Raw genomic sequence first — 56,973 nt, 5'->3', positions numbered from 1 at the left:
GCCCAGATCGACATCGGCGCCCACGGTGCAGAACGGGCCGATCTCGACATTCTCGCCCAGCACCGCGCCGTCTTCCACCAGCGCGGTCGGGTGGATGCGCGCGCCCCCGCTCACTTGCCACCGTCCTGGGCGATCATCGCGCCGACCTCGGCCTCGGCGACCAGCTGGCCGTCGACCTTCGCCTCGCCGCGGAACCACCACATGTTGCGGCGCTTGGTCATCTGCGTCATGTGGTACTCCAGCACATCGCCCGGAACCACCGGCCGGCGGAACTTCGCCTTGTCGATGGTCATGAAATAGACGAGCGAGGGCTTGCCGCCCGCCGCGCGCTCGAACAGGCAGATGGCGCCGGCGGTCTGCGCCATGCCTTCGAGGATCAGCACCCCCGGCATCACCGGGTTGTCCGGGAAATGTCCCTGGAAATGCGGCTCGTTGGCGGAGACGTTCTTGATGCCGATCGCCCGCTTGTCGCCCTCGATGCCGACGATCCGGTCGACCATCAGGAAGGGATAGCGGTGCGGCAGCGCGGCGAGGATCTTCTGGATGTCCGCCACGCCGAGGCTGGTTTCGGCCTGTTCGCTCATGAGTTCTTCTGTCCTTGGTCGGCGTCGCGCCCCCCGCGGTCGCCGCGGGCGAGGCGCTGGATCGCCATTACTTCCCGGAACCAGTCCCGCATCGGCTGAGCCGGCGAGCCGCCCCATTCCACGCCGGGCGGCACGTCGTCCTTCACGTTGCTGGTGGCCGCGATCTTCGCCCCGTCGCCGATGCGGACATGGCCGATCACCCCGACCTGCCCGCCCAGCACCACGAAATCGCCCAGCGTGGCGCTGCCGGCGATGCCGGTCTGCGAGACGATGACACAATGACGCCCGATCACCACGTTGTGGGCGATCTGCACCAGATTGTCGATCTTGGTGCCCTCGCCGATCACCGTGTCGCGCAGGCCGCCACGATCGATGGTGGTGGAGGCGCCGATCTCGACGTCGTTCTGCACGATCACCCGGCCGATCTGCGGCACCTTGGCGTGACCGCCGGCGCCGCCGACATAGCCGAAGCCGTCCTGGCCGATGCGCACGCCCGGATGCAGGATCACCCGGTCGCCGAGCAACGCATGCAGCACGCTGGCGCCGGCGCCGATGGTGCAGTCGCGGCCGATGCGCACCCCCGGGCCGATCACCGCACCGGCGGCAATGATGGTGCCCGCGCCGACCTCGGCGCCGGGCCCGATCACCGCGCCGGGATCGATGGTGACGTCGCCTTCGAGCCGCGCCTGCGGATGCACGATGGCCCCGGCGGCGACGCCCGGCTGGCCGAAGACCGAGGACGGCCGCAGCGAGGACGGATAGAGGGCGCGGGCGATGGCGACGAAGGCCGCATGCGGGCGCTTCACCACCACCGGCACCACGCCGGCCGGCACATGATCGAGGAAGCGCTCTCCCAGCAGGCAGAAGCCGGCGCGGGTGGCGCGCAGGGCCGGCACGAACCGGCTGCCGTCCATATAGCTGACGTCGCCCGGCCCGGCATCCTCCAGCGAGGCGACGCCGATTACCTGCCGGGCGCCTTGGGCGGGATCGACGAGGCGGCCGCCCACCAGCGCGCAGAGCTCGTCGAGCGGAAAGCTCCGCGCCGGGCGGTGGAAGATGGGATCAGCCATTGAATGCATCGTGCCGGACATGCCCGTCGCCCAATGAACCGACGGCCCGGGCGAGCCGGGCCGTCGTATTCCGCCAGTGATGTGGCCGCCAATGATCGGGCGCAAGTCTCAGAAACGGGTACCGCCGCTGAAGCGGAACGCCTGTTCCTGGTCGTAGTCTTCCTTCGAGAGCACCCAGGCATAGTCGAAGCGCAGCGGGCCGAAGGGCGACTTCCAGATCAGGCTGACGCCGACCGAGGAGCGGATCGAGTCGCTGTCGGCGACGCAGACATTGGCGTAGCCCTTGGTCTTCGAACCCTCGATCGCGCTGCAATCCACCAGGTTGTTTTCCCAGCCGGCGATGTTCTCGAAGGTGGTGCCGCCCTGATAGTCCCAGAGCGAACCGGCATCGGCGAAGAGCGCGCCCCTCATGCCGACATCCTTCGGCAGGAAGGAAAGCGGGAACTGCAGTTCCGCCGTCGTGCCCCAGTAGAGCGTGCCGCCCAGCGCATCGGGGTCGGAACCGTCGAGGCCGGAGGCCAGGTCGCGCGGGCCGATACCGTTGGACTCGAAGCCGCGAACCAGATCCGGGCCCTTGAAGAAGTTGTCGAGGATACGCAGGTCCTCGCCACCCCAGGAGGTCACGTTACCCGCCTGGCCGCGCAGCATCAGTACCACGTCGCCGAACACCGGCATGTACCAGCGCGCATCGAAGGTCGAGCGGATGTAGTTCACATCGCCGCCGACGCCGGCCAGATCCTGCTTGAACTCAAGCAGATAACCGTTTGTCGGATCGATGTTGTTGTCCAGCATGTTGTAGCTGAGCGTGTAGCCGATCGCCGAGGTGATGTAGGCCTGGTTGTTGACCTCGAGCAGCGCCCAGGACGGCTGGCCGTAATCGGCGATGGTGTCCTCGTCGATCGAGATTTCCTTCTGCGACAGCGTATAGCGCAGGCCGAGGGTCAGCTCGTCGGTGAGCGGCAGGCCGACGCGCAGCGTGCCACCACCCGTGGTGGTGTTGTACGGGCTGTAGCTGGTGGCCTGCGTCTCGCGCCAGGACAGGTCGAAGCCGGCCGCAACGCGGTAGTCGAGGAAATAGGGCTCGGTGAAGCTGAAATCGACGCCCTGGACGTTCTCGCCAAGCGAGCCGGCAAGACGCACGAACTGGCCGCGCCCGAGGAAGTTCTTCTCCGAAACCGCCACTTCGCCGATGAAGCCGTCCGTGGTGGAGTAGCCGCCGGAGATCGAGAATTCGCCGGTGGGCTGGTCCTCGACCTGCACGACCAGGATCACGCGGTCCGGCGCCGAGCCGGGCTCGTTGGTGACCTTCACATCCTTGAAGAAGCCGAGATTGCGCAGGCGACGCTCGGCGCGGTCAACCAGCACGCGGTTATAGGCGTCGCCCTCGGCGAGATCGAACTCGCGGCGGATGACCCAGTCGCGGGTGCGGGTGTTGCCGCGGATCTCGATGCGCTCGATATAGACGCGCGGCCCCTCTTCCACCGCGAAGACCAGCGAGATGGTGCGGGCCTCGGGATTGCGGTCGCCGCGCGGACGAACCTGCGCGAAGGCATAGCCGCTCTTCGACACCTCGATGGTGGCGTTCTCGACCGACTTCTCGACCAGCTCGGCGTTGTACACCTGCCCCTTGGCCACGCGCAGCGCGGAACGGATGCGGGCCGGGTCGACGTCCTTGATGTTGGACACGACGTCCACGGTGCCGACGCGGTACTGCTGCCCCTCGTCCAGCACATAGGTGATGACAAAGCCTTCCTTCTTGCGATCGAGGTCGGCGGTCACCGACACGATGCGAAAGTCGGCATAGCCGTTCTTCAGATAGAAGCGGCGCAGCAGCTCCTGGTCGGAATTGATGCGATCGACGTCGTAGACGTCGGTATTCTTCAGCCAGGACAGCCAGTTGGTCTCGGTGGTGGTCAGCTCGTCCTTGAGCTTCCAGTCCGAATACGCCTTGTTGCCGACGAACTTGATCTCGGCGACGCCCAGCTTCTCGCCCTCGGTGATCTCGAAGACGAGGTCGACGCGGCCCTGGCCGCGATCGATGGTCTTGGGCTCGACGCGCACGTCGTAGCGGCCGGCGCGGTGATAGAGCTCGATGATGCGCTGGGTATCGGCCTGCACGGTGGTGCGGGAGAACGGCGCACGCGCCTTGGACTGCACCTCGCCGGCGAGCTGCTCGTCCTTGATCTTCTTGTTGCCCTCGAAGGCAACGCGATTGACCACCTCGTTCTCCTCGACGCTCACCACCAGGCGGCCGCCGCGATTCGAGACGCGCACATCGGAGAACAGGCCGGTGGCGTAGAGCGCCTTCAGGCCCTCGTCGATCTTGGCCGGGGTGAGCGGCGGCGTACCGAAATAGGAGCGCACCGTCTCGGCGTCGACGCGGCGATTACCTTCGACGATGATGGAATTCGCCGTCTGCGCAACGGCGCCGACAGGCGCAACAATGGATCCGGCGACCCCCGCCACGGCCATCAGGGCGACGACGCCCAGGACCGAAGCCATCTTACTCACGAACCGGACACTTACAGCCATTTGGTGCGCAACCTATATCGTTGTTCTGAAGCCGGCACTGCTCACGCAAGCGCAAACAGGCGCGATCTTTCACCCAGCGCTCCGCTTGTACAGGCTTTTGGCAGGCCTGCAAACCGAAGCCCCTGTCGCCCGATTGCCTTTTCCCGACGCCGTGGCACGTCGGCAACGCTCAGGCGGACGGGCGTCAAGATTTTGAAATATTGAGAATATCGTTCCACGTTGCGAACAGCATCAGCATCAGGACCAAGGCAAGACCGATGCGGAACCCGACCTCCTGCGCCCGATCGCTGAGCGGACGGCCGCGCAGCGCCTCGATGGCGTAGAACATCAGGTGTCCGCCATCCAGCAAGGGTACGGGAAAGAGGTTAAGAAGACCGATCGAAACCGACAGCACCGCCGCCAGTTGCAGCAGCGCGCCGATACCGAAGGTCGCCACCTGCCCCGACACCTGGGCGATCCGAATCGGCCCGCCGAGCTGATCGGCGGATTCGCGCCCGGTGATCACCCCGCCGAGATAGGAGAAGGTGCGGTCGACGATGAACCACACCTCCTTGCCGGCGAGGCCGACGGCCTCCACGGGCCCGAATCGCTGGGTCGTCACCTCGCCCGCCCCGGTGGAGCGCGAAATGCCGAGCACGCCGATGCGGTGCACATTGCCGAAGGTATCGGTGATCTCGCGGCGGTCCGGCGTCGCGCTGAGCGTGCGGCGCTCGCCGCCGCGATCGATCTCCACGCTGAGCGGCACGTCGGCGCTGGCGCTGACGATGCGCTGCATGTCGCCGAAGGATTCGATCGGCGTGCCGTCGATGGACAGGATCAGGTCATGCGGCTGGAAGCCGGCCTTCTCGGCGGCGCTGCCGGCCTGGATGGAATCGACGCGCGGCGTCGTCACCTGCCGGCCCACCGTCATGAACAGGGCGGAAAAGATGACGATGGCGAGGATGAAATTGGCGATCGGCCCGGCCGCGACGATCGCCGCGCGCGCCCCGACCGACTTGTGGAAGAAGCTGACCTTCTTCTCCGCCTCGCTCATCTGCGACAGCCCGTCGCGATCGGGGGCGGAGGCGGCGTTGTCGTCGCCGAGGAACTTCACATAGCCGCCGAGGGGGATAGCCGACAGCTTCCAGCGCGTGCCGTGGCGGTCGTTGAAGCCGACGATCTCCGGCCCGAAGCCGATGGAGAAGGCGACGACCCGGACGCCGCAGCGCCGCGCCACCCAGAAATGGCCGAGCTCGTGGAAGAACACCACGATCGTCAGCACGAAGAGGAAGGGGATGAGATAGCCGAGCAGCCATTCGGCGCCGCCACCCATCGACGAGAGCATACTCATTTCGCTTTCCTCATCTGCACGACGACCGCGGGCCGGAACCGGCCCGCAAGGGACGCTGCCATCATCATGTCGCTGCCAAGTTTGGCAGAGAAACGGCAGCCCGCCACATTTGCCGCGCGGCGTGCCGCATTCACCAGACCAGCAGGCCGGCGGCCGGCGCCGCGGGATGCCGCAGCACGCCGATCAGCCCGGCGAGCAGCGCCGCCGCCACCAGCCCGTCCAGCCGGTCCATCAGCCCGCCATGGCCGGGAATGAGATGGCCGGAATCCTTCACTCCGAAGCGCCGCTTCATCGCCGATTCGAACAGGTCGCCGGCCTGGCAGCAGATACTGGCGGCAAAGGCCGCCGGGGCGGCGAAGAAGGCGGAATCGACGCCGGCGAGCCGCACGGTCAGCATGCCCGCCGCCACCGCGAACACCACGCCGCCGATGGAGCCCGACCAGGTCTTGTTGGGACTCACCCGCGGCCACAGCTTCGGCCCGCCGATCAGCCTCCCGCAGAAATAGGCGGCGACATCGGTGGTCCATACCACGGCCAGCAGCCAGACTACCGCGACGAGCCCCAGCGCGGAATCGAGCCGCAGCAGGGTCAACGAGCAGGCCAGGGCGCCGGCGTAGAACACGCCGACCAGCGCCCAGAACCGCAGCGACAGCGCGCCCCGCACCATGAGCGCCGCCGCCAGCGCCCCGGCCGGCAGCGCGAGAATCAGCTGCGGCGGACCGGCCACCAGCGCGAACAGCGCGCAGGCGATGCCGCCGCCGCCCAGGCCGAGAACCACCGGCAGGCGCGGCAGCCGCACCATCTTCGCCCATTCCCACAGCAGCATCAGGCTGGCGAGGAAGCACAGAAGGACGAAAGGCCGCCCTCCCCACGCCGCCGCGGCAATGACCATCGGCCCCAGCACCAGCGCCGAGCCCAGACGAGGCAGGAAATCCGCACCGATGTTCAAGTCACGAGCGCCCCGCCGCATCGAGGCCGCCGAACCGGCGCTCGCGGCCGGCGAATTCCTGCAGCGCCCGCTCGAACCAGCCGCGATCGAAATCCGGCCACAGCACCGGCAGGAAGACCAGCTCGGCATAAGCCGCCTGCCAGAGCAGGAAGTTGGACAGCCGCTGCTCGCCGCTGGTGCGGATGACGAGGTCGAGCGGCGGCAGGCCGGCGGTGTCGAGCGCACCGGCGAGCCGCGCCGGGGTGATCTCCTCCGGCGACAGGCGCCCCGCCGCGACCTCGCGCGCCAGGGCGCGGGCGGCACGGGCGATCTCGTTCTGCGAGCCGTAATTGAAGGCGACCGCCAGCGTGAGCCCGGTATTGCCGCCGGTCAGTGCCTCGGTCTCGCGCAGCATCGCCTGGATCTCGCCGTCGCGCGGATGCCCCTCGCCGAGGATGCGCACCCGCACGTTGCGGGCGTGAAGGTCCTGCAGATCCTTGCGGATGAACAGCTTCAACAGCCCCATCAGCTCGTCGACCTCGCCCTCGGGGCGGGTCCAGTTCTCGCTGGAGAAGCTGAAGACGGTCAGCGCCTCGACACCGAGGTCGATGGCGGCGGCAATGGTGCGCCGGACCGCCTCGACGCCGCGACGATGCCCCTCGAAGCGCGGCAGGCCGTGCGAGGTCGCCCAGCGGCCATTGCCATCCATGATGATGGCGACGTGCCGCGGCGCACGGCCGGCGGGCACGCCGGCCACCGGCTGCCCTCCCCCTTCCGATACGTCGTCTGACGCCTCGAACTTCGCGATCTTCAAGGAGGCCTCCGCGCCGCCGGGCCCGTGCTCAAACCGCCAGGATTTCCTTTTCCTTGGTCGACAGCACCTGATCGATCTCGGCGATCGACTGGTCGGTCGCCTTCTGCACCTGATCGGACATGCGGGTCTGCTCGTCGGCGCTGATGTCGCCGTCCTTCTCCGCCTTCTTCAGGCTGTCCATGCCGTCGCGGCGCACATGGCGCACCGAGACGCGCGCGGCCTCGGCATATTTGTGGGCGACCTTCACCAGTTCCTGGCGGCGATCCTGGGTCAGCTCGGGGATGCGGACGCGGATCACCTGCCCCTCGGTCTGCGGATTGAGGCCGAGATTGGAATCGCGGATCGCCTTCTCCACCGCCGACACCATGCCGCGGTCCCACACCTGCACCGAGAGCAGGCGCGGCTCCGGCACGTTCACCGAGGCGCACTGGTTCAGCGGCATGTGCGAGCCATAGGCATCCACCTGGATCGGCTCCAGCAGGCTCGCCGAGGCGCGCCCGGTGCGCAGGCCGCTCAGTTCCTGCTTCAGGACGCCGATGGCCCCCTGCATGCGGCGCTTCAGATCGGCAATATCGGTCGGACCAGTGCTCATAGCGAACCCTCTTCTTGCTGCGCCGGGCCCGAACGACGCGGCCCGCATGGCGGCACCAGCGCCGCAAACGGCCGGGACCCGGCTATATCAGATGGTTTGCCGCGCGAGGCAAGCGCGCAGACGCCTTATTCCATACCGCATTGCGGCATGACATGCCGCCTAGGGCGCCACCGTGGTGGAACGCCCCCGGCCGCGCACCGCATCCTCGATGGCGCCGGGCTGGCGGATGGAGAACACGATGATCGGCAGCTTCGCCTCGCGCGCCAGCGCGAAAGCGGCGGCGTCCATCACCTTGAGATCCTTGGCGAGCGCCTCGTCATGGGTCAGCCGCTCATAGCGGGTGGCGGACGGGTCGCGCTTGGGATCGGCGGTATAGACGCCGTCGACGGTGGTCGCCTTCATCACCGCGTCGCATTCGAGCTCGGCGGCGCGCAGCACGGCGCCGGTATCGGTGGTGAAATACGGATTGCCGGTGCCGCCGGCCAGCACCACGATGCGCCCGCGCGACAAATGCCGCGAGGCGGTCTGGCGGGCATAGGGCTCGCAGATGGTCGGCATCGGGATGGCGGAAAGCGTGCGGGCGGGCGATCCCGCCTCCTCGATCGCCTTCTCCAGCGCCAGGGCGTTCATCACCGTGGCGAGCATGCCCATGTGATCGGCGGTGGCGCGGTCGAGGCCGCGGCCGGCGACACTGGCGCCGCGCAGGATGTTGCCGCCGCCCACCACCACGGCCACCTCGGCGCCCGCCTCGCGGGCATCGGCGAGATCGCGGGCGATGCCCTCGATGGTCGGCCAGTGGAGGCCGAACGCCTCGCTGCCCATCAGCGCCTCACCGGACACCTTCACCAGCACGCGCCGGTAGGACACTTCCTGCGCTTCGCCCGCTTCGGACATGAGGCACCTTCCATGCTTCGCGCGGCGCCGACACGCCCCGCCCCATACTAAAACACGCCGGGCGCCTCGTGGCGGCCCGGCGTGGTCTTATCAACAAACGCGTGCTGCGTCTCAGGCGCCGGCGGCGGCGGCGACCTCGGCGGCGAAGTCGCTCTCCTGCTTCTCCACGCCCTCGCCGAGGGCGAAGCGCACGAAGCCGGCGATCTTGACCGGCGCGCCGACCTTGCCCTCGCTCTCCTTCACCGCCTGGGCGACGGTCTTGGAGGGCTCGTGGATGAAGGCCTGCTCGACCAGGGTGACTTCCTTGTAGAAAGTCTTCAGGCCGCTCTCGACGATCTTCTCGACCACGTTGTCCGGCTTGCCGGAGGCCTTGGCCTTCTCGGCCAGCACGCCGCGCTCGCGGGCGACGACATCGGCGTCGATGCCGGCGGCGTCGAGCGCCTGCGGGTTGGCGGCGGCGACATGCATGGCGATCTGGCGGCCGAGGGCGGCCAGCTCATCGGCCTTGCCGGTCGATTCCAGCGCGACCAGCACGCCGATCTTGCCGAGACCCTCGCCCACCGAGCCGTGGATGTAGCTGGCGACGACGCCGGCATTCACCGAGAGCTCCTTGGCGCGGCGCAGGTTCATGTGCTCGCCGATGGTGGCGACGGCGCTGGAGATCGCCTCGCTGACGGTGCCGCCGGCCGGATAGGCCGCCGCGCCGATGGCCGCGACGTCGTCGCCGGCGGCGAGCGCCACCTGGGCGATGTTGCGCACCAGCGCCTGGAACTGCTCGTTGCGGGCGACGAAGTCGGTCTCGGAATTCACCTCGACCACCACGCCCTTGGTGCCGTCCAGCGCGAGGCCGATCAGGCCTTCGGCGGCGACACGGCCGGCCTTCTTGGCGGCCTTGGCAAGACCCTTCTTGCGCAGCCAGTCGATGGCGGCCTCGATGTCGCCCTCGACCTCGCCCAGCGCGTTCTTGCAATCCATCATGCCGGCGCCGGTCTTCTCGCGCAGCTCCTTCACCATGCCCGCGGTGATGTTGGCCATATCCCGTTCCTCATTCCAATCGACACGAATCGCAGGTGTCACCAGCGACGTATCATTCGTGCATGTGTCATTTGACGACACGGCCGGCCGGAGGGTTCCGGGCCGGCCGCGACTTCACGATCCGAGCGGCAGCCCATGGCCGCCGCGAGCCTTACGCCCCGGTCACTCGACCTCGGCGGTCAGCTCCTTGGCCTGGGCGACCCAGCCATCCACGCGACCCGGCAGGCCGACTTCCTCGCCGAGGCGATGGGCGTCGGCGGCGTCGAGGCCGGCGATCTGCGAGAAGTGGAAGATGCCGAGATCGGTCAGCTTCTTCTCGATGGCCGGGGAAACGCCGGTCAGCTTCTTCAGGTCGTCGGCCGGGCCGCGCGGGCCGGACAGCGGCTCGAAGGACGACCAGGCGGCCTCCGCCGGCAGGTCCTCGATCATCGGCACTTCGGCGGCGCCGATGTCGACACCGAAATCGCCCTGGGCGCGGCCGATGCCGTCGATGGCGGCACGGGCGATCAGGTCGCAATAGAGGTTGATGGCGCGGCCGGCGTCGTCATTGCCCGGAACCGGATAGGAGATGCCGTCCGGGTCGCAATTGGTGTCGAGGATCGCCGCCACCGGGATGCCCAGGCGACGCGCCTCGGCGACCGCCAGGTCTTCCTTGTTGGTGTCGATCACGAACAGCAGGTCCGGCAGGCCACCCATGTCGCGGATGCCGCCCAGCGCGCGATCGAGCTTTTCCTTCTCGCGCTGGAGCGTCAGGCGCTCCTTCTTGGTGTAGCCGACGCCCTCGCCGGCGGCGAGCAGCTCTTCGAGCTTCTTCAGCCGGGCGATGGAGTGCGAGATGGTCTTCCAGTTGGTCAGCATGCCGCCGAGCCAACGGGAGTTCACATAATACTGCGCCGAACGCTTGGCGGCATCGGCGACGGCATCGGCCGCCTGGCGCTTGGTGCCGACGAACAGCACGCGGCCGCCACGGGCCACGGTGTCGGACACCGCCTGCAGCGCGCGGGCCAGCGAGGGCACCGTCTGGGCGAGGTCGATGATGTGGATGTTGTTGCGGGTGCCGAAGATGAACGGAGCCATCTTCGGGTTCCAGCGGTGGGACTGATGCCCAAAGTGCACACCAGCTTCAAGCAGCTGGCGCATGGTGAAATCGGGGAGTGCCATCGTCGTCTCTCTTCCGGTTAGCCTCCGCGGACATGGCCGTGCCGGGAATTCGGCATCGGCACCGGAGCGGCGAAGGGCCTCGACCATGGGAAGAGAGCCCGGCCGCGAAGTCCGCGTGCGGGATGGCGGCGCATATACGCGAGGTGGCGGTGTTAAGCAAGAGTGGCGGGATGCGGCGCGCGCTCCGCGGACGATGCGGCAGAAGGACGAACCGGCCTGCGGACATGCGGTGCGCCGGGCTGCATCCTCGCGACCGGGCCGGGGATTGTGCTTGCTCGGAGGGTGCGCGAGGGGCGGCGCGGCCAGCATGCGCCGTCTCGCGGCACGCGGGGGCGCCGGCGAACCGGGACGCGGGTAGAACGGGGCACAAACAAAACGGGACGCGGGCAGGCCGAACGCGGGCGGGCAGAGCGCAGGCGGGCAGAGCGCAGGCAGGCCGAACGCGGGCTCGTGGAAGCGCACCCGAACGAGCCTCCTTCGAGGCCCGGCCTGCGGCCGGGCACCTCAGGATGAGGGGGCTCGAGGGCATCGAACGAGGGGGCTCGGGTAATATTCGGTACCGCGCGCCCTCCCATCCACGGAATCGACGCTCTTCCCGGTCCGGCGGCTCCTGTCCTCCCGGATCGCGGAGCGGTGGTGATCAGGGCGGGAGGAGGCCTCTTGACTGCGCACTTCGTTGCCAAGGCCCACGAAAAAGCCGGCGGAGGCTCCGCGCCGCCGCAGGGCTCAGTGCATCTCCACCGCCACCACGCCGGGCACCGCCTTGATGGCGCCGGCGATCTGCGGCGACAGCCCGAAGCGGCCCGGCAGCTTCACCTCCACCTCGGTCTCGCCGCTCTCGCCCAGCAGCAGGACGAAGGCCACCTCGCCATCGCCGCGCCCGCCGCCGAGCGAGCCGAGCCGCGACGCCACGCTTTCCAGCGGATCGGGCGAGCGCAGGAAGATGCGCAGCGCCTTCTGCATCTTGGAGGCGGCCTCGTCGAGCGGCTCGCAGGTCTGGATGCGCGCCCGCACGTCCTCGCCCTGCAATTCGGCGGCGACGTGCAGGAGCAGCGCCCGTCCCGGCTCGAGGAGGTCGCGGAACTGGTTGAGCGATTCGGAGAACAGCACCGCCTCGAACTGACCCGAGGGATCGGACAGGCCGACAATGCCCATCTTGTTGCCGGTCTTGGTGCGGCGCTCCTGCTTGCTCACCACGGTGGCGGCAAGCCGCCCGGCACTGGCGCCGGCGCGCACCGAGCGGGCGAAATCGCTCCAGCGCTGCACCCGGAAGCGCTCCAGCGCCTTGCCATATTCGTCGAGCGGATGGCCGGTGAGGAAGAAGCCGATGGCGTCGTATTCCTTCTGCAGCTTCTCCGCCGGCAGCCACGCCTCGACATTCGGTATGCGCAGATCCGCCGACATGGCGGGCCCGCCGAACATGTTGCCCTGGCCGAGCGCCGCCTCGGCGCCGGCCGCCGCCGCATGGCCGAGCACCGCCTCGATGGCGGCCGCCGCACGGGCACGGTTCGGCTCCAGCGCGTCGAAGGCGCCGGCGTTCACCAGGCTCTCCATGGTGCGCTTGTTCAGCGCCTTGGCGTTGATGCGGGCGGCGAAGTCGGCGAGGTCGCGGAACGGCTTGTCCCCACGCGCCTCGACGATGGCGTCCACCGCCTGCAGGCCGACGCCCTTGATGGCGGCGAGCGCATAGAGGATGCGCCCGTCCTTCACCGCGAATTCCCGGCCCGAATGGTTCACCGAGGGCGGCACCACCTCGATGCCGAGCCGCTGCGCGTCCTGGCGGAATTCCGCCAGCTTGTCGGTGTTGCCCATGTCGAGCGTCATCGAGGCGGCGAGGAACTCGGTGGCGTAGTTCGCCTTCAGGAAGGCGGTCTGGTACGACACCAGCGCATAGGCGGCCGCGTGGCTCTTGTTGAAGCCGTAATCGGCGAACTTGGCGAGCAGGTCGAAGATCTCCGACGCCTTGGCCTTGGGCACGCCGCGCTCCACGGCTCCCTCGACGAAGCGCTCGCGCTGCTTGTCCATCTCGGCGCGGATCTTCTTGCCCATGGCGCGGCGCAGCAGGTCGGCCTCGCCGAGCGAATAGCCCGACAGGGTCTGGGCGATCTGCATCACCTGTTCCTGGTAGATGATGACGCCGTAGGTCTCCTTGAGGCTGCCCTCCAGCGCGGGATGGGCATAGACCGCCTGCTCCTGCCCGTTCTTCACCGCGCAATAGACGGGGATGTTGGCCATGGGGCCGGGGCGATAGAGCGCCACCAGCGCGATGATGTCCTCCAGCCGGTCCGGCTTCATGTCGACGAGGGCGCGCCGCATGCCGGCGCTTTCCACCTGGAACACGCCCACCGTCTCGCCGCGGGTGAGCATGGCGTAGCTCTTCTTGTCGTCGAGCGGGATGGTGCCGAGATCGAGCGCGATGCCGCGCTGGGCGATCAGCCGCACCGCCGTCTGCAGCACGGTGAGCGTCTTCAGGCCGAGGAAGTCGAACTTCACCAGCCCGGCCTGCTCGACCCACTTCATGTTGTACTGCGTCACCGGCATGTCGGAACGCGGGTCTCGATAGAGCGGCACCAGCCTGGCCAGCGGCCGGTCGCCGATCACGATGCCGGCGGCGTGGGTGGAGGCGTGGCGGTTCAGCCCCTCGAGCCGGGTGGCGATATCGAAGGCCCGCTTCACCACCGGATTGGCCTCGGCTTCGGCCTGCAGGCGCGGCTCGTCATTGATCGCCTGCTTCAGCGAGATGGGATTGGCCGGGTTCTGCGGGACGAGCTTGCACAGCTTGTCGACCTGGCCGTAGGGCATCTCCAGCACCCGGCCGACGTCGCGCAGCACGCCGCGCGCCTGCAGCGTACCGAAGGTGATGATCTGCGCCACCTGGTTGCGGCCATAGCGCTGCTGCACATAGCGGATCACCTCGTCGCGGCGCTCCTGGCAAAAGTCGATGTCGAAGTCCGGCATCGACACGCGCTCGGGATTGAGGAAGCGCTCGAACAGCAGGCCGAAGCGCAGCGGATCGAGGTCGGTGATGGTCAGCGAATAGGCGACCAGCGAACCGGCGCCCGAGCCGCGCCCCGGTCCCACCGGGATGCCGTGCGCCTTCGCCCATTTGATGAAGTCCGACACGATGAGGAAGTAGCCGGGGAACTTCATCTTCTCGATGATGGAGAGCTCGAAGGCGAGCCGGTCCTCATAGTCCTTCTCGGTCAGCCCCGGCGCCGGGCCGTGCACCTTCAGGCGCGCGGCGAGCCCCTCCTCCGCCTGCACGCGCAGCTCCTCCGCCTCGTCGCGCTCCATGGTGAAGCGCGGCAGGATCGGCTTCACCGTGCGCGGGCGATAGGCGCAGCGCTGCGCGACCTCGATGGTGTTGGCGAGCGCCTCCGGCAGATCGGCGAACAGCTCCATCATCTCCGCGCGGGTGCGGAAGCGGTGCTGCGGGGTGAGCTGGCGGCGCCCGTCCTCGGCGACGAGGCGTCCCTCGGCGATGCAGATCAGCGCATCATGCGCCTCGTAGTCGTCCTGCGCGGCGAAGAACGGTTCGTTGGCGGCGACCAGCGGCAGCTCAAGCCGGTAGGCGAGCTCGATGAGGGCCCGCTCGACGCGCCGCTCCTCGCTGATGCCGTGCCGCTGGATCTCGACATAGAGCCGATCGCCGAACAGTTCCTTCAACGCCTCCAGCCGCTGGGCCGCGACATCGGCGGCGCCGAGCGCCAAGGCCCGGTCGATCGGCCCGGCCGGCCCGCCGGTGAGCGCGATGAGCCCGGCATGGTGCGGCGCCAGCCACTCGGCCTTGATATGAGGGGCGCCGTCATCGGCCGTATCGAGATAGGAGCGCGACACCAGCTCCATCAGATGGCCCCAGCCGGTCTCGTCGGCGGCCAGCAGGACGATGCGCGGGCGCTGGGCATGGGCGGGCCCTCTGCCCGCCTGGTCGCCGAAATCGATGGCGAGCGAGCAGCCGACGATCGGCTGGATGCCGGCACCGGCCATCTTCTCGGAGAATTCCAGCGCGCCGAACAGATTGCCGGTGTCGGTCAGCGCGATGGCCGGCTGGCGGTCCTTCTTGGCGAGGTCGGCGAGCTTGCCGACCGGCAGCGCCCCTTCCAGCAGGGAATAGGAAGAATGAAGGTGGAGATGGACGTATCCGACATCCGCCTCGGCCATGATCTTCCTCCCTGTCGCGACTCACTCGCGTCCATGGTGCGGATCAAGGCGGCCAGCGTCCACTCGCGACGGCGCGAGCGCCGCAACTGTCCCCGCCATCCTCAGACGCCGGTGAACACGCCGGCCCAGATGCCGATCATGGCGACGAACAGGCCGATGGAGGAAAGCGCGGCGAGCTCCTGAAACAGGATGCGGATCATGACGTTCTCCCTTGCGACTGGCGACTTGGAACATAAAGAGAACATCGGGGATAAAAGCCGTCAGGTCAAGTTTTGTTCTCTCTCCGTTCCTGTCGTTGGTTGCGAAAGGGATAACGCGACCTGTCGAATCGTCGGCAAACCCAGCGTCGGCAGATGTCAGGAAAGGCGCGGCGGCCAGTCGAGATCGAGCCGCACGGAATGGCCGCGCGCGGCCTCGCGATGGGCGACGATCACCGCGTCGCAGCGTGCCGGCTTGCCGCCCATCGCCGCCATGAAGCTTCGCACTTCGCGGCGGGCGATCTCGCCGACCGTCGCCCCTTCCACCACCACATGGATGCGCACATCGCGCGCCTTCGAGGTCTCCGGCACCAGTTCGGCGACGCAGTCATAACCGGAGGCCGTGGCGGCAAGCTCGGAGAAGCGACCGATCTTCGCCCGGTGGGTGTCGGTGGGATGGATCACGTAGTGGTAGCCGCCATCGCCGGCCAGCTGTCGCTCGGCGACCGGCCGTACATGGCGTATGCCGAACAGGCGCAACGCGGCGATCAGCAGCACCGCGGCGAGCACGGCGACGGACAGCATCGTCAGATGATCAAGCCACAGGACATCCATCCGGTGAGCTCCTCAGCGCATCCGAGGTCCCTCCCGAAATTATTGCGGCGGACTGTCGGCGCGGCAAGGAAAATGATCAGACGATCAGGCCAGCTCGACGACGGCCCCGTCCTGCAGCGTCACCCGCCGATGCATGCGCGCGGCGAGATCGAGATTGTGGGTGGCGATCACCGCCGCCAGTCCGGTGGCGTCCACGAGCTGCTGCAGTGCGTGGAAGACGTGATCGGCGGTGTGCGGATCGAGGTTGCCGGTCGGCTCGTCGGCCAGCAGCACCCGCGGCGCATTGGCCACCGCGCGGGCGATGGCGACGCGCTGCTGCTCGCCGCCGGAAAGCTCGCCGGGCCGGTGGTCCAGCCGCTTGCCGAGGCCGAGATAGCCGAGCAGTTCCTTGCCGCGCGCCGCCGCCTCGCGCTTGGCGAGGCCGCGGATCATCTGCGGCAGCATCACGTTTTCCAGCGCCGAGAATTCCGGCAGCAAATGGTGGAACTGATAGACGAAGCCGATATCGGTGCGGCGGATGCGGGTGCGCTCGGCGTCGGGCAGGCCGGCCGTGGCCTGCTCGCCGAGATAGACCTCGCCGGCGTCCTGGTGCTCGAGCAGCCCGGCAATGTGCAGGAGCGTCGACTTGCCGGTGCCGGACGGGGCGACGAGCGCCACCGACTGCCCCTCCATCACCACGAAATCGGCACCGCGGAGAATCTCCAGCGTGCCCTCGCCCTGCACATAGCGGCGTTCGATGCCCTGAAGGCGCAATGCGGCAGCCATTCCCGCCTCACTCGTAGCGCAGCGCTTCCACCGGATCGAGGCGCGCGGCGCGCCAGGACGGGTAGAGCGGAGCGAGGAAGGAAAGGATCAACGCCATGATGACCACCGAGGCGGTCTCGCCGGCATTCATCTCCGCCGGCAGGCGCGACAGGTAATAGAGTTCCGGCGAGAACAGCTCGGTGGCGGTCAGCCAGGAGATGAACTGGCGGATTTCCTCGACGTTCAGGCAGACGACGAGGCCGAGCAGGAAGCCGGCCAGGGTGCCGACGACGCCGATCGCCGCGCCGGTGACGAGGAAGATGCGCATGATCGCCCCGCGCGAGGCGCCCATGGTGCGCAATATGCCGATGTCGCGGCCCTTGTCCTTCACCAGCATGTTGAGACCGGAGACGATGTTGAACGCCGCCACCACCACGATAAGGGTGAGGATGAGGAACATCACGTTCCGCTCCACCTGCAGCGCGTTGAAGAAGGTGGCGTTTCGCTGTCGCCAGTCGACGATGTAGACCGGCCGCTGCGCCGCCTGCTGCACGGCCGCCCGGTATTTCTCCATGGCGTCGGCATTGTCGGTGTAGACCTCGATGGCGGTGACGTCGCCATCCTTGTTGAAATAGGCCTGCGCCTCCGGCAACGGCATGAAGACGAAGGCGCCGTCATATTCCGACATGCCGATCTCGAACACCGCCGCGATGCGATAGGCCTTGATGCGCGGGCTCGTGCCCATCGGCGTCACCGCCCCGCGCGGCGAGACGAGGGTCATGTTGTCCCCCGCATGCAAAGCGAGCTGATCGGCGAGCCGCTTGCCGATGGCGATGCCCTCGCCCTGGTCGAAGCCCTCCAGCGTGCCCTCACGGATATTGGCGCCGATGGAGGGCAGCGCGCGGAGATTCGTCTCCGAGATGCCGCGCACCAGCACGCCCGAAGCGTTGAAGGCCGAGGAGGCCAGCGCCTGCCCCTCGATCAGCGGCACCGCGAGCTTGATCCCCGGCACGCCGGCGATGCGCTTGGCGACTTCGTCGTAATCGGTCAGCGGGCTGTCGATCGGCTGCACCAGCAGGTGGCCGTTGAGGCCGAGAATCTTCGACAGCAGCTCGGTGCGGAAGCCGTTCATCACCGCCATGACGATGATCAGCGTCGCCACCCCCAGCATGATGCCGAGGAAGGAGAAGCCGGCGATGACCGAGATGAAGCCCTCCTTGCGGCGGGCGCGCAGATAACGCAGCGACAGCATCCATTCGAAGGCGCTGAACGGGCGCGTGCCGGAAGGCTCCGCTCCCGTCTCCGGGGCGGCGGCAGCCTTCCGCGCCTTCTGCATGGGAGCCTTGGCCGGGGTTGCTTTCCTGCCCCCCCGGCCCATCAGGCTGCCGATCGCATCCTTGAACGCCATCTCGCCTCCGCCGCTCCCCGCGCTCAGCCGAGCACGCGGGCGAGCGCGGCCTCGAGGGACAGGTTCTCGCGCGCGCCATCGGCGCGCCGCTTCAGTTCCACCGTGCCGGCGGCGAGGCCCTTCGGCCCGACGATGATCTGCCACGGCACGCCGATGAGGTCGGCGGTGGCGAATTTCGAGCCCGGCCGCTCCTCGGTGTCGTCATAGAGCACGTCGACGCCCCTGGCGGTGAGCGTCGCGTAGAGCTGCTCGCAGGCGGCGTCGGTCGCCGCGTCGCCGACCTTGAGGTTGAGGATGCCCACCTGGAACGGCGCGATGGCGTCCGGCCAGATGATGCCGTTCTCATCATGCGAGGCTTCGATGATCGCCGCCACGAGGCGCGAGGGGCCGATGCCGTAGGAACCCATATGCACCGGGCGCTCGACGCCGTCCGGTCCCGTGACCCTGGCGCCCATCGGCTCGGAATATTTGGTGCCGAAATAGAAGATGTGGCCCACCTCGATGCCGCGGGCCGAGAGGCGCTTGCCCTCCTCGACCGCCTCGAAGGCGGCGACGTCGTGCTTTTCCTCGGTGGCGGCGTAGAGGCTGGTCCACTGGTCCACCGCGCCCTGCAGCGCCGCCGGGTCGCGGAAATCGATATCGGCGGCCGGGGGCGGCATGTCGAGATAGTCGGCGTGGCAGAACACCTCGCTCTCGCCGGTGGAGGCGAGGATGATGAATTCGTGGCTGTGGTTGCCGCCGATCGGGCCGGTATCGGCCACCATCGGGATCGCCGTCAGCCCCAGCCGGGCGAAGGTGCGCAGATAGGCGACGAACATACGGTTATAGGCGATGACCGCATTGTCGAAGTCGAGATCGATCGAATAGGCGTCCTTCATCAGGAATTCGCGCGAGCGCATGACGCCGAAGCGCGGGCGCACCTCGTCGCGGAACTTCCACTGGATGTGGTAGAGGTTCAGCGGCAGGTCCTTGTAGGACTTCACATAGGCCCGGACGATCTCGGTGAGCATCTCCTCATTGGTCGGCCCGTAGAGCATATCGCGCTCGTGCCGATCCTTGATGCGCAGCATCTCCTTGCCATAGTCGTCATAGCGGCCGCTCTCGCGCCAGAGATCGGCCGACTGGATGGTCGGCATCATGATCTCGATGGCGCCGGAGCGGTTCTGCTCTTCGCGGATGACGGCGCAGATCTTGTCCAGCACCTTCTTGCCGAGCGGCAGCCAGGCGTAGATGCCGGCGCTCTCCTGCCGGATCATGCCGGCGCGCAGCATCAGCCGGTGCGAAACGATTTCGGCTTCCTTCGGCACTTCGCGCAGGATGGGAAGGAAGTAGCGGGACAGGCGCATCGGACGGGACTTTCGATTCGACCGGCGCGGATGGCCGGAAAGACGGTGCCGAGTGAAACCGGATCGGCATCGAAAAGACAAGCCCTCGCCCGCCCCTCCCCCGCCCTCGCCGCCTGTGACGACGGCAATTTGAACGGCTGTCACACGCCCGCTGCACTTTTGACGATTGCGCTGCACAAACGATCTATTGCGGCGCAAGGATGACAAGCGGCTTCATTCCGGCTTATGTTGCTGGCCTCAAGAAAGGGGTCCGCCCGTCCACGCTCAAGCGCGGCGTCCGGCCCGGGTCTCGGGAGGAATGATCGGCAAGAAAGCCCCCTGGCAGATCACCGATAACGGGACAGAACCAGGCGCGGGCGGCCATTAGAAAGAGAAGGCGGGATCTTCGGATCCCGCCTCTTTTTTTGCCGGTCTCAATGAATTGCCGCAGGACACCGGATCCGACGCAACTCAGGCGAAACACCGTCATGGTCGGGCTTGTCCCAGGCATGACAGCCCTCTCACATGAGGCCGGCAGGGGCTCGGTCTCCAGAGCGACGTCATGGCCGGGCTTGTCCCGGCCATCCACGTCTTTGGTCGGGCGCGCCAGCGGGAAGTCGTGGATGCCCGGGTTAAGCCCGGGCATGACGGCGTTTACGTAGTATGCTTCCGGCAGCTGCTCATGACCGGGTGGTCACCGCGCGCCTTCCCCCCATCCGTTCAATAGGTCTTGAACGGCATCGGGAACATGTCGAGCGTCAGCCGGTGGGTCTCCAGCAGGAAGGCGAACAGGCCGACGATGACGGCGGCGATGAGAGAGGTGGCGATCGCCTTGCGCAGCAGCAGCGGGCGCTGCGGCGCGCCCGGCTCGGTGCCGTCCCGTACCGCGCCGTCCTCGTGCTGCGAGCGCACGCCGAAGGGCAGCGTCATGAAGATCACCGTCCACCAGACGAGGAAATAGATGGCGATATAGGTGCCGATGCCGAACATGGCTCAGGCCTGCTCCAGTTCGACGAGGGTGCCGTTGAAATCCTTCGGGTGCAGGAACAGCACCGGCTTGCCATGCGCGCCGGGCCGCGGCTCGCCCGAGCCCAGCACCCGCGCGCCCGCCGCCTTCAGGCTGTCCCGCGCCGCGAGGATGTCGTCGACCTCGTAGCAGAGATGATGGATGCCGCCATCCGGGTTGCGCGCGAGGAACTTGCCGATCGGCGAATCCGCGCCCAGCGCGCCGAGCAGCTCGATCTTGGTGTTCGGCAGGTCGATGAAGACCGTCGTCACCCCGTGCTCGGGCTGATCGACCGGCTCCGACACCGTGGCCCCCAGGGTGTCGCGATAGAGCGCGCTCGCCGCGGCGAGGTCCGGCACCGCGATGGCGACGTGATTGAGACGGCCGATCATGACAGCATCTCCCGCCGGCAAGACGCGCCGGCTCTAGCCGCCGGCGCGCTCCTTCATACCGTGATCACCAGCACATGGCAGAGCGGCTTCTTGCCCCAGGCGGCGTTCACCTGCGAGCGCACGGCGCGGGTCAGCGATTCCGCCACCGCGTCCGGGTCGCGCCGGCGGGCCTTGGGCAGGCCGTCGAGGCAATCGAGCACCGCGTCCTCCACCACCTCGTCGAGCGGCTTGCCGCCGATGCCGGTCTGCGGGATGCCGGTGAGGTCGATCATCGGATCGCCCACCACCTCGCCCTTGGCGGTCATCGCCACCGCCACCGAGATCAAGCCGGCGAAGGACAGGCGCCGGCGCTCGGCGATGGCCGGGTCGGCATCGCCCACCAGCACCAGGCCGTCCTTGTGCAGCCGGCCGACAGGAATCTCCTCGATCACCTCGGCGTCGTGGCTCGGATCCTCGCCGATGAGCCGCACCATGTCGCCGTCGACGATGCGCACCACCTGCTGCGCGCCCATGCGGCGGGCGAGCTCGGCATGCTCGGACAGGTGCAGCGGCTCGCCATGCACCGGCACCGAGATGCGCGGGCGCAGCCACTGATACATCTGCTCCAGCTCGCCGCGGCGCGGATGGCCGGAGACGTGCACCAGCGCGTCGCGATCCGTCGTCACCTTCACGCCCTGCAGCACCAGCGCGTTGATGATGCGGTTCACCTCCCGCTCATTGCCGGGAATGGTGCGCGAGGAGAAGATCACATGGTCGCCGGCCGACAGCGCGATCTCGGGATGGTCGTCAGAGGCGATGCGGGACATCGCCGCGCGCGGCTCGCCCTGGCTGCCGGTGAGGATCGCCACCACCTTGTCGCGCGGCAGGAAGCCATAGGCATCCACCGAGCGGAACGGCGGCAGGCCGTTGAGCAGCCCCTGCTCCCGCGCCACGGTGATCACCCGCTCCATGGCGCGGCCGACCAGCACCACCTCGCGCCCCACCGAATGCGCCGCTTCCGCCACCGAGCGAATGCGCGCGACATTCGAGGCGAAGGTGGTCACCGCCACGCGGTTGGGCGAGGCGCGCATGATGTCGGCCAGCACCACGCCGACATCGGCCTCCGAGGGAGAGATGCCGTCGCGGATGGCATTGGTGGAATCGCAGATCACCGCCCGCACGCCCTCGTCGCCCAGCGCCTTGAAGCGGGCGGGATCGGTGACGTTGCCGACCACCGGGGTCGGGTCGATCTTCCAGTCGCCGGTATGGACGACGAGGCCCAGCGGGGTGCGGATGGCCAGCGCGTGGCTGTCGGGAATCGAATGGGCGACCGGCACGAATTCGACGTCGAACGGGCCGATCTGTTCGCGCCCTCCGGTGGGCACCACCCGGAACGGGATCTTCGGCGCGCCCGGCTCGCCGAGCCGGCGGGCCTCCGCCAGCGCCGCGGTGAACGGAGTGGTGTAGACGGGGCAATCGAGGCGCGGCCACAGGTCGACTAGCGCCCCGACATGGTCCTCATGGCCGTGGGTCAGCACCAGCCCGACGATGCGCTCGCGCTCGGCATCGAGGAAGCCGACATCCGGCATGATGATGTCGACGCCCGGCACGTCGGGCCCGGCGAAGGAAATGCCGAGGTCCACCACCAGCCATTGCCGCTTGTGGCGCGGACCGAACCCGTAGAGCCCGAGATTCATGCCGATCTCGCCGACACCTCCCAGTGCGGCGAAGACCAGTTCGTCCGACGACTTGACCACTCAACTCCCTTTCATCGCCCGTCTATGCCCGATGCCCCGCCGAGGACGGGAACACGTCACCGGCGCGGATCGTCTCGCGTACGCCGTCCGGGCGACGCAGAACCAGCGCGCCGGAGAAATCCAGCGCCTCGAATATGCCTTCCGTCTCGCGCCCCTGCAGCCGCACCGTCACCCCGCGCCCGAGGCCGATCGCGCAGCGCAGCCAGGCCTCCCGCGTGCGCGTGAAGCCTTCGCCGCGCTCCCACTGCGCCAGACGATCCCGCATGGCGGCGTCCAGCGCCACCAGCAGGGATTCGGGCGCGGTCGGAAAGCCGCTACCCGTCAGGCTCGTCGTCGGATAGGGCGTGTCCTCGGGGCTGCGGGCGCAGTTGACGCCGAAGCCGATCACCGTGGCGCCGCGCCCATCCGCCAGCACCGCGCCTTCCAGCAGGATGCCGGCGAGCTTCCCGCCGTCGATCAGCACGTCGTTCGGCCATTTCACGCCGATACGCAAGGGATCGATGCCGGTAACCGCCCTTACCGCGTCATAAAGCGCCAGCGCGGCCACGAAGCAAAGCTCCGGCTGGCGGTCGGGCGACGCCGGGTCCACCAGCAGCAGCGAGGCGTAGAGATTGCCCGGCCGCGAGTCCCAGGGGCGCCCGCGCCGGCCGCGACCCGCGGTCTGGCGCGTGGCCACGAACCAGCAGGGCGCCAGAACGGAACCGGCGCTGGCACCGGTTGCCCGGGCCAGCGCCTCCTGGTTCGTGGACCCGATCTCGTCGAAGCGGATGATCGGTGTGGCGGCTCTGTCTGCGGCCATTCTCAGAAGAGCGCCCTCGCCGCCACTCCCGCTGCCGCCAGCAGCGGTGCCGGATAGACGAAGAGCAGCAGCGTGAACAGGCCGGAGACCGCCAGCACCGCCTTGAGTTCCACCGGCATCGGCTCGAAGGGAGTCGCCGGCTCGTCGAAATACATCACCTTGACGATGCGCAGATAATAGAAGGCGCCCACCACGCTCGCCAGCACGCCGACCACCGCGAGGGTGTAGAGCCCGGCCTGGATCGCCGCCAGGAAGACATAGTACTTGGCGAGGAAGCCGGCGAGCGGCGGGATGCCGGCCAGCGAGAACATCAGCGCCGCCAGCATGAAGGCCTTCACCGGGCTGGTGCGGGCGAGGCCGGCGAGGTCCTCGTAGTTCTCCACCATGCCGTCCTTGCGGCGCATGGACAGGATGCAGGCGAAGGTGCCGAGCGTCATCGCCATGTAGATGGTCATGTAGACCAGCACGCCGCGCACGCCTTCCTCGGTGCCGGCGGCGAGGCCGACCAGCGCATAGCCCATATGGCCGATCGAGGAATAGGCCATCAGGCGCTTGAGGTTCTTCTGGCCGATGGCGGCGAAGGCGCCGAGCACCATCGAGGCCAGCGAGATGAAGACGACGATCTGCTGCCACTGATGGGTGACGTTGGGCAGCGCCTCCATGGAGAAGCGCACGAACACCGCGATGGCCGCCACCTTCGGCGCCGCGCCGAAGAAGGCGGTGACCGGGGTGGGCGCGCCTTCATAGACGTCCGGCGTCCACATGTGGAACGGCACCGCCGACACCTTGAAGGCGAGGCCGGCGAACATGAACACGATGCCGAAGATCAGGCCGAGCGTCGGCTCATGGGCGGCCTCGGCGATCCGGGCGAAGTTCACCGAGCCGGTGAAGCCGTAGATCAGCGAGGCGCCGTAGAGCAGCATGCCGGAGGACAGCGCGCCGAGCACGAAATACTTCAGGCCCGCCTCGGTGGAGCGCACCGAATCCCGGTTGTTGGCAGCGATGACGTAGAGCGACAGGCTCATCAGCTCGAGGCCCATATAGAGGGCGATGAGGTCCCCGGCCGAGATCAGCATCATCATGCCGAGCGTCGAGAGCAGGATGAGCACCGCGAATTCGAAACGGCTCTGCTTCTCGACCTTCAGCCAGTCCACCGACATGGCGAGCGCGCCGCCGGAGCCGAGCAGGGTCAGCACCTTGAGGAAACGGCCATAGGCATCGACCTGGAACGAGCCGCCGAACAGCACCGCCGGCTCCGACGGGCCGAGCAGCACCAGCACCAGGGCGGCGAACAGCACCGCCAGGGCGAGGCCGTTCACCGTATCCACCGACTTCGCACCGACGATGGCGCCGTAGAGCACCAGGAACAGCGCGGCCACGGCCAGCAGGATCTCGGGAAGCGCGGGGCCGAGCGCGGCGAGGGAGAAGGTCATCGGGCAGGCTCCGCAAGCATCATGGGTCTATTCAAGGCAGCCCCCTCAGTGCAGGGCCAGGGCGGCGGCCTTGGCGGCGCCGGCAGCCAGGTCGGCGCGGGCCACGATCGCCTGCACGGCGACGTTGCACGCCTCCAGGATCGGTCCCGGCCAGACGCCGAACAGGATGGTGAAGAACAGCAGCGGCACCAGCGAGGCCAGTTCCCGACGGTTCACGTCGAGGATGTCCTTCAGACTCTCCTTCTCCAGCGGCCCGAAGATCACGCGCCGGTAGAGCCAGAGCGCATAGGCCGCCGAGAAGATGACGCCGGTGGCGGCGAAGAAGGCCACCCAGCTGTTGCGGCCGAACGCCGCCAGCATGGTCAGGAACTCGCCGATGAAGCCGGAGGTGCCGGGCAGGCCGACATTGGCCATGGTGAACACCATGAAGAAGGTCGCATAGACCGGCATGCGGTGCACGAGGCCGCCATAGGCGGCGATCTCGCGGGTGTGCATGCGGTCATAGACCACGCCGACGCACAGGAACAGCGCGCCCGAGACGAAGCCGTGGCTCACCATCTGGAACACCGCGCCCTGGATGCCCTCCTGGGTCATGGTGAAGATGCCCATGGTCACGAAGCCCATATGCGCCACCGAGGAGTAGGCGATGAGCTTCTTGATGTCCTCCTGCATCAGCGCCACCAGCGAGGTGTAGATGATGGCGACGACGGAGAGCGTGTAGACCAGCGGCGCGAAATAGAGCGACGCGTCCGGGAACATCGGCAGGCTGAAGCGCAGGAAGCCGTAGCCGCCCATCTTCAAGAGGATGCCGGCCAGGATGACCGAACCGGCGGTCGGCGCCTCCACATGGGCGTCCGGCAGCCAGGTATGCACCGGCCACATCGGCATCTTCACCGCGAAGGAGGCGAAGAAGGCTAGCCACAGCCAGATCTGCATGCCTGGCGGAAAGGCGTGGGTGAGCAGCACGCGGATGTCGGTGGTGCCGGCCTGCCAGTACATCGCCATGATGGCAAGCATCATCAGCACCGAACCGGCGAGCGTGTAGAGGAAGAACTTGAAGGTGGCGTAGATGCGCCGCTTGCCGCCCCAGATGCCGATGATGAGGAACATCGGGATCAGGCCGCCTTCGAAGAAGATGTAGAACTGCAGCAGGTCCAGCGCCGAGAAGGTGCCGATCATCAGCGTCTCGAGCACCAGGAAGCAGATCATGTACTCCTTGACGCGGGAGTGGATCGATTCCCAGCTCGCCAGGATGCACATCGGCATCAGCAGCGTGGTGAGCACCACGAACGGCATGGAGATGCCGTCGATGCCCATGCGGTAGGCGGCGATGTCGCCCAGCCAGGCGCGGTTTTCCTGGAACTGGAAGTCGGTGTTCGCCGGATCGAAGCCGAACAGCAGCAGCAGCGAGATCAGGAAGGTGACGAGGGTCGCCCACAGCGCCACCCAGCGGGCGTTGCGCTGCGCCACCTCGTCGTCGCCGCGGATCATCAGCACGATCAGCAGCGCGCCGACGACCGGGAGGAAGGTGACGACCGAAAGAATGGGCCAGTCGTACATCAGTGCGCCCCCCCGAACATGAACCAGGTGATCAGGGCGGCAACGCCGACCAGCATCACGAACGCGTAGTGGTAGAGATAGCCGGTCTGCAGCCGCACGACGCGGTTGGTGACGTCGATCACCCGGGCGGAGACGCCGTTCGGGCCCCAGCCGTCGATGACGCGCCCGTCACCCTGCTTCCACAGGAACCGGCCGAGCCACATGGTCGGACGCACGAACAGGAAGTCGTAGATCTCGTCGAAGTACCACTTGTTGAGCAGGAAGCGGTACAGCACGTCGTTGCGCCGGGCGAGCCCCTTCGGCACCGCCGGATTGACGATGTACATCCAGTAGGCGACCACGAAACCGAGCACCATCATCACCGTCGGCGACCACTTGGCCCAGGCCGGGATGTGGTGGATCTCCTCCAGGATCTTGTTGTCCGGCCCCATGAAGATGGCCTCGCGGAAGAAGTGCTCCACGTCGTGCCCGACGAAGTACGGGTAGAGGATCATGCCGGCGAAGAGCGCGCCGATGGAGAGCACCCCGAGCGGGATCAGCATGGTCAGCGGCGATTCATGCGCATGCTCGTAGTGGTGATGATCGTGCGGATGACCGTGGAAGGTCATGAACATCTGCCGCCAGGTGTAGAACGAGGTCAGCGCCGCCGCCGCCACCGTCATCACGAAGGCATAGGTGTGGAACGGGCTGTGGCTCATGAACGCGGTCTCGATGATCGCGTCCTTGGAGAAATAGCCGGCGGTGAACGGGAAGCCGGTCAGGGCGAGGCCGCCGATCAGCATGGTGGCGTAGGTGAACGGGATCTTCCGCCACAGGCCGCCCATGTGCCGCATGTCCTGCTCGTGATGCATCGCATGGATGACCGAGCCGGCGGCGAGGAACAGCAGCGCCTTGAAGAAGCCGTGCGTCAGCAGGTGGAACACGCCGACCGAATAGGCGCCGGCGCCGAGCGCGGTGAACATGTAGCCGAGCTGCGAGCAGGTTGAGTAGGCGATGACGCGCTTGATGTCGTTCTGCACGCAGCCGACTGTCGCCGCGAAGATCGCGGTGGAGGCGCCGAAGAACATCACCACGTTGAGAGCGGTTTGCGACAGCTCGAACAGCGGCGACAGGCGGGCGACCATGAACACGCCGGCCGTCACCATGGTGGCGGCATGGATGAGCGCCGACACCGGGGTCGGGCCCTCCATCGCGTCCGGCAGCCAGGTGTGCAGGCCGAGCTGCGCCGACTTGCCCATGGCGCCGACGAACAGCAGCAGGCAGATGATGGTCGGGGCGTGCCAGTCGATGCCGATGAAGTGGATGGTCTTGTCCATCAGCGACGGCGCGGCCGCGAAGACCTGCTCGAAGCCGATCGAGCCGGTCATCATGAACACGGCGAAGATGCCGAGCGCGAAGCCGAAGTCGCCGACGCGGTTGACGATGAAGGCCTTCATCGCCGCCGCGCAGGCCGACGGCTTGTCGTACCAGAAGCCGATCAGCAGGTAGGAGGCGAGACCCACGCCCTCCCAGCCGAAGAACAGCTGGACGAGGTTGTCCGCCGTCACCAGCATCAGCATGGCGAAGGTGAACAGCGACAGATAGGCGAAGAAGCGCGGCCGGCTCGGATCCTCGTGCATGTACCCGATGGAGTACAGGTGCACGAGCGAGGACACGGTGGTGACGAGGATGAGCATCACCGCGGTGAGCGTGTCGACGCGCAGCGCCCACTTCACGTCGAGACCGCCGGAGGCGATCCAGGTGAAGATCTCCGAGGTGCCGCCGCCGTGGCCGAAGGCGGTCTCGAAAAACACGATCCACGCGAACAGCGCCGAGATGAACAGCAGGCCGGTGGTGATGAGCTCGGAGGCGCGTGCGCCGATGGCGCGGCCGAACAGCCCCGCGATCAGGAAGCCCGCGAGCGGGAGGAAGACGATCGCCTGATACATGCCCGGGTCTCCCTCAACCCTTCATCGTGTTGATGTCTTCGACGGCGATCGAACCGCGATTGCGGAAGAACACCACGAGGATGGCGAGGCCGATGGCCGCCTCGGCGGCGGCCACGGTGAGCACGAACAGCGCGAAGATCTGCCCGGTGATGTTGCCGAGGAATACCGAGAAGGCGACGAAATTGATGTTCACCGCCAGCAGGATGAGCTCGACCGACATCAGGATGACGATGACGTTCTTCCGGTTGAGGAAGATGCCGAGCGTCCCCAGCGTGAACAGGATCGCTGCCACGGTCAGGTAGTGTGAGAGACCGATGACCATGGCTCAGAGCCCCTTGCCCGACGGCACCTTGACGACGTCCATCGCCATTTGCTTGGTGCGCGCGTTCTGCACCGGAATGCTCTGGCGCTTGACGTTCGGCTTGTGGCGCAGGGTCAGCACGATGGCACCGATCATCGCCACCAGCAGGATCATCGCCGCCGCCTGGAAGAAATACACATAGTCGGTGTAGAGCACCCGGCCGATCTGCACCGCGTTGGTGACGTCGGACGGCGCCGCCGCCACCGCGCCGGTCACGCCCTGGCCGAAGGTCCAGGAGCCGAACACCAGCACCAGCTCGGCGAGGAAGACCAGCCCGATCAGCACGCCGACCGGCAGGTACTGCAGGAAGCCCTGGCGCAGCTCGACGAAGTCGACGTCGAGCATCATCACCACGAACAGGAACAGCACCGCCACGGCGCCGACATAGACGACCACCAGCAGCATGGCGAGGTATTCGGCGCCGATCAGGATGAACAGCCCCGCCGCGTTGACGAAGGCGAGGATCAGGAACAGCACCGAATGCACCGGATTGCGCGAGGCGATGACCATGAAGGCCGAGGCCACCGCCACACCGGCGAAGAGATAGAAGAACAGCGCGGCAAGGCTCATGCCCGGCACTCCCCCTTGGATCCGGCTGCGCGCCCGGCGGCCGCGTTAGCGCCTATTCCCGTCACGTTCATTACCCCGTCTTCCCTGCCGCTCAGCGATACGGCGCGTCGAGCGCCATGTTGCGAGCGATCTCGCGTTCCCAGCGGTCGCCGTTCGCGAGCAGCTTGGCCTTGTCGTAGTAGAGTTCCTCGCGCGTCTCGGTGGCGAACTCGAAGTTCGGCCCCTCGACGATGGCATCCACCGGGCAGGCTTCCTGGCAGAAGCCGCAATAGATGCACTTCACCATGTCGATGTCGTAACGCGTGGTGCGGCGCGTGCCGTCGTTGCGGCGCGGGCCGGCCTCGATGGTGATGGCCTGCGCCGGGCAGATCGCCTCGCACAGCTTGCAGGCGATGCAGCGCTCTTCCCCGTTCGGGTAGCGGCGCAGCGCGTGCTCGCCGCGGAAGCGCGGCGACACCGGCCCCTTCTCGAAGGGATAGTTCAGCGTCGCCTTCGGCTTGAAGAAGTAACGCATCGCCAGGAAGAACGCCGAGACGAACTCGGTGAGCAGCAGCTGGCGCGCCGCCAGGTCCAATCTCATGTCGCTCTCCTCAATCGGCCATCGCCGCGGCAAGGCCGAAGCCCACCAGCGGCATCGAAACGGCGAAGACGCGGATCACCGTCTTCCACCAGGAAATCACGCCTTCGAGCTGATCCTTGCTCAGCTTGCGGCCCTCGCGGGACCCGCGGATCGACGTCTCCATCAGCCGCGGCAGGACGAACCATTCCGCGGCACCGATGGCGAGGCCCACCAGCGCCCCCATCCAGGCAACGGCGGAGGCCTCGAACATCCCCGCCATGGCTATGTCGTTCATCTCAGCCTCCGGCACCCGGCGCGAGCCCGGTGAAGTGCAGCACCGACGCCACCACGACCACCATCACCAGCGAGATCGGCAGGAACACCTTCCAGCCCAGGCGCATCAGCTGGTCGTAGCGGTAGCGCGGCACCATGGCCTTCACCATGGCGAACATGAAGAAGACGAGCAGGACCTTGAGCAGGAACCACACGATCCCCGGCACCCAGGTGAAGGGTGCGATCGGGAAGGGAGGCAGCCAGCCGCCCATGAACAGGATCGCGGTCAGCGCGCACATGGTCATGATCGCCACGTACTCACCCAGCATGAACATCATGTAGGGCGTCGAACCGTATTCCACCATGAAGCCGGCCACGAGCTCGGATTCCGCCTCGCCGAGATCGAAGGGCGGGCGGTTGGTCTCGGCCAGCGCCGAGATGAAGAAGATCACGAACATCGGGAACAGCGGCAGCCAGTACCACTGGAACATGCCGAGCGGGCCGTTCTGCGCCTCGACGATGGCCGACAGGTTCAGCGAGCCGGCGCACATCAGCACCGTGACGATGACGAAGCCGATCGACACCTCGTAGGACACCATCTGCGCCGCCGCGCGCAGCGCCGACAGGAAGGGGTACTTCGAGTTCGAGGCCCAGCCGGCCATGATCACGCCGTAGATGCCGAGCGAGGAGATGGCGAAGATGTAGAGCACGCCGACATTGATGTCGGCGACCATCCAGCCGTCGCTGATCGGGATCACCGCCCAGGCGGCCAGCGCCAGCAGACAGGTGACGAAGGGCGCCAGCAGGAACAGGCCCTTGTTGGACCCGTCCGGCACCACCGGCTCCTTCAGCACGAACTTGATCAGGTCGGCGAAGGACTGGAACAGGCCGAAGGGGCCGACGACGTTCGGGCCGCGCCGCAGCTGCACCGCCGCCCAGATCTTGCGGTCGGCGAGCAGCACATAGGCGACGATGATCAGGAGGCCGACCAGGAGCCCGAGGCTCTGGGCGACGATGATCAGGACGTGGATGAGGGTGTCGAACCAGGTGGTGGTCACGGTCTCGGTCATGCTCCCCTCCCCTTACTCGGCCGCCGCCGCGAGGCGGCTCTGGGCGAGCGCGGAGCATTCCGCCATCACGGCGGAGGCGCGGGCGATCGGATTGGTGAGATAGAACTCGGTCACGGCCGCGTGGAACGGCGCGCTCGCCGTCTCCCCGCCCTTCGCCGCGAGATCGATCACCGCCTGCGGATCGGCCGCCTCGACATGGTCGATGCGGGCGAGGTGCGGATGGGCGGCATAGAGCGCGGCGCGCAGCTGGCCGAGGCTGTCGAAGGGCAGCTTCTTGCCGAGCACGTCGGAGAGCGCCCGCAGGATCGCCCATTCCTCGCGCGCCTCGCCCGGCGGGAACGCCGCGCGGTTGGCGATCTGCGTCCGCCCCTCGGTGTTCACATAGGTGCCGGACTTTTCGGTATAGGCGGCACCCGGCAGGATGACGTCGGCGCGATGCGCGCCACGGTCGCCATGGGTGCCGACATAGACCACGAAGGCGCCCGGGGCGATGTCGATCTCATCGGCGCCGAGCGCGAAGATCACGTCGGCCCCGCCGGAATTGGTCATGGCGACGGCATCGAGGCCGCCCTCGCCCGGCACGGCGCCGACATCGAGCGCCCCCACGCGGGAGGCCGCGGTGTGCAGCACCGAGAAGCCGTTCCAGCCTTCCTTCACCGCCCCGACCGACACGGCGAGCCGCGCCGCCAGAGCCAGCACCGCCGCGCCGTCCGGCCGCGCCAGCGCGCCCTGGCCGACCAGGATCAGCGGGTGCTTGGCGTTCTTCAGCGTCTCCGCGAAGGTGCCGCTGCCGACGAGATCGGTCAGCGTATCCGGGCCGGCGCCGAGATAGTCATAGCTGTAGGTCAGGTCGACGGCGTCGCCGATCAGCCCGATGGGGAAGTTGCCGGCCAGCCAGCGCTTGCGGATGCGGGCATTGAGCACGCTCGCCTCGAGGCGCGGATTGGCGCCGACGATCAGCAGCGCGTCTGCCTGCTCGATGCCGGCGATGCTGGCGTTGAACAGGTAGGAAGCGCGGCCGAGCGAGGGATCGAGCTTCGCGCCGTCCTGGCGGGCGTCGATATTGGCCGAGCCGAGCGCCGCGAGCAGCTGCTTCAGCGCGAACACTTCCTCCACCGAGGAAAGATCGCCGACGAGGCCGCCGATGCGGTTGCCGGACACGCCCTTCACCTTGGCGGCGATGGCGGCGAAGGCCTCCGGCCAGCTGGCGGGACGCAGCTTGCCGCCGACGCGCACATAGGGGCGATCGAGGCGCTGGGTCTTCAGGCCGTCCCAGATGTAGCGGGTCTTGTCGGAGATCCACTCCTCGTTCACGTCCTCGTTGAGACGCGGCAGGACGCGCATCACCTCGCGGCCGCGGGTGTCGACGCGGATGTTGGAGCCGACCGCGTCCATCACGTCGATGGATTCGGTCTTCACCAATTCCCACGGACGGGCGTGGTAGGCATAAGGGCGCTGGGTCAGCGCACCGACCGGGCAGAGGTCGACGACATTGCCCTGCAATTCGGAGGAGAGTGCCGCCTCGAGATAGGTGGTGATCTCCATGTCCTCGCCGCGGCCGATGGCGCCGAGCTCGGCGACGCCGGCCACCTCGGTGGTGAAGCGGACGCAGCGCGTGCACTGGATGCAGCGCGTCATCGAGGTCTTCACCAGCGGGCCGATATACTTGTCCTCGACCGCCCGCTTGTTTTCCGCGTAGCGGGAGGTGTCCACGCCATAGGCCATGGCCTGGTCCTGCAGGTCGCACTCGCCGCCCTGGTCGCAGATCGGGCAATCCAGCGGGTGGTTGATGAGCAGGAACTCCATCACCCCTTCGCGGGCCTTCTTGACCATGGGCGACTTGGTCAGCACCACCGGCGGCTCGCCGTTCGGGCCGGGGCGCAGGTCGCGCACGCTCATGGCGCAGCTCGCCTGCGGCTTGGGCGGACCACCCTTCACCTCAACGAGGCACATGCGGCAATTGCCGGCGATGGACAGGCGCTCGTGGAAGCAGAAGCGCGGAATCTCGGCACCCGCCGCCTCGCACGCCTGAAGCAGCGTGTATTCGGCGGGGACCTCGACCTCGATGTCGTCGACGATGAGCTTGGCCATGATGCTCTCTTACTCCGCCGCCACCGGCACCGGGTCGGAATGCGGGTTCGCCGAATACTGGTCGATCCGCTTCTCGATCTCGGGACGGAAATGCCGGATCAGGCCCTGCACCGGCCACGCGGCGGCATCGCCGAGCGCGCAGATGGTGTGACCCTCGATCTGGGTGGTCACCTGCAACAGCAGGTCGATCTCGCGCTTCTGGGCACGCCCTTCAGCCATGCGGTCCATCACCCGCCACATCCAGCCGGTGCCCTCGCGGCAGGGCGTGCACTGGCCGCAGCTCTCGTGCCGGAAGAAATAGGAGATGCGGGCGATGGCGCGGATGATGTCGGTCTGCTTGTCCATCACCAGCACGCCGGCGGTGCCGAAAGAGGACTTCACGGCACGGCAGCCGTCGAAGTCCATGATCAGCTCCTCGCAATCCGCCGCCGGGATCACCGGGCAGGACGCGCCGCCGGGAATGATGGCGAGCAGGTTGTCCCAGCCGCCGCGCACCCCGCCGCCGTGCTTCTCGATCAATTCCTTGAACGGGATGCTCATCGCCTCTTCGACGATGCAGGGCGTGTTCACATGGCCGGAGATGCCGAACAGCTTGGTGCCGACATTGTTCGCCCGGCCGATGCCGGAGAACCAGGCCGGGCCGCGGCGCAGGATGGTCGGCGCCACCGCGATGGATTCGACGTTGTTCACCGTGGTCGGGCAGCCATAGAGGCCGACATTGGCCGGGAAAGGCGGCTTCAGGCGCGGCTGGCCCTTCTTGCCTTCCAGGCTCTCGATGAGCGCGGTTTCCTCGCCGCAGATATAGGCGCCGGCGCCATGGTGGACGACGATGTCGAAGTCCCAGCCATGCACGTTGTCCTTGCCGATCAGCCGGGCCTCATAGGCCTGGTCGACCGCCGCCTGCAGGCGCTCGCGCTCGAGGATGAACTCGCCGCGCACATAGATGTAGGCGGCATGCGCGCCCATGGCGAAGCCGGCGATCAGGCAGCCCTCGACGAGATGATGCGGATCGTGGCGCAGGATCTCGCGGTCCTTGCAGGTGCCGGGCTCGGATTCGTCGGCGTTCACCACCAGATAATGCGGGCGCCCGTCCGACTGCTTGGGCATGAACGACCACTTCAGGCCGGTGGGGAAGCCCGCTCCGCCACGACCGCGCAGGCCGGAGGCCTTCATCTGGTCGATGATCCAGTCGCGGCCGGCGTCGATGATGGTCTTGGTGCCGTCCCAGGAGCCGCGCTTCAGCGCGCCGGGAAGACCCCAGTCCTGGTAGCCGTAGATATTGGTGAAGATGCGATCCTTGTCGGCCAGCATGGTTCGCTCCTCAGTTACCCTTCTCGCCGGCCGGGGGCGGCGCCACGGGCTTGGACGGCTTCTCGCTGTCGGCATTGCCGGCGGCCTTCACCGCCTCGGCGGCCGGCGGCTTGGCCGGGGCCGGATCGGACTTCGGCGGCGCGGACGGAGCCGCGGCGGCGGCCGGCTCGGCGGGCTTGGGCTGGGCGGCGGCTGCCTCGCGGGCGGCGATCGCCTCGCGCGCCGCCGCAAGCCCGGCTCCCTTGCCGACCATCGAGCCGTCATAGAGTTCCGGCGAGGTCAGCACGCGAAGACCGGTGACCGGCTCGGAGCTCTTGCGACCGTTCTGCGGACCGACGGCCGGCTTCTCGCCGCGCGCGAAGGCATCGATGATGCCCTCGAGGATTTCCGGGGTGAGGTCCTCGAACACCTCGTCCACCACCTGCACCATCGGCGCGTTCACGCAGGCGCCGGCGCATTCCACCTCTTCCCAGGACAGCGTGCCGCTCTCGTTGAGATGGAAGGGCTCGGGATGGATTTTCTTCTTGCAGACCTTCATCAGGTCGCCGGCGCCCTTCAGCATGCAGGGCGTGGTGCCGCAGACCTGGATATGCGCCTTCTTGCCGACGGGAAGCAGCTGGAACTGCGTATAGAAGGTGGCGATCTCATAGACGCGGATCGGCGGCATGCCGAGCATCTCGCCGACATAGCGCATCGCCGGTTCCGACACCCAGCCCTCCGCCTGCTCCTGCGCGCGCATGAGCAGCGGGATCACCGCGCTGGCCTGCCGGCCAGCCGGATATTTGGCGATGGTCTTTTCCGCCCAAGCCAGATTCTCCGCCGTGAAGGCGAAGCTCTCGGGCTGCAATTCCTTGGGCGCAAGCCTACGGACCGACATGCCGTACCCTTCCGATCGAACCCCTGAGCCCGCGGCTCAGCGGTCCACTTCCCCGAACACGATATCCAGCGATCCGAGGATCGCCGAGACGTCCGCCAGCATGTAGCCGCGGCACATGAAATCCATCGATTGAAGATGGGCGAAGCCCGGCGCGCGGATCTTGCAGCGATAGGGCTTGTTGGTGCCGTCCGACACCAGATAGACGCCGAATTCGCCCTTGGGCGCTTCCACCGCGGCGTAGACCTCGCCGGCCGGCACATGGAAGCCTTCGGTGTAGAGCTTGAAGTGATGGATGAGCGCTTCCATCGAGCGCTTCATCTCGCCGCGCTTGGGCGGGACGATCTTGTTGTCCACCGCCGAGACCGGGCCCGGCTCCTTGAGAAGACGCTCGCAGCACTGGCGCATGATGTAGGCCGACTGCCGCATCTCCTCCATGCGAATACAGTAGCGATCGTAATTGTCGCAGTTCTTGCCGATCGGAATGTCGAATTCCAGCTCGTCATAGCACTCGTAGGGCAGCGCCTTGCGCAGGTCCCACGCGGCGCCGGAACCGCGCACCATCACGCCGGAGAAGCCCCAGGCGAAGGCGTCCTCGAGGCTGACGATGCCGATGTCGACATTGCGCTGCTTGAAGATGCGGTTGTCGGTCAGCAGGCCCTCGAGGTCGTCGCAGACCTTCAGGAACGGGTCGATCCAGGCGAGGATGTCCTCGACCAGCTGGCGCGGCAGGTCCTGGTGGACGCCGCCGGCGCGGAAATAGGCGGCGTGCATCCGGCTTCCCGAGGCGCGCTCGTAGAACACCATCAGCTTCTCGCGCTCCTCGAAGCCCCACAACGGCGGGGTGAGCGCGCCGACGTCCATCGCCTGCGTCGTCACGTTGAGCATGTGCGACAGGATGCGGCCGATCTCGGAATAGAGCACGCGGATGAGCTGGCCGCGCTTGGGCACTTCCACCCCGAGCAGGCGCTCGATGGTGAGGCAGAAGGCGTGCTCCTGGTTCATCGGCGCGACATAGTCGAGCCGGTCGAAATAGGGCACCGCCTGGGCGTAGGTCTTGGTCTCGATCAGCTTCTCGGTGCCGCGATGCAGGAGGCCGATATGCGGATCGACGCGTTCCACGACCTCGCCGTCGAGCTCCAGCACCAGGCGCAGCACGCCGTGCGCCGCCGGATGCTGCGGGCCGAAATTGATCTGGAAATTGCGGACGTTGGGATCGGTCGTCGTGGCGGATGCGGTGCCGACAGCAGCGTTCATGGTCGTCTTACTCCGCCTCAACCGGCTTTGGGGGCAGAAGCCTTCTCGTCGCCCGGGAGCACATAGTCAGGCCCCTCCCACGGCGACAGGAAGTCGAAGTTGCGGAACTCCTGCGCGAGCTTCACCGGCTCGTAGACCACGCGCTTGCGCTCGTCGTCGTAACGGACCTCGACGAAGCCGGTGGTCGGGAAATCCTTGCGCAGCGGATAGCCGTCGAAGCCGTAGTCGGTGAGCAGGCGCCGCAGCTCCGGGTGGCCGGAGAACAGGATGCCGTACATGTCGTAGGCCTCGCGCTCGAACCACAGCGCGCCGGCGAACACCGCGGTCGCCGAAGGTACCGGGGTGGTCTCGTCTGTCTCGGCCTTCACCCGGATACGGGCATTCAGCGTCGGCGACAGCAGGTGGTAGACCACGTCGAAACGCTTCTCGCGCTTCGGCCAGTCGACGCCGCAAATGTCGATGAAGCTGACGAACCGGCAGGACGGGTCGTCGCGCAGGAAGGTCAGCACCTTCACCACCTCGGCGCCCGGCACCGTCACGGTGAGCTCGCCATAGGCGACGACGATCTCGTCGATCGCATCCGGCAGCGCCTCGGCGATATGCGCCCCCAGCTCTCTCAGCGTCTCGTCCATAGTGTACCCGTCTAGCCCGCTCTGTCGCGCCCGGCGTCGGTCGTTCGGCCTTGGCCGTCGTTCAGCGTTCGATGGTGCCCGTGCGGCGAATCTTCTTCTGCAGCAGCAGCACGCCGTACAGCAGCGCCTCCGCCGTCGGCGGACAGCCCGGAATGTAGATATCGACCGGCACGATCCGGTCGCAGCCGCGCACCACCGAATAGGAATAGTGATAGTAGCCGCCGCCATTGGCGCAGCTGCCCATGGAGATGACGTAGCGCGGCTCCGGCATCTGGTCGTAGACCTTGCGCAGGGCCGGGGCCATCTTGTTGGTCAGCGTGCCGGCGACGATCATCACGTCCGACTGGCGCGGCGAGGCGCGGGGCGCGAAACCGAAGCGCTCCACGTCGTAGCGCGGCATCGAGACCTGCATCATCTCCACCGCGCAGCAGGCGAGACCGAAGGTCATCCACATCAGCGAGCCGGTGCGGGCCCAGTTGATGAGCTCGTCGGTGGCGGTGACGAGGAAGCCCTTGTCGGCCAGCTCGTTGTTCACCTCGACGAAGAACGGATCGGTCGCGCCGACGGGCTTGCCGGTGTTCGGGTCGATGATCCCCTTGGCCGCCGGAGCGACGAGGGGCGTATGCGCGGCGCTCAATCCCATTCGAGCGCTCCCTTCTTCCATTCGTAGACAAAGCCGATCGTCAGCACGGCGAGGAAAATCATCATCGACCAGAAGCCGAAATGCCCCAGTTCGCCGAAGGTGATGGCCCAGGGGAACAGGAAGGCGACCTCGAGATCGAAGATGATGAAGAGGATCGACACCAGGTAGAAGCGGACGTCGAACTTCATGCGCGCGTCGTCGAACGCATTGAAGCCACATTCATAGGCCGACATCTTCTCCGGGTCGGGACGGGAGAAGGCGACCAGGAACGGGGCCACCAGCAGGGCGATGCCGATGACGGCCGATACCCCGATGAATATGACGACCGGCAGATAATCCTGAAGCAGGCTGCTCATGAGCCGCATCCTCCCCGGGCGTGGGCGCCGTCCGGCGCGCAACCTCAGTTGCGAAATATTCAAAGCACAGGGCAGCCTTATCTCACCGCCCCAGAGAGGGCAAGGGCGTCTATGAGCCTTGCACCGCCTCTGGCATACAAAATTCACAGGCGACCCAACGTTCCCAACAGGTTACGCCGCATTGCGGCATCCTGTTGGTGCATTAGGACAATATCGCGACATTAGACTTTCGTCTCGCGTCACGTATTGATGATCGAAACGCTCCGTCAACGAAGGCCGCCGGCACGGCCCACGGCACCCGCGCACCTCCCCCGAGTCACCCCTTCGGCCAGTGGCGGTTCCCGGCATAATGGTCCAGAAACGACGGGCCGCGCCCTCCGCTGCGGCGCGCAGGTGGACGCATGACGGACGATCGATCGGGCCCGGATCTCTACGACTACATCATCGTCGGCGCCGGTTCGGCCGGCTGCGTGCTCGCCAACCGGCTCTCCGCCGATCCGAAGAACCGGGTGCTGCTGCTCGAGGCCGGCGGGCGCGACAACTGGATCTGGTTCCACATCCCGGTCGGCTACCTGTTCGCCATCGGCAATCCGCGCGCCGACTGGATGTTCCGCACCGAGGCCGAGCCGGGCCTGAACGGGCGCGCCCTCGCCTATCCGCGCGGCAAGGTGATCGGCGGCTGCTCCGCCATCAACGCCATGATCTACATGCGCGGCCAGGCCGGCGACTATGACGGCTGGCGCCAGCTGGGGCTTTCCGGCTGGGGCTGGGACGACGTGCTGCCGATCTTCAAGAGCCACGAGGACCATTATCGCGGCGCCAGCGCCTTCCACGGCGCCGGTGGGGAATGGCGGGTGGAGTTCCCGCGCCTCACCTGGCCGCTGCTGGACAAGGTGCGCGAGGCCGCGGCGCAGGACGGCATCCCACCCATCGACGACTACAACACCGGCGACAATGAAGGTTCGGCCTATTTCCAGGTGAACCAGAAGCGCGGCCTGCGCTGGAGCGCCGCCCGGGGCTTTCTCAAGCCGGTGCTGAACCGGCCGAATCTCACCTTGCGCACCGGATGCCTCACCGAGCGGGTGATTCTCGATGGCCACCGCGCCGTCGGCATCGCCTACCGGCAGGATGGCGTCTCTCGCACCGCCCGCGCCCGCGGCGAGGTCATTCTCTCGGCCGGCGCCATCGGCTCGCCGCAGATCCTGATGCTGTCGGGCATCGGCCCCGGCGCCGACCTCGCCCGCCACGGCATCGATGTCCGGCACGACCGGCCGGGCATCGGCGCCAACCTCCAGGACCATCTGCAATTGCGGCTGATCTACAAGGTGCATGGCGCCGGCACGCTGAACGAACGCACTCACTCGCTGTTCGGCAAGGCGTCGATGGCGCTCGACTACGCGCTGTTCCGGCGCGGGCCGCTCACCATGGCGCCCTCGCAACTCGGCCTGTTCACCCGCTCGCGGCCGGAAAAGGAGCGCGCCGACATCGAGTTCCACGTTCAGCCGCTGTCGCTCGGCACGTTCGGCGAGAAGCTGCACCCCTTCCCCGCCTTCACCATGAGCGTGTGCAACCTACGCCCGTCGAGCCGCGGCGACGTGCGCCTCGTGAGCCCCGATCCGGCGGCGGCGCCGGCGATTCGCCCGAACTATCTTGCGACGGATGACGATCGGCAGGTGGCCGCCGACAGCCTGCGCGTCGCCCGCCGCATCGTCGCGCGGCCGGCGCTGGCATCGCTTCGCCCGGAGGAATTCCTGCCCGGCCCCTCGGTCGGCGACGACGAGGCCAGCCTCATCCGCGCCGCCGGCGAGATCGGCACCACCATCTTCCATCCGGTCGGCACCGCGAAGATGGGCCTGCCGAGCGACCCCATGGCGGTGGTCGACGAGCGGCTGCGGGTGTTCGGCATCGAGGGCCTGCGCGTGGTCGACGCCTCGGTGATGCCGACCATCGTGTCCGGCAACACCGCCTCCCCCACCATGATGATCGCCGAGAAGGCGGCGGCGATGATCCGCGCCGATGGGCGGTAGGATCCCGGCAGGATAGAAGGGCGGTCATCACCTGCGTCCTTCGAGGCCCGGCTAGGCCGGGCACCTCAGGATGAGGAGGCTTAGAGACAGCTTCACCTCATGCCGAGGAGGCTCAGGGACAGTCTCACCTCAGGATGGGGAGGCTGGGGACAGTTTCACCTCATGCTGAGGTACGAGCGCAGCGAGCCTCGAAGCACGCAGGCGCCGGCAACCGGAAAGCCCGTCAGCCCGCCGGCGCCCCTCTCACGGCGCCTTCAGCACCGCCGCGCAGGCCGGCGGCAGCTGGGCCAGCGTCACCGGCGGCACCGGCTTCGGCGGCACCTTGGGCGGCTTGGGATGCAGCACGCCGTCGGAGAACCACCAGTCGAGCTTGTCGCAGCCATCGCCCGGCACCACCGCGTCCTGCGGACGGCAATCGGGGCTCGAGGCCGGGCAGGAGATGCGCACATGCATGTGGTAGTCGTGCCCCCAATAGGGACGCACCTTCTGCAGCCAGGAGCGATCCCCGCGCGCATCGCGGCACAGCGCCTTCTTGATCGCCGCATTCACCAGCACCCGCTCGACGCGCTCGTCCAGGGCGGCGGCGCGGATGATCGCCACATGCGCCGGCGTCCACACCTTGCCGTCGACGTCGAGCCGGTCCGGCCGCACGATCATCGTCGCCGACACGTCCTCGCGCTCCTGCGCGGAGAAGACCTTCTTCGGCATCGGCGTCAGCCAGATATCGGCGTCGAGGCCGATCTGGTGCGAGGCGTGGCCGGTGGCCATCGGCCCTCCCCGCGGCTGCGCCATGTCGCCGACGAGCAGGCCTGACCAGCCGACCTTGGGGACCTGGGCCGCGAGCCGTTCGAGGAAGGCGACGAGGTCGGGATGCCCCCAATTGCGGTTGCGCGACAGCCGCATCGCCTGCCAGGTCGGACCGGTGACCGGCAGCGCCTGCCCGCCCGCGAGGCAGCCGCGCGAGTAGAAGCCGATGGCGCGCGGCGCCAGCCCATCGGCCGGACCCTTCACCGCACCGAACAGCTGCTTGGCCGGCGTGGCCCCCGCGGCGGCGGGCCTGGCGGCCGGTGGTGGCACCTCTTCCTGCGCATGCGACGCGCCGGCCAGCACCAGCCCGGCGAGCACGAGAACCGAGAGAAGACGGCGCATCCCGGCCTCCCCTCTCAGCTCATCGCCTGCGACATCACCACGAAGTCCTTACCCGACCGCGTCTCGTCATCCGCCGGCAGGTCGGTGACGAACAGCGTCGAGCCCGGCACCAGCAGCTGCGCGAGTTGCTGGTTGGCCTGCGGCGCCACCGTGATGCGGTCGATGGCGTTCGCCGCCTTGCCGGCCCCCGCACCATTGCCCTCGAAGCCGATGGCGGTCCAGGCCACCTCGCCATTCACCTTCTTCAGCACATAGACGACATTGCCCAGAGGGGTGCCGGGATCGCGGATGGTCACCGGCGCCGTCAGCGCCACCGCACCGTCCTTCAGCACGGTCAGCCGCTTGTCGGCCCCGCTCACCACCATGGAAACCGCGTTCTCCGCCGCCATCTGCGCAGCGGCCGCGACCGCCGCCGGGCTGTCGTCCTTCGGCGCTTCGGTCTTGATCGCGGTGGTGGCGTCCGCCGGCAGCACCAGGCCGGGATGCAGCACGTCCGCCGGCTGGGAATGCGCGTCGGCGATGATCACCGGCGTGCCGAAATGGGTGATGCCGAACAGCAGCTTGGAGAACGCCATCGGCAGATGCACGCAGCCATGCGAGGACGGATAGCCCGGCAGGCCGCCGGCATGCAGCGCCACGCCGGACCAGGTCAGCCGCTCGGCATAGGGCATCGGCGCGTCGTCATAGAGCGAGGAATGGTGGTCGACATCCTTCTGCAGGATGGTGAACACTCCCACCGGCGTCTCGTGGCCGGCACGACCGGTCGAACAGGTGGAGACGCCGATGCGCACACCGTTGCGATAGACGTAGCAGCGCTGGTCCGGCAGCGAGACGATGATGGCGACGAAGCCCTCGGGCGCTCGCTCGGGATGCCACACATATTGGCCGGGCTTCAGCTCGGCGACGGGCGTGACATCGCTCACCGCCGCGTCGCCGGGATCGGCCTGTGCCCGCGACGTGCCGCTGCCAATCGGCAGCAGCGCGGCCGCACCCGCAAGCGCCAGCACATGCCGCCGGTGAAGTAATACGTGCCGCCAGCCATCCCGCATCAGCGAATCTCCCCTCGCGTCGCGGCGAGGATAGCGGTTGGCCCTCGTCGAGGCGAATGACGGATTGTCGAGATCGATCCGTTCCGCCGCCCCATCCTCGCGGTGGCCGAACGAAAAGCGGCCCGCCTCGGGGGACGAGGCGGGCCGCAGGTGCGGCAAAGGATCGGGTTCCTCAGCCGTTGATATAGGGACGGTGCAGCTTGATCTCGGGGTTCAGCCGCACGCCGAAGCCCGGCTTGTCGAGCGCGCTCGCCTTCATGCGGCCGTTCACCGGCACCGGCTCGTCGAGCAGCAATGGCGTGAACATCGGTACCACCTGGTCCGGCACCGGATGCATCATCAGGAACTCGGCGAAGGGCGAATTCTGCCGGGTGATGACGAAGTGGTAGCTGTAGACCGACGAGCCGTGCGGCACGACCAGCGCCGAATGGGCGTCGGCCAGCGCCGAGATCTTGATCAGCTCGGTGACGCCGCCGCACCAGCCGACATCCGGCTGGATGATGTCGCAGCAGCCCATCTCCAGCAGCAGCTTGAAGCCCCAGCGGGTCGCCTCATGCTCGCCGGTGGTGACCAGCATGCCCTTCGGCACGTTCTTGCGCAGCTCGGCATAGCCCCAATAGTCGTCCGGCGACAGCGCCTCCTCGATCCACTTCAGGCCGTACTCGTGAGCCTTGTGGGCGAGCTTGGTCGCGTAGTTGAGGTCGAGGCTCATCCAGCAGTCATACATCAGCCAGAAGTCGTCGCCGCAGCGCGAGCGCATCTCGGCGAGCAGCTCGATGTTCTTCTTCAGGCCCTCCTCGCCCTCGGCCGGCACATGGTGCAGCGGCAGCTTGCCGCCGATGAAGCCCATCTGCTTGGCAAGGTCCGGCCGAGCGCCGGTGGCGTAGAACTGCAATTCGTCGCGCACCGGGCCGCCGAGCAGCGCGTGGACGGGCTCCTTGCGCACCTTGGCGAGCAGGTCCCACAGCGCGAGGTCGACGCCGGAGATGGTGTTCAGCACCACGCCCTTGCGGCCGTAATACTGGGTGGCGAAATACATCTGGTCCCAGATCTTCTCGATCTCGGTGACCTGACGGCCGATCAGGAAGCGGGACAGGTGCTTCTCGACGATGAAGGCGCCGATCTCGCCGGCGGTGGTCACCGCGAAGCCCACCGTGCCGTCGGAGGCCTCGATCTCCACCACCAGCGTGCCCAGCACGTTGATGCCGAAGCTCTGGCGGCTCTGGCGGTACTCAGGGTACTTGCCCATCGGCGTGCCGATGTGGTCGTCGATCCAGTGGCCGCCGGCCTGGTCATGATAGTCGGCGCCGCCGCCGCGGACGGTGAAGGCCCGGACGGCCTTGATGGTCGGCATGGACATGATGTGTCGAGCTCCCAGTAGAAGGAAGCCGCGGCCGCCTCAGCGACGGCCGCGGTCGTCGATATGTGGCGTTCAGCGACTGGTCGCCGCCGCGCCCGAGCGGGCCTCGCGGCCCACCCCGATGGCGGCCAGCGCGAAGACGAGGATGGCGCCGATCAGCGTCGTGCCGGCCAGCAGGTAGAGGCCAGCCGAGCCGGATTCGAAGGTGGCTTCGGCCCAGTTCTTCACGTTCGGCGCCACGAAGCCGCCGAGCGAACCGAGCGAGTTGATCAGCGCGATGCCGCCGGCCGCCGCGACGCCGCCGAGATAGCCGGTCGGCAGGGTCCAGAAGATCGGCTGCACCGAGATGAAGCCGGCCGCCGCGAAGCACAGCGCGATCATCGACAGCAGCGGCGAGCCCGAGGCCACCGAGGCGGCGATGCCGGCGGCGCAGACGACGAGGATGCCGCCGGCGAACAGGCGACGCTCGCCGGTCTGGTCGGACAGCTTCGGCAGATAGTAGGTGGCGAGCATGGCGCACACCCACGGAATGGCGGTGACGATGCCGACCATCAGGCCAACCTTGGTGCCCAGCAACCCGGCGACCTGGGTCGGCAGGTAGAACACCACGCCGTACACGCTCATCTGGATGATGAAGTAGATCAGCGAGAAATAGAGCACGCGGCCGTTCTTCAGCGCGGCGAGCGTGCCGCGCGGGCCGTGCGACTGCTTCACCGTGTCCTCGGCATTGAGGGCATCCTGCAGGACGGTCTTCTCGGCCGGGGTCAGCCACTTGGCGTCGGCCGGCTTGTTGTCGAGGTAGAAATACGCCCAGACGCCGACGATGGAGGCGAGCAGGCCTTCCACCATGAACATCCACTGCCAGCCATGCAGGCCGCCAATGCCCTGGAACTCCAACAGCAGGCCGGACAGCGGCGAGCCGAAGATGAAGGCGAGCGGGGCGCCGAAATAGAACAGGCCCATGGCCCGGCCGCGCGCGAAGGACGGGAACCAGTAGGTGAGATACAGGATCACGCCGGGGAAGAAGCCGGCCTCGGCGATGCCGAGCAGCACGCGCAGGATGTAGAAGGTGGTCTCGTTATGGGCGAACATCATCGCCGCCGAGATCAGGCCCCAGGTCACCATGATGCGGGCCATCCAGATCTTGGCGCCGACGCGGTGCATGATCAGGTTGGAGGGCACCTCGAACAGGGCGTAGCCCAGGAAGAAGATCGAGGCGCCGAAGGCGAAGGCCGCGTTGGAGATGCCGGTATCGGCCTGGAAGGCCGCCTTGGCGAAGCCCACATTGGCGCGGTCGAGGAAGGCCAGGATGTACATCAGCAGCAGGAACGGCAGCAGCCGCTTGGTGACCTTGCTGATGGTCGAAAGTAGAGCCGGTGTCTGCGCGACCATGCGGGCGCCCTCCCTTGTTGGCTGGACATGTGCCGCCCGCGCGTCCGGGATCGGCCCGGCGGTGGCGATCTTGTTGATTGTTGGAGAAGCCGCCGGTCGCCCGGCGCCGCCTCAGTAGACGGCGCGGCCGCCGGAGATGTCGAACACGGCGCCGGTGGAGAAGGCGCAATCCTCGGAGGACAGCCACGAGATCAGCGCCGCCGCCTCGTCGACCGCCAGGAAGCGGTTCATCGGGATCTTCGACAGCATGAAGTCGATGTGCTCCTGCTTCATCTGGTTGAAGATCTCGGTCTTCGCCGCCGCCGGGGTGATGGCGTTGACGAGGATGTTCGAGGTGGCCAGTTCCTTGCCGAGCGACTTGGTCAGCCCGATCAGCCCGGCCTTCGACGCCGAATAGTGCGAGGCGTTCGGGTTGCCTTCCTTGCCGGCGATGGAGGCGACGTTGACGATGCGCCCCCAGCCGTTCTTGATCAGGTGCGGCACCACCGCCTTGCAGGTCAGGAACGGCCCGACGAGGTTGACGTCGATCACCCGGCGCCAGGTCTCGGTGTCGAGTTCCCACAGCTTGCCGTTGCCGCCGGTGATGCCGGCATTGTTGACGAGGATGTCGATCTTGCCATGCGCCGCCGCCGTCGCCTCGGTGGCGGCGGTGACGGAAGCCTCGTCGGTCAGTTCGACGACATGGGTAGACACCTTGCCGAGCGTGCCCAGCGCAGCGGCCGCCTCGTCGAGGCGGGCGGCGTCGATGTCCCACAGCGCGACGGAGGCGCCGGAGGCGAGCATGCGCTCGGCGGTGGCGTAGCCGATGCCGCGGGCGCCGCCGGTGATGATGGCCACGCGGCCGGTGAGGTCGAGCTTGTTCATCGGGCTAATTCCTCACGCCGCCGGAACGGTGGTCTGCTGCTGCTCGCCGAGGCCGGAAATGGCGAGGCGCATGGTCTGGCCGGCCTTGAGATAGACCGGCGGCTTCTGGCCGAGGCCGACACCCGGCGGGGTGCCGGTGGAGATGATGTCGCCCGGCTGCAGGCTCATGAACTGGCTGCAATAGGAGACGATGGTCGGCACGTCGAAGATCATCGTGCGGGTCGAGCCGTTCTGGTAGCGCTTGCCGTCGACCTCCAGCCACATGTCGAGCACGTGCGGGTCGGTGATCTCGTCGGTAGTGACCAGCCACGGGCCGATCGGGCCGAAGGTGTCGCAGCCCTTGCCCTTGTCCCACTGGCCGCCGCGCTCGAGCTGGAAGTGGCGCTCGGAGACGTCGTTGATCACGCAATAGCCGGCGATGTGGTCGTAGGCGTCTTCCTTCGACACGTATTTGGCGGTCTTGCCGATGACGATGCCGAGCTCGACCTCCCAGTCGGTCTTTTCCGAACCGCGGGGGATCTCGACGTCGTCATTGGGGCCGACGATGCAGCTGGTGGTCTTCATGAACAGCACCGGCTCGTCGGGGATCGCCATGCCGGATTCGGCGGCGTGGTCGGTGTAGTTGAGGCCGACGCAGATGAACTTGCCGACCTGCCCGACGCAGGCGCCGATGCGGGGATTGCCCTCGACGGCCGGCAGGCTCGACAAATCGAGCGCGGCGATCTTGGCGAGGCCTTCCGGCAGCAGCGTCGCGCCGCCGATATCGGGCACGATGCCGGAGAGGTCGCGCAGCACGCCCTGCGCGTCGAGGATGGCGGGACGCTCCGCCCCCGGTTCACCGTAACGGACCAGCTTCATCGCGAACGCTCCTTCCCTGAGTTTCGCCAGCCTTGAGGCTGGAGGACTTTCTTGGGCCGGATTCCGTAGCGACTGGCTCGATAACGGGATAATGAAATGTTCGACTTGATCAATTCCATCCGGTTATCGACAGATGGCATCCACCTCCTTCACCGCTCTCGCCACCCGGCTGCGCTTCCGGCATTTGCGGCTCATCGATCTCCTGGCGCGCGGCGGCAATCTCCACCGCGTCGCCGCCGAGATGAACATGACGCAGCCCGCGGCCTCGAAGATCCTGCAGGACGCGGAGACGCTGCTCGGGGTGCGGCTGTTCGAGCGCACGCCGCGCGCGATGCTGCCCACGGAGATCGGCGCCTTCGTCGCCGGCTATGCCGCCCGCACCCTGCGGGAGGCCGGCAGCTTCGCCGACGGGCTGGACAATCTGAAGGCCGGCGGCTTCGGCGCGCTGTCCATCGGCGCCATCATGGCGACGACGCCCGGCCTGCTGCCCAAGGCGATCGCCGAACTGAAGCGCCGGCGTCCGCTGATGACCATCCAGCTGCTCGCCGCCACCAGCGACATCCTGCTCGACGCGCTGGAACGCAACGAGATCTCCATGGCGCTGGGTCGCTTTACCGATCCGAGCAACGCGCTGGCCTTCGACCTGGAGCCGCTCGCCCACGAGGAACTGTGGATCTTTGTCTCCGCCCAACATCCCCTGGCGGGAGTGAAGCGGCTGACCCTGGCCGAAACCGCTCATATGCCGTGGGTCTTGCAGCAGAAGACCAGCCCGATGCGGGGGTTGATCGATCAATCCTTCGTGGAGGCGGGGGTGGGCGTGCTGAACAATCTGGTGGAGACCACCTCGATCTTCGCCACCCTGCATCTGGTGCGCGAGGCCGGCATGATCGCCTGCCTGCCGAAATCGATCCTGATGGAAGGCGTCGGGCGCGATACCTTCAAGCGCCTGCCCATCGAGTTGCCGAACCAGCTCGGTCCGCTGGGGATCATCACCCGCCGCGGCGAGACGCCCTCCGCCAATGTCGCCGATTTCATCGACGTCCTGCACGAGATCGTCGCGCGGGAGCAGCCGCAACTTCTCGCCGGTCTCTGAGTGCGGCTCGAAGCCCGCCAGCCCCGAATGGCGGCGATCAGCCGCGCAGACGCTTATACTCGGCAACCCGGGCGGCGAGATCAGGGGGATCCCTCTCCGCCTTCGTGTCCAACACGTTGCCCTGGATCTCGCGGGCGACGACCGGCCAGAGCCGGTCGACCACGCCGTCGAGCAGGCCTGCCGCCACGCGGGGCCGCAGATCCGCCATGCACAAGGCTCTCGCTCTGACTTCGATGTTGGTGGTCATTCAGAGAGGCTAGCACGGATCGGAGGGGACAAATCCTCGAAAGTGCGCACAAGAAAGGGAGCACGGGGCAACCGGCGATCGCCGGCTCGCGGCACAGGAAAACGCCGTTGCCGGAATGCGCGACCAAGGCCTTGATCGGACCCGACAATAGTCGGCGCCACCGGGATGTTCCCGCCGGCCGTGCCGTGATGATCGCTGGAGAATTTATTTGAATGGCGGGAGTGACGGGGCTCGAACCCGCGACCTCCGGCGTGACAGGCCGGCGCTCTAACCAACTGAGCTACACCCCCAACGACCGGGTCACTGTGTGGACCGCCCGTCGAGTGCGGCGGGTGTTAAGGCAGCGGCGGCGGGGTGTCAAGCGCCCTCGTCGTCCGGTGCGCGCGGGGCCTGTGGACAGTGTCTTCAGCCGGGCAGTTGCGGCCGCCTCGCGGCCAGCAGCGCGTCCACCAGCGCCATGGCGGCAATCAGCAGCGGCACCGACAGGAAGGTGCCCACGGGGCCCCACAGCCATGTCCACAGTGCCATGGAGAGGAATACCGCGAAAGGATTGAGCGCCACGCGCCGGCCGACGATCAGCGGCGTCAGGAACTGGCCTTCGATCGAGGTGATCACCACGAACAGCGCCGCCGGCAACAGGCCCTCGACCAGATTCGGAAAGCTGACGATGCCGACCATGGCGAGGACGAGCGTCATCGCCGCCGGCCCGACATAGGGAATGTAGTTCAGCACCGCCGCGAGCACGGCCCACATGATCGGGGTCGGCAGCCCCAGGCTCCACGTCAGGAGACCGGTGGCCACGCCGAGCCCGACATTGATGAAGGTCGCGGTGACGAGATAGGTGCCGAGCCGCGTCTCGATCTCGCGGAAGACCTTGAGCGCCGTCAGTCGTCCCGCACGCGGGCCGATCGCCTGCACCACCTTGCGCTTGATCTGGATCCGCCCGGCAAGGAAGAACAGCAGCGAGCCCACGAACAGGATCAGCGCCCCGAGCGCCGGCGTCACCATCCCGATCGCGCTCTCCAGCATGCGGGAATCGGAAATGGTGACAGCCACCGGCGGTTCGGTGGCCCGACCGATCGATTCGAGCGCCTCGACGAAGGACAGCATCCGCTGCACCGCCGGGCGCAGGGTCGCGAAGCGCTCGCGCAATATCTCGCCGATCTCGGGCGCCCGCTCGATCCAGCTGGCGAGCGGACCCGCCAGCACCGTGGTCGCCCCGTAGAAGGCCGCGACCATGGCGATCACGATCAGCACTGCCGCCACCGGCGACGGAATACCCCTCCGGGCCAGCGCCTCGATGAAAGGACCGATGACGCTGCCGATGATCACCGCCGCGACGATGGGGATGAGTACCGCGCGTGCCACCACCAGCACCCCGGCGAGCGCCAGTGCCGCCAGCGTGATCGCGGCGAGTTGCGACAGGCGCAGCCAGAGGAGATCGGCCTGCCCGCTCCGCGCCCCACGCAAGCCACCGCGCACCGGATGGCCCATCTGGTCGGTCGCCTGTCCCGCCGCCTCGCCGATCACGCCCCGCTGGATGTTCACCGTGTCGCCCGCCTCTCCACGCACCTTCGCCGCGCCGTCAACGCGCGGCCGCGAGGCGGGTTCCGGGAGCTCGGTGTCCCCGGCCGATGGGCCGCATGAGGTGGCCGACCGGATAGGGGCACCGCGCCCACCCTTCCCGAAATCCCGCTCGATGCCGCCCGTGTCGCATTCGCCAACAGCGTCCGGCACTTGAGCTGCTTCCGGCGATGGCGTTCCATAGGGTCACGCATGCGCCACAGCCGGAGCCCCCTTGCGATGCTATCTCCCTCGCCGATCGTTCCCGTGGTTCTGGCCGGCGGCAGCGGCACGCGGCTGTGGCCGGTCTCGCGCGACAGCCTTCCCAAGCAGTTCCAGGTGCTCACAGGCTCCCAAACGCTCTACCAGCAGACGCTGCAGCGCGTATCCGACCGCTCGCTGTTCGCCCCTCCCCTCGTGCTCACCCATGAGGATTTCCGCTTCTTCGCCCGCCGCCAGGCCGCCGAGATCGGCATGGAGGTGACGGTGGCGCTGGAGCCCGTGCGTCGCGATTCCGGCCCGGCACTGATCGCGGCCGCCCTGATCGCCCGCAAGCTGCATGGGGAGGGCTGCCTGGTGCTGGCGCTCGCCGCCGATCATGTGGTGCGCGACGCGCCGCTGTTCCTCGATGCCTGTCGCGCCGGCGCGGCGGCAGCGGCGGCGGGGCAGATCGTCACCTTCGGCATCACCCCCACCGAGGCGTCCACCGCCTATGGCTATATCCGCCCCGGCGGCGAGCCCGGCCCGGGCGGTGCCCGCCCCGTCGCCGCCTTCGTCGAGAAGCCCGATCTCGCCACCGCCGCCCGCTACCTGGCGGAGGGCTATCTGTGGAACTCCGGCAATTTCTGCTTCCCCGCCGGCCTGCTGGTGGAGGAAGCCGCCCGCTTCGAGCCGGCAATGGTCGAGGCGGTTCGCGAGGCGGTGGAGACCGCCTTCGAGGATCTCGGCTTCATCAAGCTGGACCCCGGCGCCTTCGCCGCGGCGCCGGCCAAGTCCATCGACTACGCGGTGATGGAGCACACGCGATGCGCCGCCGTCGTCGAGGCGCGCTTCCGCTGGTCGGATGTCGGCTCGTGGAACGCATTGCACGAGCTCGCCGAAGGCGACGCGGCCGGCAATGTCGCGCATGGGCCGGTGGCGCTGCTCGACAGCCGCAATTCGTACTTCCATTCGGATGGACCGCTGGTCGCCGGCATCGGGCTCGACGCCGTCTCGGTCATCGCCACCGAGGATGCGGTGCTGGTGATGCCGGTCGATCGCGCGCAGGACGTCAAGGCGCTGGTCGGCAAGCTGAAAAGCGAACGGCACAACGCCGCCACCGAGCATGTGAAGGTGCATCGCCCCTGGGGCAGCTACCAGAGCATTTGCCGCGGCGAAGGCTTCCACGTGAAGAAGATCGTCGTCGAGCCCGGCGGGCGGCTATCGCTGCAGAAGCACCATCACCGCGCCGAGCACTGGGTCGTGGTGAAGGGCACCGCCGAGGTGACGCTGGACGGCCGGGTGTTCGAGGTGCGCGAGAACGAGTCCACCTATCTGCCGCTCGGCGGCGTCCACCGGCTGGCCAATCCCGGCCGCATCCCGCTGGAGCTCATCGAGGTGCAGACCGGCTCCTATCTCGGCGAGGACGACATCGTCCGCCTCGAGGATGCCTATAATCGCGGCTGAGCCGGCATCCGCCGGCCGGTCTGCGTCAGCCGCGGAACGCCTTGCCGCCGGATGCCTTCCCGAATGAGCGGGCCGCTCCCCACAGGCGCCACATCCGCCGCAGCGGCGAGAGCGCCGGCACCCGCACGAAGGGATCATGCGCCCGCCCCATGCGGGCGAGGTCGCCCGGCACCAGCGCCAGCGGCAGGAACACCGGATAATTCGCCGGATCGACCCCGCCGAGCGCCGCCATGGCCTGTTCATAGTGCCGCCGCGCCAAGTTGCGCAGATCGGCCAGCGCCGCGATGAGGCCCGGCGTCGGCGTGCCCGACACCGCCGCCTCGCGCCCCACGCCGTGCGCCTTCAGCAGGTCGAGCGGCACATAGCACTGTCCGCGCCGCGCATGGTGGGGAAAGGCGCGCAGCAGCCCCGTCACCGCATAGGCGACCCCGGCATGGCCGGCGGCATCGGCGAGCGCCCGCTCCCCTCCCGGTCCCGGCGCGGCGCCGGTCAGGATCAGCGTGCCCAGCCGGATCAACGCCGACGACGTCTCCCCGGCATAGCCTTCGAGATCGTTCACGCTCGGCATCGGGTCGTCATAGAGATCGAAGATGCGCGCATCGATCAGCGCGAAGAAGGTCTGCCGCGGCAGGCTGTGCCGGTTGATCGCGTCGATCAGCGCCGCGGCGACCGGATTGGCCTTCACGTCGCCGCGCGCGTCGCCGATCAGCGCGTCGCTCCACCATTGCAGCCGGACTTCCCCGGCCAGCGGATTGGTGATCGCTTCCCGCACGCGCGACACCTCGACATTGAAGGCGTGCAGCGCCATCAGCGCCCCGCGCGTGGTCTCCGGCGCGTAGAGGCTGGCGATATAGCGGTCGCGATCGAAATCGCGCACCAGCTGCGTGCAATAGGCGATGTTGGTATCCGGCGCTTCCACCCGCCCGGCCCTCAGCGCAACGCCAACAGGGCGGCCGCCACCGGCCGGCCCTCGGCCAGCAGGACATTGTAGGTGGAGGCCGCCGCCCGGGTGGGCATGGCGTCGATGCCGATGCCGACGTCGCGCAGCCGCCAGCGCAGCGCGTCCGGCACCGCCCAGGGCTCGACACCGGTGCCGATGATCAGCATGTCGATATCCGCGCTCTCGGCCAGCACGGGCGCCAGCGCGGCCGCGTCGATCCCGGCCACCCCGTCGATCCGCCAGGCATGGATGCCGCTCGGCAAGGCGAGGATCGACCCTTCCGACGCCATGCCGGCAAAGTGGAAGAAGCCGGCACCGTAGCCGTCGATCGGCACCTGGCGCGGCAGATGAGCGTCGGACGTGGCCATTCTCAGCTCCGCGTCGGAGCGCCCCAGCGGCGCTCCGGCCTCACGTCAGATCAGGGGCGAGCCGGCTTTCCCGTCGCGGGCTTGCCTTCCGCCTTGGCGGTCTTCGCCTCGGCATCCTTCTCCGCCATGGTGCGGGTGGTGACGCCGAGATAGATCAGCAGCGGCGAGGCGATGAAGATCGAGGTGTAGGTGCCGACCAGCACCACGCCGAACATCATCGTCACCGAGAAGGAATGGATCGCCCGCCCGCCGAACAGCACCAGCGACAGCAGCGCCAGGGTGACGGTGACATGGGTGATCACCGAACGCGACAGTGTCGAGTTGATGGAGGCGTTCAGCAACTCGTCGATCGGCATCTTCTTGTAGCGCCGCAGCATCTCGCGGATGCGGTCGTAGATGACGATGGTGTCGTTCAGCGAATAGCCGAGAATGGTCAGCAGCGCCGCCACGCTGGTCAGGTCGAAGTCGATCCTGAAGATCGCCATGAACCCGATGGTCAGCACGATGTCGTGGAAGTTGGCGATCGAGGCGCCGAGCGCGAACTGCCACTCGAAGCGGAACCACAGATAGACGAGGATGCAGAACACCGCGGCGATCAGGCCGACGATGCCGTAGCTGAGCAATTCCTGCGACACGCGCGGGCCGACTACCTCGACGCGGCGATATTCCACCGCGTCGCCGAGCGCGGTGCGCACCTTGCCCACCACCGCCTGCTGGGCCTGTTCGCCGCCCGGCTGCTGGGCGACGCGGATCAGCACCTCGCCGTCGCTGCCGATCTCCTGGATCTGCACCTCGCCGAGCTCGAGCGATTCGAGCTTGGAGCGCACATCGGCAATGTTCAGCGTGTTGTTGGGGTAGCGCACCTCGAGCAGCGTGCCACCCTTGAAGTCGATGCCGAAATTCAGCCCGACGGTCATGAAGGCGACGAGCGCCACGATCGACAGCAGCGCCGAGATCGGGAAGCTGATGCGCCGGAAGCGCATGAAGTCGAATTTGGTGTCGTCCGGGACGATGCGGAGCAGACGCATGGGAAACGCTCGCCTTTCTCAGATCGGCACGCGCTGGGGGCGCTTCCAGCGCACCCAGACAGCCGCCATCAGGCGGGTCAGCGTGAAGGCGGTGAACACGGTGGTGACGATGCCGATGCCGAAGGTGATGGCGAAGCCGCGCACCGGGCCGGAACCGACATAGAACAGCACCGCCGCCGCGATGAAGGTGGTGATGTTCGAATCGAGGATGGTCGCCAGCGCGCGCGAGAAGCCGGCATCGATGGCGGAGATCGCCGAGCGGCCCGCCCGCGCCTCCTCGCGGATGCGCTCATAGATCAGCACGTTGGAATCGACCGCGATGCCGACGGTGAGCACCACGCCGGCGATGCCGGGCAGCGTCAGCGTGGCCCCCAGCATGGCGAGAATGCCGAAGATCATGCCGACGTTCACCGCCACCGCGACCACCGCGATGACGCCGAACAGGCCGTAGGTGGCGATCATGAACAGCGCGACCAGCACCGCGCCGACGATGGAGGCGACGAGGCCGGCCTGGATCGAATCGGCGCCGAGGCCGGGGCCGACCGTGCGCTCCTCCACCACCTGCAGCGGCACCGGCAGCGCGCCGGCACGCAGGAGGATGGCGAGGTCGTTGGCCTGCTGCACGCTGAAATTGCCGCTGATCTGGCCGGAACCGCCGAGGATCGGCTCGCGGATCACCGGCGCGGAGATCACATGGTTGTCGAGGATGATGGCGAAGGGCCGGCCGACATTGGCCTGCGTCGCCTCGGCGAAGCGCCGCGCGCCGTTGGTGTTGAAGCGGAAGGTCACCACCGGCTCGCGCGTCTGCGGGTCGAAGCTCGGCTGCGCGTCGGTCAGGTCCTCGCCGGCCACCAGCACCCGCTGCTCGATGACATAGGGCTGCGGCGGGTTGTCCTGCGAATAGAGGATATCGGTACCGGCCGGCGGACGGCCCTGCAGCGCCTGCTGCGCATTCACCGAGGTATCGACGAGACGGAAGGTCAGCTGGGCGGTCTGGCCGAGCAGCGCCTTCAGCCGCGAGGGATCCTGCAGGCCCGGCACCTGCACCTGGATGCGGTCGGCGCCCTGGCGCTGGATCGACGGCTCGGTGGTGCCGAGCTGGTCGATACGCTTGCGGATGATCTCGATGGATTGCGACACCGCCTGGATGGTGCGCGCCTGCAGGCCGGCGGCCGAGGGCGCGATGCGGATGGTGTCGCCGCTCAGCGACACGTCGGTGTCGAGCTGGCCGCCGCCCGCCATCACCCCGCCGATCGGCTGGGCGAGCTCGCGCAGCTTGGCGAGCGCCGCATCGCCGTCATTGGCCTCGCGCACCCGCACGATCACCGCGTCGCCCTGGATGGCCACGTTGCTGAAGCCGATCTTGGCATCGCGCAGCAGCCGGCGGGAATCGTCGCGCAGCTGGGTGAGCCGCATCTGGCGCACGTCGTTCTGCTGCACCTCGAGCACGATGTAGGAGCCGCCCTGCAGATCGAGACCGAGCACGATCTTGCGTTGCAGGAAGCCGGGCAGCTTCTCGAAAGCGGTCGGCGACAACAGGCTGGGCACTACCATGAGGCAGATGATCGCGGAGAGAACCACGATCGCCAGCGCTTTCCATCTGGAGAAATAGAGCATGTCGTTCTTTCCGGCCGCCCGCCTTCAGGCGCGCCGCTGAAGCCCCTTCCGGCCGGACCGAGGCGCCCGGCCGTCTGAAAGCGCTCCCGATCCTGAGGCCGGGAGCATGTTCCCATCGCAAAAATCTTTCAACTTTTGCGGAACGGGGCGCCTCAGGAGGCGCCGTCCTCCTTGGCCGGCTCGCCCTTGGCGCGCACTTCCGAGATCATGCCGCGCAGCTGGCGGATCTTCACGCCCTCGCCGACCTGCAGCTCGATCTCGTTGTCGTCGACGACACGGGCGACCTTGCCGACGAGACCGCCGGAGGTGACCACCGTGTCGCCACGGCGGATGCCCTTCACCAGTTCCTGGTGGGCCTTCACCTTCTTCTGCTGCGGACGCAGGATCAGGAAATACATGATCACGAAGATCAGAACGAAAGGCAGCAGCGACATCAGCATGTCGGTACCGCCCGGGCCGGCGGCCTGCGCATAGGCGGGCGTGATCAGCATAGGGGTTCCTTGTCCGTCGAAAAGTTGGCGGGCAACAGGCCCGGCGAAGCGGCGCGGACTATACTGACGCGCCTGCCGAATGCAAACGCCGTCAGCGCGCCGCAGGGTCACGTCTGCGAAAGGAGTAACCGGCGTTACGGTTGCGCTTGTGTCGCCGGCCGCGGGTGGCTATTCCGGCTCCGCAAGGAGCCCCATCATGACCCACACCTCGGACGATCTCGGAGCGGTTCTCGCGCGCATCGCCGATGCGCTCGACCGCCTCGCCCCGCCGGCCGCCACGGCCGTGGATTTCACCGTCGCGGACGCCTATGTCTGGCACGCTGAGGGACATCGGCTGGAGCCGGTGCCGCGCGTCAGCCGGGTGGCGATGGAGCTTCTGAAGGGCATCGACCGCACGCGCGACCAGCTGGTGGACAACACCAATCGCTTCGCCCGCGGCCTGCCCGCCAACAACGCGCTGCTGTGGGGCGCGCGCGGCATGGGCAAGAGCTCGCTGGTCAAGGCCGCCCATGCCGAGGTCAATGCCGCCCTCGCCGCCGACGGCCTGCCGCCGTTGAAGCTGATCGAGATCCACCGCGAGGACATCGAGACGCTGCCGGCCCTGATGAGCCTGATGCGGCCCGCGCCGTTCCATTTCATCGTGTTCTGCGACGACCTGTCCTTCGACCATGACGATACCTCCTACAAGTCGCTCAAGGCGGTGCTTGAGGGCGGCATCGAGGGCCGGCCGGAGAACGTCATTTTCTACGCCACCTCCAACCGCCGGCACCTGCTGCCGCGCGACATGATGGAGAATGAGCGTTCCACCGCCATCAATCCCGGCGAGGCGGTGGAGGAGAAGGTCTCGCTGTCGGACCGCTTCGGCCTCTGGCTCGGCTTCCACAAATGTTCGCAGGACGACTATCTGGCGATGGTCAACGGCTATGCCGCCCGCTTCGAGCTGCCCATCGACGAGGAGACGCTGCGCCGCGAGTCGCTGGAATGGTCGACCACGCGCGGCGCCCGTTCCGGCCGCACGGCC

52 protein-coding genes and 1 tRNA gene (2 of these 53 cut by a window edge) are annotated in these 56,973 nt (G+C 67.6%); 4 read left to right on the top strand and 49 right to left on the bottom strand.

Translation table 11 applies throughout. The annotated features are described in order from the left end of the window. The 35 genes from lpxA to KHC19_RS24835 all read right to left on the bottom strand — a co-directional run. Nucleotides 1-114: the start of an acyl-ACP--UDP-N-acetylglucosamine O-acyltransferase gene (gene lpxA, locus KHC19_RS25005; protein ID WP_213356309.1), read on the bottom strand. Its footprint begins 717 nt before the window's first position; the window shows 114 of its 831 coding nt (coding positions 1-114); the start codon lies at nucleotides 112-114; the stop codon falls past the left edge of the window. Next, on the bottom strand, nucleotides 111-584 hold the full coding sequence (gene fabZ, locus KHC19_RS25000) for a 3-hydroxyacyl-ACP dehydratase FabZ (protein ID WP_213356307.1): 474 nt from the start codon (nucleotides 582-584) through the stop codon (nucleotides 111-113). Before fabZ ends, lpxA begins: the two co-directional genes overlap by 4 nt. Next, nucleotides 581-1,654: a UDP-3-O-(3-hydroxymyristoyl)glucosamine N-acyltransferase gene (gene lpxD, locus KHC19_RS24995; RefSeq protein ID WP_213356305.1), complete on the bottom strand. Its 1,074-nt coding sequence runs from the start codon at nucleotides 1,652-1,654 to the stop codon at nucleotides 581-583. Before lpxD ends, fabZ begins: the two co-directional genes overlap by 4 nt. A 108-nt stretch (nucleotides 1,655-1,762) precedes the next feature. Beyond that, on the bottom strand, nucleotides 1,763-4,156 hold the full coding sequence (bamA, locus tag KHC19_RS24990; RefSeq protein ID WP_213356303.1) for an outer membrane protein assembly factor BamA: 2,394 nt from the start codon (nucleotides 4,154-4,156) through the stop codon (nucleotides 1,763-1,765). 214 nt (nucleotides 4,157-4,370) lie between these two features. Then, nucleotides 4,371-5,516 (bottom strand): RIP metalloprotease RseP, encoded by a 1,146-nt coding sequence (rseP, locus tag KHC19_RS24985; protein ID WP_213356301.1) that lies wholly within the window; start codon nucleotides 5,514-5,516, stop codon nucleotides 4,371-4,373. 130 nt (nucleotides 5,517-5,646) lie between these two features. After that, a complete protein-coding gene (locus tag KHC19_RS24980; protein ID WP_213356299.1) occupies nucleotides 5,647-6,465 on the bottom strand; it encodes a phosphatidate cytidylyltransferase in 819 nt (272 codons plus the stop codon). Nucleotide 6,466: 1 nt separating this feature from the next. Next, complete coding sequence (locus KHC19_RS24975; protein ID WP_343207797.1) at nucleotides 6,467-7,201, bottom strand: isoprenyl transferase; 735 nt, start codon at nucleotides 7,199-7,201, stop codon at nucleotides 6,467-6,469. A gap of 85 nt (nucleotides 7,202-7,286) precedes the next feature. After that, a complete protein-coding gene (gene frr, locus KHC19_RS24970) occupies nucleotides 7,287-7,850 on the bottom strand; it encodes a ribosome recycling factor (protein ID WP_213356297.1) in 564 nt (187 codons plus the stop codon). A gap of 159 nt (nucleotides 7,851-8,009) precedes the next feature. Then, a complete protein-coding gene (gene pyrH, locus KHC19_RS24965; RefSeq protein WP_213356295.1) occupies nucleotides 8,010-8,744 on the bottom strand; it encodes a UMP kinase in 735 nt (244 codons plus the stop codon). A gap of 111 nt (nucleotides 8,745-8,855) precedes the next feature. Next, entirely contained in the window at nucleotides 8,856-9,779 is a 924-nt protein-coding gene (tsf, locus tag KHC19_RS24960; protein WP_213356293.1) for a translation elongation factor Ts, read from the bottom strand. Between the two features lie 162 nt (nucleotides 9,780-9,941). Then, nucleotides 9,942-10,940, bottom strand: coding sequence for a 30S ribosomal protein S2 (locus tag KHC19_RS24955; RefSeq protein WP_213356290.1), 999 nt, complete (start codon nucleotides 10,938-10,940; stop codon nucleotides 9,942-9,944). A 726-nt stretch (nucleotides 10,941-11,666) separates the two neighbouring features. Beyond that, nucleotides 11,667-15,101: a DNA polymerase III subunit alpha gene (dnaE, locus tag KHC19_RS24950; RefSeq protein WP_213356288.1), complete on the bottom strand. Its 3,435-nt coding sequence runs from the start codon at nucleotides 15,099-15,101 to the stop codon at nucleotides 11,667-11,669. A gap of 356 nt (nucleotides 15,102-15,457) precedes the next feature. Beyond that, entirely contained in the window at nucleotides 15,458-15,913 is a 456-nt protein-coding gene (locus tag KHC19_RS24945; RefSeq protein WP_213356286.1) for a hypothetical protein, read from the bottom strand. Between the two features lie 84 nt (nucleotides 15,914-15,997). Next, on the bottom strand, nucleotides 15,998-16,678 hold the full coding sequence (locus KHC19_RS24940; protein WP_213356284.1) for an ABC transporter ATP-binding protein: 681 nt from the start codon (nucleotides 16,676-16,678) through the stop codon (nucleotides 15,998-16,000). A gap of 7 nt (nucleotides 16,679-16,685) precedes the next feature. Next, nucleotides 16,686-17,993 (bottom strand): lipoprotein-releasing ABC transporter permease subunit, encoded by a 1,308-nt coding sequence (locus KHC19_RS24935; protein ID WP_213356453.1) that lies wholly within the window; start codon nucleotides 17,991-17,993, stop codon nucleotides 16,686-16,688. Between the two features lie 95 nt (nucleotides 17,994-18,088). Next, a complete protein-coding gene (proS, locus tag KHC19_RS24930; protein WP_213356283.1) occupies nucleotides 18,089-19,411 on the bottom strand; it encodes a proline--tRNA ligase in 1,323 nt (440 codons plus the stop codon). Nucleotides 19,412-20,110: 699 nt separating this feature from the next. Continuing rightward, nucleotides 20,111-20,380, bottom strand: a complete 270-nt coding sequence (locus KHC19_RS24925; RefSeq protein WP_213356281.1) for a DUF1467 family protein — start codon at nucleotides 20,378-20,380, stop codon at nucleotides 20,111-20,113. Between the two features lie 3 nt (nucleotides 20,381-20,383). Continuing rightward, nucleotides 20,384-20,788, bottom strand: a complete 405-nt coding sequence (gene mce / locus KHC19_RS24920) for a methylmalonyl-CoA epimerase (protein WP_213356279.1) — start codon at nucleotides 20,786-20,788, stop codon at nucleotides 20,384-20,386. Between the two features lie 53 nt (nucleotides 20,789-20,841). Then, nucleotides 20,842-22,524 carry a ribonuclease J gene (locus KHC19_RS24915; protein WP_343207796.1) on the bottom strand — a complete coding sequence of 561 codons (1,683 nt, stop codon included), beginning with the start codon at nucleotides 22,522-22,524 and terminating at the stop codon, nucleotides 20,842-20,844. Nucleotides 22,525-22,546: 22 nt separating this feature from the next. After that, nucleotides 22,547-23,323, bottom strand: a complete 777-nt coding sequence (locus KHC19_RS24910; protein WP_213356278.1) for a biotin--[acetyl-CoA-carboxylase] ligase — start codon at nucleotides 23,321-23,323, stop codon at nucleotides 22,547-22,549. Between the two features lie 2 nt (nucleotides 23,324-23,325). Further along, the gene (gene nuoN / locus KHC19_RS24905; protein WP_213356276.1) at nucleotides 23,326-24,756 is read right to left on the bottom strand and encodes an NADH-quinone oxidoreductase subunit NuoN; all 1,431 of its coding nucleotides are present in this window, start codon (nucleotides 24,754-24,756) and stop codon (nucleotides 23,326-23,328) included. 45 nt (nucleotides 24,757-24,801) lie between these two features. Continuing rightward, nucleotides 24,802-26,316 carry an NADH-quinone oxidoreductase subunit M gene (locus tag KHC19_RS24900; RefSeq protein WP_213356274.1) on the bottom strand — a complete coding sequence of 505 codons (1,515 nt, stop codon included), beginning with the start codon at nucleotides 26,314-26,316 and terminating at the stop codon, nucleotides 24,802-24,804. Then, a complete protein-coding gene (gene nuoL, locus KHC19_RS24895; RefSeq protein ID WP_213356272.1) occupies nucleotides 26,316-28,244 on the bottom strand; it encodes an NADH-quinone oxidoreductase subunit L in 1,929 nt (642 codons plus the stop codon). The genes KHC19_RS24900 and nuoL overlap by 1 nt, the downstream gene beginning before the upstream one ends. A 13-nt stretch (nucleotides 28,245-28,257) precedes the next feature. Next, nucleotides 28,258-28,566: an NADH-quinone oxidoreductase subunit NuoK gene (nuoK, locus tag KHC19_RS24890; protein ID WP_213356270.1), complete on the bottom strand. Its 309-nt coding sequence runs from the start codon at nucleotides 28,564-28,566 to the stop codon at nucleotides 28,258-28,260. A 3-nt stretch (nucleotides 28,567-28,569) separates the two neighbouring features. Then, a complete protein-coding gene (locus tag KHC19_RS24885; RefSeq protein WP_213356268.1) occupies nucleotides 28,570-29,175 on the bottom strand; it encodes an NADH-quinone oxidoreductase subunit J in 606 nt (201 codons plus the stop codon). A 91-nt stretch (nucleotides 29,176-29,266) separates the two neighbouring features. After that, on the bottom strand, nucleotides 29,267-29,755 hold the full coding sequence (gene nuoI, locus KHC19_RS24880) for an NADH-quinone oxidoreductase subunit NuoI (protein WP_013166662.1): 489 nt from the start codon (nucleotides 29,753-29,755) through the stop codon (nucleotides 29,267-29,269). Between the two features lie 10 nt (nucleotides 29,756-29,765). After that, the gene (locus tag KHC19_RS24875; protein ID WP_213356266.1) at nucleotides 29,766-30,029 is read right to left on the bottom strand and encodes a hypothetical protein; all 264 of its coding nucleotides are present in this window, start codon (nucleotides 30,027-30,029) and stop codon (nucleotides 29,766-29,768) included. 1 nt (nucleotide 30,030) lies between these two features. Further along, the gene (nuoH, locus tag KHC19_RS24870; RefSeq protein ID WP_213356264.1) at nucleotides 30,031-31,077 is read right to left on the bottom strand and encodes an NADH-quinone oxidoreductase subunit NuoH; all 1,047 of its coding nucleotides are present in this window, start codon (nucleotides 31,075-31,077) and stop codon (nucleotides 30,031-30,033) included. A gap of 12 nt (nucleotides 31,078-31,089) precedes the next feature. Then, nucleotides 31,090-33,168, bottom strand: a complete 2,079-nt coding sequence (nuoG, locus tag KHC19_RS24865) for an NADH-quinone oxidoreductase subunit NuoG (protein ID WP_213356262.1) — start codon at nucleotides 33,166-33,168, stop codon at nucleotides 31,090-31,092. 9 nt (nucleotides 33,169-33,177) lie between these two features. After that, nucleotides 33,178-34,479 carry an NADH-quinone oxidoreductase subunit NuoF gene (gene nuoF, locus KHC19_RS24860; protein ID WP_213356260.1) on the bottom strand — a complete coding sequence of 434 codons (1,302 nt, stop codon included), beginning with the start codon at nucleotides 34,477-34,479 and terminating at the stop codon, nucleotides 33,178-33,180. Between the two features lie 10 nt (nucleotides 34,480-34,489). Next, a complete protein-coding gene (gene nuoE / locus KHC19_RS24855; protein WP_213356258.1) occupies nucleotides 34,490-35,356 on the bottom strand; it encodes an NADH-quinone oxidoreductase subunit NuoE in 867 nt (288 codons plus the stop codon). 36 nt (nucleotides 35,357-35,392) lie between these two features. Then, on the bottom strand, nucleotides 35,393-36,610 hold the full coding sequence (locus tag KHC19_RS24850) for an NADH-quinone oxidoreductase subunit D (protein ID WP_213356256.1): 1,218 nt from the start codon (nucleotides 36,608-36,610) through the stop codon (nucleotides 35,393-35,395). Nucleotides 36,611-36,627: 17 nt separating this feature from the next. Then, entirely contained in the window at nucleotides 36,628-37,242 is a 615-nt protein-coding gene (locus KHC19_RS24845) for an NADH-quinone oxidoreductase subunit C (RefSeq protein ID WP_213356254.1), read from the bottom strand. Nucleotides 37,243-37,303: 61 nt separating this feature from the next. After that, entirely contained in the window at nucleotides 37,304-37,906 is a 603-nt protein-coding gene (locus tag KHC19_RS24840; RefSeq protein ID WP_378296842.1) for a NuoB/complex I 20 kDa subunit family protein, read from the bottom strand. Further along, on the bottom strand, nucleotides 37,876-38,241 hold the full coding sequence (locus tag KHC19_RS24835) for an NADH-quinone oxidoreductase subunit A (protein WP_213356250.1): 366 nt from the start codon (nucleotides 38,239-38,241) through the stop codon (nucleotides 37,876-37,878). Before KHC19_RS24835 ends, KHC19_RS24840 begins: the two co-directional genes overlap by 31 nt. Nucleotides 38,242-38,642: 401 nt before the next feature. Here KHC19_RS24835 and KHC19_RS24830 point away from each other — a divergent pair, with 401 nt between their 5' ends. Then, nucleotides 38,643-40,268, top strand: coding sequence for a GMC family oxidoreductase (locus KHC19_RS24830; RefSeq protein ID WP_213356248.1), 1,626 nt, complete (start codon nucleotides 38,643-38,645; stop codon nucleotides 40,266-40,268). A gap of 243 nt (nucleotides 40,269-40,511) precedes the next feature. Here KHC19_RS24830 and mepA read toward each other — a convergent pair whose 3' ends face one another. The 6 genes from mepA to KHC19_RS24800 all read right to left on the bottom strand — a co-directional run bounded on the left by mepA (nucleotide 40,512) and on the right by KHC19_RS24800 (nucleotide 46,940). Further along, entirely contained in the window at nucleotides 40,512-41,417 is a 906-nt protein-coding gene (gene mepA / locus KHC19_RS24825; RefSeq protein ID WP_213356247.1) for a penicillin-insensitive murein endopeptidase, read from the bottom strand. Nucleotides 41,418-41,431: 14 nt separating this feature from the next. After that, nucleotides 41,432-42,466, bottom strand: a complete 1,035-nt coding sequence (locus KHC19_RS24820) for a L,D-transpeptidase (RefSeq protein ID WP_213356245.1) — start codon at nucleotides 42,464-42,466, stop codon at nucleotides 41,432-41,434. A gap of 172 nt (nucleotides 42,467-42,638) precedes the next feature. Then, nucleotides 42,639-43,826 carry an L-rhamnonate dehydratase gene (gene rhmD / locus KHC19_RS24815; protein WP_213356243.1) on the bottom strand — a complete coding sequence of 396 codons (1,188 nt, stop codon included), beginning with the start codon at nucleotides 43,824-43,826 and terminating at the stop codon, nucleotides 42,639-42,641. A gap of 72 nt (nucleotides 43,827-43,898) precedes the next feature. Then, nucleotides 43,899-45,218, bottom strand: coding sequence for an MFS transporter (locus KHC19_RS24810; RefSeq protein ID WP_213356241.1), 1,320 nt, complete (start codon nucleotides 45,216-45,218; stop codon nucleotides 43,899-43,901). 111 nt (nucleotides 45,219-45,329) lie between these two features. Next, nucleotides 45,330-46,082 (bottom strand): SDR family NAD(P)-dependent oxidoreductase, encoded by a 753-nt coding sequence (locus KHC19_RS24805; protein ID WP_213356240.1) that lies wholly within the window; start codon nucleotides 46,080-46,082, stop codon nucleotides 45,330-45,332. 12 nt (nucleotides 46,083-46,094) lie between these two features. After that, nucleotides 46,095-46,940: a fumarylacetoacetate hydrolase family protein gene (locus tag KHC19_RS24800; protein WP_213356239.1), complete on the bottom strand. Its 846-nt coding sequence runs from the start codon at nucleotides 46,938-46,940 to the stop codon at nucleotides 46,095-46,097. A gap of 133 nt (nucleotides 46,941-47,073) precedes the next feature. On the opposite strand from KHC19_RS24800, the gene KHC19_RS24795 reads away from it, so the two are divergent. Then, nucleotides 47,074-48,033, top strand: a complete 960-nt coding sequence (locus KHC19_RS24795; RefSeq protein ID WP_213356238.1) for a LysR family transcriptional regulator — start codon at nucleotides 47,074-47,076, stop codon at nucleotides 48,031-48,033. A gap of 37 nt (nucleotides 48,034-48,070) precedes the next feature. On the opposite strand, the gene KHC19_RS24790 is transcribed toward KHC19_RS24795, so the two are convergent. The 3 genes from KHC19_RS24790 to KHC19_RS24780 form a co-directional block, all read right to left on the bottom strand. Continuing rightward, entirely contained in the window at nucleotides 48,071-48,280 is a 210-nt protein-coding gene (locus KHC19_RS24790; RefSeq protein ID WP_213356237.1) for a hypothetical protein, read from the bottom strand. 213 nt (nucleotides 48,281-48,493) lie between these two features. Continuing rightward, a tRNA-Asp gene (locus KHC19_RS24785) sits at nucleotides 48,494-48,570 on the bottom strand. Nucleotides 48,571-48,685: 115 nt separating this feature from the next. Further along, a complete protein-coding gene (locus KHC19_RS24780) occupies nucleotides 48,686-49,828 on the bottom strand; it encodes an AI-2E family transporter (protein ID WP_343207795.1) in 1,143 nt (380 codons plus the stop codon). A gap of 255 nt (nucleotides 49,829-50,083) precedes the next feature. Between KHC19_RS24780 and KHC19_RS24775 the strand changes: the two genes are divergently transcribed. Further along, nucleotides 50,084-51,508, top strand: a complete 1,425-nt coding sequence (locus KHC19_RS24775) for a mannose-1-phosphate guanylyltransferase/mannose-6-phosphate isomerase (RefSeq protein WP_213356236.1) — start codon at nucleotides 50,084-50,086, stop codon at nucleotides 51,506-51,508. Nucleotides 51,509-51,533: 25 nt separating this feature from the next. Here KHC19_RS24775 and KHC19_RS24770 read toward each other — a convergent pair whose 3' ends face one another. The 5 genes from KHC19_RS24770 to yajC form a co-directional block, all read right to left on the bottom strand. After that, nucleotides 51,534-52,427: a phytoene/squalene synthase family protein gene (locus KHC19_RS24770; RefSeq protein WP_343207794.1), complete on the bottom strand. Its 894-nt coding sequence runs from the start codon at nucleotides 52,425-52,427 to the stop codon at nucleotides 51,534-51,536. An 11-nt stretch (nucleotides 52,428-52,438) separates the two neighbouring features. Then, a complete protein-coding gene (locus KHC19_RS24765; RefSeq protein WP_213356235.1) occupies nucleotides 52,439-52,816 on the bottom strand; it encodes an Mth938-like domain-containing protein in 378 nt (125 codons plus the stop codon). A 50-nt stretch (nucleotides 52,817-52,866) separates the two neighbouring features. Continuing rightward, complete coding sequence (secF, locus tag KHC19_RS24760) at nucleotides 52,867-53,844, bottom strand: protein translocase subunit SecF (protein WP_213356234.1); 978 nt, start codon at nucleotides 53,842-53,844, stop codon at nucleotides 52,867-52,869. Between the two features lie 18 nt (nucleotides 53,845-53,862). Continuing rightward, the gene (gene secD, locus KHC19_RS24755) at nucleotides 53,863-55,461 is read right to left on the bottom strand and encodes a protein translocase subunit SecD (protein WP_213356233.1); all 1,599 of its coding nucleotides are present in this window, start codon (nucleotides 55,459-55,461) and stop codon (nucleotides 53,863-53,865) included. Between the two features lie 152 nt (nucleotides 55,462-55,613). Then, complete coding sequence (gene yajC, locus KHC19_RS24750; RefSeq protein ID WP_213356231.1) at nucleotides 55,614-55,952, bottom strand: preprotein translocase subunit YajC; 339 nt, start codon at nucleotides 55,950-55,952, stop codon at nucleotides 55,614-55,616. Between the two features lie 196 nt (nucleotides 55,953-56,148). On the opposite strand from yajC, the gene KHC19_RS24745 reads away from it, so the two are divergent. Further along, nucleotides 56,149-56,973: the 5' portion of an ATP-binding protein gene (locus tag KHC19_RS24745; RefSeq protein ID WP_213356230.1), read on the top strand. 57 nt of this gene lie beyond the right edge of the window; only the first 825 of its 882 coding nucleotides appear in the window; it begins with the start codon at nucleotides 56,149-56,151; the stop codon falls past the right edge of the window.

The sequence above is a fragment of the Ancylobacter oerskovii genome, from assembly GCF_018390555.1.
In the GTDB taxonomy this organism is placed as follows: Bacteria; Pseudomonadota; Alphaproteobacteria; order Rhizobiales; family Xanthobacteraceae; genus Ancylobacter; species Ancylobacter oerskovii.
The sequence above is the reverse complement of the archived record's forward strand: the minus strand, read 5'-3'. Positions and strand labels throughout refer to the sequence as shown.

Excerpts from the sequence above, each read along its gene's own strand:
- fabZ (WP_213356307.1), bottom strand. The coding sequence starts at position 584 with ATGAGCGAACAGGCCGAAACCAGCCTCGGCGTGGCGGACATCCAGAAG.
- lpxD (WP_213356305.1), bottom strand. The coding sequence starts at position 1,654 with ATGGCTGATCCCATCTTCCACCGCCCGGCGCGGAGCTTTCCGCTCGAC.
- bamA (WP_213356303.1), bottom strand. The coding sequence starts at position 4,156 with ATGGCTTCGGTCCTGGGCGTCGTCGCCCTGATGGCCGTGGCGGGGGTC.
- rseP (WP_213356301.1), bottom strand. The coding sequence starts at position 5,516 with ATGAGTATGCTCTCGTCGATGGGTGGCGGCGCCGAATGGCTGCTCGGC.
- frr (WP_213356297.1), bottom strand. The coding sequence starts at position 7,850 with ATGAGCACTGGTCCGACCGATATTGCCGATCTGAAGCGCCGCATGCAG.
- pyrH (WP_213356295.1), bottom strand. The coding sequence starts at position 8,744 with ATGTCCGAAGCGGGCGAAGCGCAGGAAGTGTCCTACCGGCGCGTGCTG.
- tsf (WP_213356293.1), bottom strand. The coding sequence starts at position 9,779 with ATGGCCAACATCACCGCGGGCATGGTGAAGGAGCTGCGCGAGAAGACC.
- KHC19_RS24955 (WP_213356290.1), bottom strand. The coding sequence starts at position 10,940 with ATGGCACTCCCCGATTTCACCATGCGCCAGCTGCTTGAAGCTGGTGTG.
- dnaE (WP_213356288.1), bottom strand. The coding sequence starts at position 15,101 with ATGGCCGAGGCGGATGTCGGATACGTCCATCTCCACCTTCATTCTTCC.
- KHC19_RS24945 (WP_213356286.1), bottom strand. The coding sequence starts at position 15,913 with ATGGATGTCCTGTGGCTTGATCATCTGACGATGCTGTCCGTCGCCGTG.
- KHC19_RS24940 (WP_213356284.1), bottom strand. The coding sequence starts at position 16,678 with ATGGCTGCCGCATTGCGCCTTCAGGGCATCGAACGCCGCTATGTGCAG.
- KHC19_RS24935 (WP_213356453.1), bottom strand. The coding sequence starts at position 17,993 with ATGCAGAAGGCGCGGAAGGCTGCCGCCGCCCCGGAGACGGGAGCGGAG.
- proS (WP_213356283.1), bottom strand. The coding sequence starts at position 19,411 with ATGCGCCTGTCCCGCTACTTCCTTCCCATCCTGCGCGAAGTGCCGAAG.
- KHC19_RS24925 (WP_213356281.1), bottom strand. The coding sequence starts at position 20,380 with ATGTTCGGCATCGGCACCTATATCGCCATCTATTTCCTCGTCTGGTGG.
- mce (WP_213356279.1), bottom strand. The coding sequence starts at position 20,788 with ATGATCGGCCGTCTCAATCACGTCGCCATCGCGGTGCCGGACCTCGCC.
- KHC19_RS24910 (WP_213356278.1), bottom strand. The coding sequence starts at position 23,323 with ATGGCCGCAGACAGAGCCGCCACACCGATCATCCGCTTCGACGAGATC.
- nuoN (WP_213356276.1), bottom strand. The coding sequence starts at position 24,756 with ATGACCTTCTCCCTCGCCGCGCTCGGCCCCGCGCTTCCCGAGATCCTG.
- KHC19_RS24900 (WP_213356274.1), bottom strand. The coding sequence starts at position 26,316 with ATGTACGACTGGCCCATTCTTTCGGTCGTCACCTTCCTCCCGGTCGTC.
- nuoL (WP_213356272.1), bottom strand. The coding sequence starts at position 28,244 with ATGTATCAGGCGATCGTCTTCCTCCCGCTCGCGGGCTTCCTGATCGCG.
- nuoK (WP_213356270.1), bottom strand. The coding sequence starts at position 28,566 with ATGGTCATCGGTCTCTCACACTACCTGACCGTGGCAGCGATCCTGTTC.
- KHC19_RS24885 (WP_213356268.1), bottom strand. The coding sequence starts at position 29,175 with ATGAGCCTTGCCGCGCTGTTCTTCTATCTCTTCGCCGGTGTGGCGGTG.
- nuoI (WP_013166662.1), bottom strand. The coding sequence starts at position 29,755 with ATGAGATTGGACCTGGCGGCGCGCCAGCTGCTGCTCACCGAGTTCGTC.
- KHC19_RS24875 (WP_213356266.1), bottom strand. The coding sequence starts at position 30,029 with ATGAACGACATAGCCATGGCGGGGATGTTCGAGGCCTCCGCCGTTGCC.
- nuoH (WP_213356264.1), bottom strand. The coding sequence starts at position 31,077 with ATGACCGAGACCGTGACCACCACCTGGTTCGACACCCTCATCCACGTC.
- nuoG (WP_213356262.1), bottom strand. The coding sequence starts at position 33,168 with ATGGCCAAGCTCATCGTCGACGACATCGAGGTCGAGGTCCCCGCCGAA.
- nuoF (WP_213356260.1), bottom strand. The coding sequence starts at position 34,479 with ATGCTGGCCGACAAGGATCGCATCTTCACCAATATCTACGGCTACCAG.
- nuoE (WP_213356258.1), bottom strand. The coding sequence starts at position 35,356 with ATGTCGGTCCGTAGGCTTGCGCCCAAGGAATTGCAGCCCGAGAGCTTC.
- KHC19_RS24850 (WP_213356256.1), bottom strand. The coding sequence starts at position 36,610 with ATGAACGCTGCTGTCGGCACCGCATCCGCCACGACGACCGATCCCAAC.
- KHC19_RS24845 (WP_213356254.1), bottom strand. The coding sequence starts at position 37,242 with ATGGACGAGACGCTGAGAGAGCTGGGGGCGCATATCGCCGAGGCGCTG.
- KHC19_RS24840 (WP_378296842.1), bottom strand. The coding sequence starts at position 37,906 with ATGGAAGAAGGGAGCGCTCGAATGGGATTGAGCGCCGCGCATACGCCC.
- KHC19_RS24835 (WP_213356250.1), bottom strand. The coding sequence starts at position 38,241 with ATGAGCAGCCTGCTTCAGGATTATCTGCCGGTCGTCATATTCATCGGG.
- KHC19_RS24830 (WP_213356248.1), top strand. The coding sequence starts at position 38,643 with ATGACGGACGATCGATCGGGCCCGGATCTCTACGACTACATCATCGTC.
- mepA (WP_213356247.1), bottom strand. The coding sequence starts at position 41,417 with ATGCGCCGTCTTCTCTCGGTTCTCGTGCTCGCCGGGCTGGTGCTGGCC.
- KHC19_RS24820 (WP_213356245.1), bottom strand. The coding sequence starts at position 42,466 with ATGCGGGATGGCTGGCGGCACGTATTACTTCACCGGCGGCATGTGCTG.
- rhmD (WP_213356243.1), bottom strand. The coding sequence starts at position 43,826 with ATGTCCATGCCGACCATCAAGGCCGTCCGGGCCTTCACCGTCCGCGGC.
- KHC19_RS24810 (WP_213356241.1), bottom strand. The coding sequence starts at position 45,218 with ATGGTCGCGCAGACACCGGCTCTACTTTCGACCATCAGCAAGGTCACC.
- KHC19_RS24805 (WP_213356240.1), bottom strand. The coding sequence starts at position 46,082 with ATGAACAAGCTCGACCTCACCGGCCGCGTGGCCATCATCACCGGCGGC.
- KHC19_RS24800 (WP_213356239.1), bottom strand. The coding sequence starts at position 46,940 with ATGAAGCTGGTCCGTTACGGTGAACCGGGGGCGGAGCGTCCCGCCATC.
- KHC19_RS24795 (WP_213356238.1), top strand. The coding sequence starts at position 47,074 with ATGGCATCCACCTCCTTCACCGCTCTCGCCACCCGGCTGCGCTTCCGG.
- KHC19_RS24790 (WP_213356237.1), bottom strand. The coding sequence starts at position 48,280 with ATGACCACCAACATCGAAGTCAGAGCGAGAGCCTTGTGCATGGCGGAT.
- KHC19_RS24775 (WP_213356236.1), top strand. The coding sequence starts at position 50,084 with ATGCTATCTCCCTCGCCGATCGTTCCCGTGGTTCTGGCCGGCGGCAGC.
- KHC19_RS24765 (WP_213356235.1), bottom strand. The coding sequence starts at position 52,816 with ATGGCCACGTCCGACGCTCATCTGCCGCGCCAGGTGCCGATCGACGGC.
- secF (WP_213356234.1), bottom strand. The coding sequence starts at position 53,844 with ATGCGTCTGCTCCGCATCGTCCCGGACGACACCAAATTCGACTTCATG.
- secD (WP_213356233.1), bottom strand. The coding sequence starts at position 55,461 with ATGCTCTATTTCTCCAGATGGAAAGCGCTGGCGATCGTGGTTCTCTCC.
- yajC (WP_213356231.1), bottom strand. The coding sequence starts at position 55,952 with ATGCTGATCACGCCCGCCTATGCGCAGGCCGCCGGCCCGGGCGGTACC.